Annotated in this window: 52 protein-coding genes, 2 pseudogenes and 1 riboswitch (1 of these 55 running past the window's edge); of the genes and pseudogenes, 14 read left to right on the plus strand and 40 right to left on the minus strand. The window is 43.4% G+C overall.

Features of this window, described 5'->3' with window-relative positions; translation table 11 throughout:
* Nucleotides 1–204: 204 nt before the first annotated feature.
* From ACFODW_RS10185 to ACFODW_RS10200, 4 genes are all read right to left on the minus strand, one after another.
* A complete protein-coding gene (locus ACFODW_RS10185; RefSeq protein ID WP_390306003.1) occupies nucleotides 205–966 on the minus strand; it encodes an SDR family oxidoreductase in 762 nt (253 codons plus the stop codon).
* Between the two features lie 41 nt (nucleotides 967–1,007).
* Nucleotides 1,008–1,631: a GTP cyclohydrolase I FolE gene (gene folE / locus ACFODW_RS10190; protein ID WP_390306300.1), complete on the minus strand. Its 624-nt coding sequence runs from the start codon at nucleotides 1,629–1,631 to the stop codon at nucleotides 1,008–1,010.
* A gap of 527 nt (nucleotides 1,632–2,158) precedes the next feature.
* A complete protein-coding gene (gene serC / locus ACFODW_RS10195; protein ID WP_390306005.1) occupies nucleotides 2,159–3,241 on the minus strand; it encodes a 3-phosphoserine/phosphohydroxythreonine transaminase in 1,083 nt (360 codons plus the stop codon).
* A 63-nt stretch (nucleotides 3,242–3,304) separates the two neighbouring features.
* A riboswitch (ZMP/ZTP riboswitch) is annotated at nucleotides 3,305–3,386 on the minus strand.
* 193 nt (nucleotides 3,387–3,579) lie between these two features.
* Nucleotides 3,580–5,259, minus strand: a complete 1,680-nt coding sequence (locus tag ACFODW_RS10200) for an ABC1 kinase family protein (protein ID WP_390306302.1) — start codon at nucleotides 5,257–5,259, stop codon at nucleotides 3,580–3,582.
* A gap of 274 nt (nucleotides 5,260–5,533) precedes the next feature.
* On the opposite strand from ACFODW_RS10200, the gene ACFODW_RS10205 reads away from it, so the two are divergent.
* From ACFODW_RS10205 to ACFODW_RS10215, 3 genes and pseudogenes are all read left to right on the plus strand, one after another.
* Nucleotides 5,534–6,493, plus strand: coding sequence for an SMP-30/gluconolactonase/LRE family protein (locus ACFODW_RS10205; RefSeq protein ID WP_390306007.1), 960 nt, complete (start codon nucleotides 5,534–5,536; stop codon nucleotides 6,491–6,493).
* Between the two features lie 399 nt (nucleotides 6,494–6,892).
* On the plus strand, nucleotides 6,893–7,783 hold the full coding sequence (locus ACFODW_RS10210; RefSeq protein ID WP_390306009.1) for a fructose bisphosphate aldolase: 891 nt from the start codon (nucleotides 6,893–6,895) through the stop codon (nucleotides 7,781–7,783).
* A gap of 981 nt (nucleotides 7,784–8,764) precedes the next feature.
* Nucleotides 8,765–9,866, plus strand: a pseudogene (locus tag ACFODW_RS10215) (DUF2075 domain-containing protein).
* A 159-nt stretch (nucleotides 9,867–10,025) separates the two neighbouring features.
* Here the strand turns inward: ACFODW_RS10215 and ACFODW_RS10220 are convergent.
* From ACFODW_RS10220 to nhaC, 3 genes are all read right to left on the minus strand, one after another.
* The gene (locus ACFODW_RS10220) at nucleotides 10,026–12,914 is read right to left on the minus strand and encodes a DUF3427 domain-containing protein (RefSeq protein WP_390306011.1); all 2,889 of its coding nucleotides are present in this window, start codon (nucleotides 12,912–12,914) and stop codon (nucleotides 10,026–10,028) included.
* A 91-nt stretch (nucleotides 12,915–13,005) separates the two neighbouring features.
* Nucleotides 13,006–13,404, minus strand: a complete 399-nt coding sequence (locus tag ACFODW_RS10225) for a (deoxy)nucleoside triphosphate pyrophosphohydrolase (RefSeq protein WP_390306013.1) — start codon at nucleotides 13,402–13,404, stop codon at nucleotides 13,006–13,008.
* 200 nt (nucleotides 13,405–13,604) lie between these two features.
* The gene (gene nhaC / locus ACFODW_RS10230; RefSeq protein WP_390306015.1) at nucleotides 13,605–15,122 is read right to left on the minus strand and encodes a Na+/H+ antiporter NhaC; all 1,518 of its coding nucleotides are present in this window, start codon (nucleotides 15,120–15,122) and stop codon (nucleotides 13,605–13,607) included.
* Nucleotides 15,123–15,660: 538 nt separating this feature from the next.
* On the opposite strand from nhaC, the gene ACFODW_RS10235 reads away from it, so the two are divergent.
* Together ACFODW_RS10235 and ACFODW_RS10240 are read left to right on the plus strand one after the other, a co-directional pair.
* On the plus strand, nucleotides 15,661–16,953 hold the full coding sequence (locus ACFODW_RS10235; RefSeq protein ID WP_390306016.1) for a chloride channel protein: 1,293 nt from the start codon (nucleotides 15,661–15,663) through the stop codon (nucleotides 16,951–16,953).
* Between the two features lie 52 nt (nucleotides 16,954–17,005).
* Nucleotides 17,006–17,617, plus strand: coding sequence for a DUF421 domain-containing protein (locus tag ACFODW_RS10240; protein ID WP_390306018.1), 612 nt, complete (start codon nucleotides 17,006–17,008; stop codon nucleotides 17,615–17,617).
* A gap of 282 nt (nucleotides 17,618–17,899) precedes the next feature.
* Here the strand turns inward: ACFODW_RS10240 and ACFODW_RS10245 are convergent, their stop codons facing one another.
* Nucleotides 17,900–19,258, minus strand: a complete 1,359-nt coding sequence (locus ACFODW_RS10245; RefSeq protein WP_390306020.1) for an MFS transporter — start codon at nucleotides 19,256–19,258, stop codon at nucleotides 17,900–17,902.
* 682 nt (nucleotides 19,259–19,940) lie between these two features.
* Nucleotides 19,941–20,420, minus strand: a complete 480-nt coding sequence (gene rlmH / locus ACFODW_RS10250; protein WP_390306022.1) for a 23S rRNA (pseudouridine(1915)-N(3))-methyltransferase RlmH — start codon at nucleotides 20,418–20,420, stop codon at nucleotides 19,941–19,943.
* 150 nt (nucleotides 20,421–20,570) lie between these two features.
* On the opposite strand from rlmH, the gene ACFODW_RS10255 reads away from it, so the two are divergent.
* Nucleotides 20,571–20,723: an aspartyl-phosphate phosphatase Spo0E family protein gene (locus ACFODW_RS10255; protein ID WP_390306024.1), complete on the plus strand. Its 153-nt coding sequence runs from the start codon at nucleotides 20,571–20,573 to the stop codon at nucleotides 20,721–20,723.
* A gap of 60 nt (nucleotides 20,724–20,783) precedes the next feature.
* Here ACFODW_RS10255 and dacB read toward each other — a convergent pair whose 3' ends face one another.
* Nucleotides 20,784–22,301 carry a D-alanyl-D-alanine carboxypeptidase/D-alanyl-D-alanine endopeptidase gene (gene dacB / locus ACFODW_RS10260; protein ID WP_390306026.1) on the minus strand — a complete coding sequence of 506 codons (1,518 nt, stop codon included), beginning with the start codon at nucleotides 22,299–22,301 and terminating at the stop codon, nucleotides 20,784–20,786.
* A 221-nt stretch (nucleotides 22,302–22,522) separates the two neighbouring features.
* Here dacB and ACFODW_RS10265 point away from each other — a divergent pair, with 221 nt between their 5' ends.
* Nucleotides 22,523–22,882, plus strand: a complete 360-nt coding sequence (locus tag ACFODW_RS10265) for a Lin0512 family protein (RefSeq protein WP_390306028.1) — start codon at nucleotides 22,523–22,525, stop codon at nucleotides 22,880–22,882.
* A 114-nt stretch (nucleotides 22,883–22,996) separates the two neighbouring features.
* Here ACFODW_RS10265 and ACFODW_RS10270 read toward each other — a convergent pair whose 3' ends face one another.
* The gene (locus ACFODW_RS10270; RefSeq protein ID WP_390306030.1) at nucleotides 22,997–24,163 is read right to left on the minus strand and encodes a TraB/GumN family protein; all 1,167 of its coding nucleotides are present in this window, start codon (nucleotides 24,161–24,163) and stop codon (nucleotides 22,997–22,999) included.
* 118 nt (nucleotides 24,164–24,281) lie between these two features.
* On the minus strand, nucleotides 24,282–24,896 hold the full coding sequence (locus ACFODW_RS10275) for an HD-GYP domain-containing protein (RefSeq protein ID WP_390306033.1): 615 nt from the start codon (nucleotides 24,894–24,896) through the stop codon (nucleotides 24,282–24,284).
* 182 nt (nucleotides 24,897–25,078) lie between these two features.
* On the opposite strand from ACFODW_RS10275, the gene ACFODW_RS10280 reads away from it, so the two are divergent.
* Together ACFODW_RS10280 and ACFODW_RS10285 are read left to right on the plus strand one after the other, a co-directional pair.
* Complete coding sequence (locus ACFODW_RS10280; protein WP_390306035.1) at nucleotides 25,079–25,882, plus strand: DUF2935 domain-containing protein; 804 nt, start codon at nucleotides 25,079–25,081, stop codon at nucleotides 25,880–25,882.
* Nucleotides 25,883–25,998: 116 nt separating this feature from the next.
* Nucleotides 25,999–26,553 (plus strand): GNAT family N-acetyltransferase, encoded by a 555-nt coding sequence (locus tag ACFODW_RS10285; protein WP_390306037.1) that lies wholly within the window; start codon nucleotides 25,999–26,001, stop codon nucleotides 26,551–26,553.
* A gap of 5 nt (nucleotides 26,554–26,558) precedes the next feature.
* Here ACFODW_RS10285 and ACFODW_RS10290 read toward each other — a convergent pair whose 3' ends face one another.
* From ACFODW_RS10290 to ACFODW_RS10325, 8 genes are all read right to left on the minus strand, one after another.
* A complete protein-coding gene (locus tag ACFODW_RS10290; protein WP_390306039.1) occupies nucleotides 26,559–26,894 on the minus strand; it encodes a YqzG/YhdC family protein in 336 nt (111 codons plus the stop codon).
* 512 nt (nucleotides 26,895–27,406) lie between these two features.
* On the minus strand, nucleotides 27,407–28,129 hold the full coding sequence (gene nagB / locus ACFODW_RS10295; RefSeq protein ID WP_390306041.1) for a glucosamine-6-phosphate deaminase: 723 nt from the start codon (nucleotides 28,127–28,129) through the stop codon (nucleotides 27,407–27,409).
* Nucleotides 28,129–29,292, minus strand: a complete 1,164-nt coding sequence (gene nagA, locus ACFODW_RS10300; protein WP_390306043.1) for an N-acetylglucosamine-6-phosphate deacetylase — start codon at nucleotides 29,290–29,292, stop codon at nucleotides 28,129–28,131. Before nagA ends, nagB begins: the two co-directional genes overlap by 1 nt.
* A 74-nt stretch (nucleotides 29,293–29,366) precedes the next feature.
* Nucleotides 29,367–30,224, minus strand: a complete 858-nt coding sequence (locus tag ACFODW_RS10305; RefSeq protein ID WP_390306046.1) for an ROK family protein — start codon at nucleotides 30,222–30,224, stop codon at nucleotides 29,367–29,369.
* 17 nt (nucleotides 30,225–30,241) lie between these two features.
* Complete coding sequence (locus ACFODW_RS10310; RefSeq protein ID WP_390306048.1) at nucleotides 30,242–30,739, minus strand: PTS sugar transporter subunit IIA; 498 nt, start codon at nucleotides 30,737–30,739, stop codon at nucleotides 30,242–30,244.
* Nucleotides 30,740–30,760: 21 nt separating this feature from the next.
* Nucleotides 30,761–32,209 carry a glycoside hydrolase family 32 protein gene (locus ACFODW_RS10315; protein ID WP_390306050.1) on the minus strand — a complete coding sequence of 483 codons (1,449 nt, stop codon included), beginning with the start codon at nucleotides 32,207–32,209 and terminating at the stop codon, nucleotides 30,761–30,763.
* 10 nt (nucleotides 32,210–32,219) lie between these two features.
* Nucleotides 32,220–33,662 carry a sucrose-specific PTS transporter subunit IIBC gene (locus ACFODW_RS10320; protein WP_390306052.1) on the minus strand — a complete coding sequence of 481 codons (1,443 nt, stop codon included), beginning with the start codon at nucleotides 33,660–33,662 and terminating at the stop codon, nucleotides 32,220–32,222.
* Nucleotides 33,663–34,173: 511 nt separating this feature from the next.
* Entirely contained in the window at nucleotides 34,174–35,175 is a 1,002-nt protein-coding gene (locus ACFODW_RS10325; protein WP_390306054.1) for a LacI family DNA-binding transcriptional regulator, read from the minus strand.
* Nucleotides 35,176–35,693: 518 nt separating this feature from the next.
* On the opposite strand from ACFODW_RS10325, the gene ACFODW_RS10330 reads away from it, so the two are divergent.
* Complete coding sequence (locus tag ACFODW_RS10330) at nucleotides 35,694–36,077, plus strand: DoxX family protein (protein WP_390306056.1); 384 nt, start codon at nucleotides 35,694–35,696, stop codon at nucleotides 36,075–36,077.
* Between the two features lie 266 nt (nucleotides 36,078–36,343).
* Here the strand turns inward: ACFODW_RS10330 and ACFODW_RS10335 are convergent, their stop codons facing one another.
* From ACFODW_RS10335 to ACFODW_RS10365, 7 genes are all read right to left on the minus strand, one after another.
* Entirely contained in the window at nucleotides 36,344–37,564 is a 1,221-nt protein-coding gene (locus tag ACFODW_RS10335) for a S1C family serine protease (RefSeq protein WP_390306059.1), read from the minus strand.
* A gap of 100 nt (nucleotides 37,565–37,664) precedes the next feature.
* Nucleotides 37,665–38,450, minus strand: a complete 786-nt coding sequence (locus tag ACFODW_RS10340; RefSeq protein WP_390306062.1) for an MBL fold metallo-hydrolase — start codon at nucleotides 38,448–38,450, stop codon at nucleotides 37,665–37,667.
* Nucleotides 38,447–39,379 carry a two-component system regulatory protein YycI gene (locus ACFODW_RS10345; RefSeq protein WP_390306064.1) on the minus strand — a complete coding sequence of 311 codons (933 nt, stop codon included), beginning with the start codon at nucleotides 39,377–39,379 and terminating at the stop codon, nucleotides 38,447–38,449. Before ACFODW_RS10345 ends, ACFODW_RS10340 begins: the two co-directional genes overlap by 4 nt.
* A 2-nt stretch (nucleotides 39,380–39,381) precedes the next feature.
* Nucleotides 39,382–40,683, minus strand: a complete 1,302-nt coding sequence (locus tag ACFODW_RS10350) for a YycH family regulatory protein (protein ID WP_390306066.1) — start codon at nucleotides 40,681–40,683, stop codon at nucleotides 39,382–39,384.
* Entirely contained in the window at nucleotides 40,683–42,509 is a 1,827-nt protein-coding gene (gene walK, locus ACFODW_RS10355) for a cell wall metabolism sensor histidine kinase WalK (RefSeq protein ID WP_390306068.1), read from the minus strand. Before walK ends, ACFODW_RS10350 begins: the two co-directional genes overlap by 1 nt.
* A gap of 6 nt (nucleotides 42,510–42,515) precedes the next feature.
* Nucleotides 42,516–43,217 carry a response regulator YycF gene (gene yycF, locus ACFODW_RS10360; protein WP_390306070.1) on the minus strand — a complete coding sequence of 234 codons (702 nt, stop codon included), beginning with the start codon at nucleotides 43,215–43,217 and terminating at the stop codon, nucleotides 42,516–42,518.
* Nucleotides 43,218–43,413: 196 nt separating this feature from the next.
* On the minus strand, nucleotides 43,414–44,703 hold the full coding sequence (locus ACFODW_RS10365; protein ID WP_390306072.1) for an adenylosuccinate synthase: 1,290 nt from the start codon (nucleotides 44,701–44,703) through the stop codon (nucleotides 43,414–43,416).
* A gap of 214 nt (nucleotides 44,704–44,917) precedes the next feature.
* Between ACFODW_RS10365 and ACFODW_RS10370 the strand changes: the two genes are divergently transcribed.
* Nucleotides 44,918–45,106, plus strand: a complete 189-nt coding sequence (locus tag ACFODW_RS10370; protein ID WP_390306314.1) for a hypothetical protein — start codon at nucleotides 44,918–44,920, stop codon at nucleotides 45,104–45,106.
* A gap of 49 nt (nucleotides 45,107–45,155) precedes the next feature.
* Nucleotides 45,156–45,422, plus strand: a pseudogene (locus ACFODW_RS10375) (diadenylate cyclase); the annotation flags it as partial.
* A gap of 88 nt (nucleotides 45,423–45,510) precedes the next feature.
* Here ACFODW_RS10375 and dnaB read toward each other — a convergent pair.
* The 4 genes from dnaB to ACFODW_RS10395 form a co-directional block, all read right to left on the minus strand.
* Nucleotides 45,511–46,884, minus strand: a complete 1,374-nt coding sequence (gene dnaB / locus ACFODW_RS10380; RefSeq protein ID WP_390306074.1) for a replicative DNA helicase — start codon at nucleotides 46,882–46,884, stop codon at nucleotides 45,511–45,513.
* 75 nt (nucleotides 46,885–46,959) lie between these two features.
* On the minus strand, nucleotides 46,960–47,406 hold the full coding sequence (gene rplI / locus ACFODW_RS10385) for a 50S ribosomal protein L9 (RefSeq protein ID WP_390306076.1): 447 nt from the start codon (nucleotides 47,404–47,406) through the stop codon (nucleotides 46,960–46,962).
* Nucleotides 47,403–49,379 (minus strand): DHH family phosphoesterase, encoded by a 1,977-nt coding sequence (locus ACFODW_RS10390; protein ID WP_390306078.1) that lies wholly within the window; start codon nucleotides 49,377–49,379, stop codon nucleotides 47,403–47,405. Before ACFODW_RS10390 ends, rplI begins: the two co-directional genes overlap by 4 nt.
* Nucleotides 49,380–49,421: 42 nt before the next feature.
* On the minus strand, nucleotides 49,422–50,366 hold the full coding sequence (locus tag ACFODW_RS10395; protein ID WP_390306080.1) for a YybS family protein: 945 nt from the start codon (nucleotides 50,364–50,366) through the stop codon (nucleotides 49,422–49,424).
* Nucleotides 50,367–50,613: 247 nt separating this feature from the next.
* Between ACFODW_RS10395 and ACFODW_RS10400 the strand changes: the two genes are divergently transcribed.
* Nucleotides 50,614–51,108: a hypothetical protein gene (locus ACFODW_RS10400; protein ID WP_390306082.1), complete on the plus strand. Its 495-nt coding sequence runs from the start codon at nucleotides 50,614–50,616 to the stop codon at nucleotides 51,106–51,108.
* 95 nt (nucleotides 51,109–51,203) lie between these two features.
* On the opposite strand, the gene rpsR is transcribed toward ACFODW_RS10400, so the two are convergent.
* From rpsR to ACFODW_RS10435, 7 genes are all read right to left on the minus strand, one after another.
* Nucleotides 51,204–51,437 (minus strand): 30S ribosomal protein S18, encoded by a 234-nt coding sequence (gene rpsR / locus ACFODW_RS10405; RefSeq protein WP_390273048.1) that lies wholly within the window; start codon nucleotides 51,435–51,437, stop codon nucleotides 51,204–51,206.
* A 62-nt stretch (nucleotides 51,438–51,499) separates the two neighbouring features.
* Nucleotides 51,500–51,991, minus strand: coding sequence for a single-stranded DNA-binding protein (gene ssb, locus ACFODW_RS10410; protein WP_390306084.1), 492 nt, complete (start codon nucleotides 51,989–51,991; stop codon nucleotides 51,500–51,502).
* A gap of 15 nt (nucleotides 51,992–52,006) precedes the next feature.
* Complete coding sequence (gene rpsF / locus ACFODW_RS10415; RefSeq protein WP_390306086.1) at nucleotides 52,007–52,294, minus strand: 30S ribosomal protein S6; 288 nt, start codon at nucleotides 52,292–52,294, stop codon at nucleotides 52,007–52,009.
* Nucleotides 52,295–52,467: 173 nt separating this feature from the next.
* Nucleotides 52,468–53,568: a redox-regulated ATPase YchF gene (gene ychF, locus ACFODW_RS10420; protein ID WP_390306088.1), complete on the minus strand. Its 1,101-nt coding sequence runs from the start codon at nucleotides 53,566–53,568 to the stop codon at nucleotides 52,468–52,470.
* A 189-nt stretch (nucleotides 53,569–53,757) separates the two neighbouring features.
* Nucleotides 53,758–53,958, minus strand: coding sequence for a DUF951 domain-containing protein (locus ACFODW_RS10425; RefSeq protein WP_390306090.1), 201 nt, complete (start codon nucleotides 53,956–53,958; stop codon nucleotides 53,758–53,760).
* A gap of 37 nt (nucleotides 53,959–53,995) precedes the next feature.
* Complete coding sequence (locus ACFODW_RS10430; RefSeq protein WP_390306092.1) at nucleotides 53,996–54,892, minus strand: mechanosensitive ion channel family protein; 897 nt, start codon at nucleotides 54,890–54,892, stop codon at nucleotides 53,996–53,998.
* A gap of 30 nt (nucleotides 54,893–54,922) precedes the next feature.
* Nucleotides 54,923–55,942: a YkvI family membrane protein gene (locus tag ACFODW_RS10435; RefSeq protein ID WP_390306094.1), complete on the minus strand. Its 1,020-nt coding sequence runs from the start codon at nucleotides 55,940–55,942 to the stop codon at nucleotides 54,923–54,925.
* Nucleotides 55,943–56,030: 88 nt separating this feature from the next.
* On the opposite strand from ACFODW_RS10435, the gene yyaC reads away from it, so the two are divergent.
* Nucleotides 56,031–56,657 carry a spore protease YyaC gene (gene yyaC, locus ACFODW_RS10440; protein ID WP_390306096.1) on the plus strand — a complete coding sequence of 209 codons (627 nt, stop codon included), beginning with the start codon at nucleotides 56,031–56,033 and terminating at the stop codon, nucleotides 56,655–56,657.
* Nucleotides 56,658–56,719: 62 nt separating this feature from the next.
* Here yyaC and ACFODW_RS10445 read toward each other — a convergent pair whose 3' ends face one another.
* Complete coding sequence (locus tag ACFODW_RS10445) at nucleotides 56,720–57,358, minus strand: transporter (RefSeq protein WP_390306098.1); 639 nt, start codon at nucleotides 57,356–57,358, stop codon at nucleotides 56,720–56,722.
* A 31-nt stretch (nucleotides 57,359–57,389) separates the two neighbouring features.
* Nucleotides 57,390–57,671: the final stretch of a DUF554 domain-containing protein gene (locus tag ACFODW_RS10450; RefSeq protein WP_390306100.1), read on the minus strand. 429 nt of this gene lie beyond the right edge of the window; only the last 282 of its 711 coding nucleotides appear in the window; its start codon lies beyond the right edge, outside the window — the gene reads right to left on this strand; its stop codon occupies nucleotides 57,390–57,392.

A 57,671-nucleotide genomic window follows, 5' to 3' on the forward strand; every position in this document is an offset into this window, starting at 1 on the left:
CAGTTTACTACTCAATAACAGTAGACAAAAAAGAGTTGAAAAGTGACTCTTAATTTAAAGTTGCCCAAATTATCCTGAGGTTATATAGGCTTGACAGTTTCGTTCATATCAGTATATTTCCGCAGCGATTATCTCCACTAAACAAAGTTCGGCTTTTCCTTTTGATTAACCCTTCGCCCCAATCTCTAAGTCTTGTTCTCCCATTCATTTCCTTCTTCGATTGACGACATCTATTCCACCGGAAGCTGATATCACACTTCCAGTAATCATATCGGAATCATCTTCACACAGAAATTCTATCAGCCTTGCTATATCCTGGCCTGTACCCGGACGGCCGATTGGTGTCATTCCATCATCCCTGTCCCGCACCGCAGAGATATCCATTTCTTTCATATCCCCTGCGATATCACCCGGACAAATCATATTGGCAGTTATCCCATATTCCGCCTCTTCAATAGCGATAGATTTGGTTAAAGAAACAAGCCCGACTTTCGCAGCCCCATAGGCGGAGCGGTAAAGCCATCCCGGCGCCTGTTCTGCATCCTGGAAGCCATAGGTAATGATCCGGCCGAATCTCTGCTCCCTCATCACCGGCACGACCAATCTAGCAAACTGAAAGACAGAGCTCAGATTGCCATCGACCAATTCGTACCATTCCTTGTCATCGTAGTCCACCAGTTTCTTCTTTTCTGCTATGTATGGGCCGGCATTGTTTATGAGGTAGTCAATCCTGCCAAAACGATTCATTGCCTGGTCTACCGAATTCTGGATATCTTCTTTCCGTGTAATGTCGCCTTGGACAAACTGGAGCTGATTCTCATACACAGACCATTCCTTCTTCAATTCGGCAACTCTTGTTCTATCGCTTCGATAATTGACAGTGACAGAGCATCCCGCTTCAAGGAACTGCTCTGTCACCTTTTTACCAAGGCCCTTATACCCGGCGGTAATCACTGCGTGCTTCATAACATCCACCCGCTTTCGATATAGTAATCAACGCACTCCGTTTATCTGGTTGGCCGGTCAAGCAGGGAGAGGAATTCCATACGGTGATCGGCTTCCGATTTGAACAGCCCTCTGACTGATTTTGTCGTCGTGGAGGCGCTGGACTTCCTTACCCCTCTTCCACACATACACATATGTTTTGCTTCGATCACTACCATGACTCCCTGTGGATCAAGCACCTCTTCCATGGCGTCAGCTATTTGATTGGTCAGCCTCTCCTGTACCTGGAACCTCTTTGCATAGCCTTCCACTACCCGGGCAATTTTAGAAAGCCCGGTTATTTTTCCATTTGGGATATACCCGACATGGGCGACACCTAAAAAAGGCGCAAAATGGTGCTCACACATGGAATAAAGCTCGATATCTTGGACCATCACCAGCTCCTGGTGGTCGACATCGAACACCTTTTCCAAATGGGCCTTGGGATCTTCCTTGTATCCCTCCGTATACTCAAGGAACGCCTTGAGGACTCTATCCGGTGTTTCTTCCAACCCTTCCCTGTCCGGGTCGTCTCCGCATAATTCTATCAATTCCCTTAAACCTGCCTTCACCGTCTGTGCCTGATGGATCTTCTTTTCCACATCCTTTGCCTCTCCGCTGAACAGATCTCGATTGTTTTGGTCCATACATGTATTATCAGTTAAAGACATATGCTTTTACCTCGCTTTATATATTAAACAACGTAATCGGAGCTTGTACCAAATCCGGTTGCCGATTACGTCTGAACGATTATTTTTATACATACTTATAGAATAATGTATTCTTTTCCCATTGGTCAATGAAACAAATTGGAAATGAGCAGAACATACAGGAAGGCCAATCACAATCAACGTTTTTTATCATACAGTGGCCTACCTCAGGAATTGCCCGATACTTATCATATGATCTGCCTTTGCAGGAGGAGATTAATCATGAATGAGTACCCAACCACCCTGTCAAAACTGTTGTGTTTTCGATTTCACACCATGCCCCTCCCCCTTTCCAAACATTTCCTACCCCTCACTGGAACATCTGCATAGGAACGCTCATGTTATTATAAGAAATTCCGCTGAAAATGTTATTACTTTTTCATTGGAGAGCAAGGGTTCAACGACCATGGAGAAAATCTTAATATGAAAAGGCGGATGACACTTTAGAATCATCCGCCACTTGTTTATTTATTTTTTGTTTCAAATTCTTCCATGAAATTAACAAGCTCCATTACACCCTGCATCGGCATCGCGTTATAGATGCTTGCCCGCATGCCTCCCACAGAACGGTGTCCCTTCAATGTTTCCAATCCTGCCTGCTTGGCTTCATCAATGAATGCTGCATCCAAATCATCTCCCGGGATGATGAACGGGATATTCATGATGGAGCGGCCTTCCTTTTCAACCGGGGATGCAAACAAGGTGGACGCGTCAAGATAGTCATAAATAAGCTGTGCCTTCTCACGATTGATGCGCTCCATTTCCTTGAGCCCTCCCAGGCCTTTAAGCCATTCAAACACAAGCTTGGCCATATAAATGCTGAAAGTAGGCGGTGTATTATACAAGGAATCCGAGTCACTGAAGGTTTTATAGTTCAGCATCGCCGGACAGGTTTCCGGGGCTTTTCCTATAAGGTCCTCGCGTATGATGACCACCGTCAAACCTGCAGGCCCGATATTCTTCTGCGCTCCGGCATAAATCAGCCCGAATTTGGATACGTCGATTTCTTCTGAGAGGATATTGGACGACATATCCGCTACCAGCGGCACATCCCCTGTATCCGGAATCTGCGAAAATGCCGTTCCTTCAATGGTATTATTGGTAGTGATATGTACATAATCCGCTTCAGGATCGATCATGCTGGAATCGATTTTGGGTATGTACGTGAAGTTTTTGTCCTCTGAAGAAGCAATCACCCGTACTTCTCCAAATTTCTCCGCTTCCTTGATAGCCTTTTTGGACCAGGAACCAGTATGGACAAAATCTGCCTTGCCGCTGTTTACCATCAGATTCATCGGTACCATCGCAAACTGCTGGGATGCTCCGCCCTGTAAGAAGAGCACCTGATAGTTATCCGGTATGTGCAGCACTTCCCAGAGTAATTGATTCGCCTCCGTGATGATGTCAGTAAACAGACCAGAACGGTGACTCAGCTCCATGACAGACATGCCGGAATCCTGATAGTCCAACAGTTCCTTTTGCGCCTTCTCCAACACCGGCAATGGGAGCATGGAGGGACCAGCTGAGAAATTAAATACACGGTTCATTTTAGCCACATCCTATTCTATAGAGTATCAACACTTAAAAAGGCAAGGAGCCATTTCCTTACCCTGATTTGCCCAGACGATCGGCTGCTCTATGTTATGTGCTCCCCTGCGGTTATCCGCTGCATCGTCAGTCACACATAAACTTTGTGTTAATTTTAACATATTTAGAATGGTTTTCAACGCCGTTTTCTATTAATTCGGCCGTTTTAAAGTATTTATTCGTTGCAGATAAGCAAGAATGGAGATAAATCAGCCGCCCGCTGAAAAAGCGAAGCATATTTCCGCAGCGGTTACCTCCACTCACATGATTTCTCCTGACATATACCCCTTTGTCTTCGTCAGAACCTTCCCGATTTGAAAATCGAATAGATCAGCCAAATAAACATAAGGATAGCGACCACAAATCCAATCTCGATCACCGGCAGGTTCCAAATGTACGTCGACTGTCCACCTATGGAAGAACCGATAATCAATCCGGCCATGATAATACTGAAAGACAACAGCACAATACTGAAGGACAACCGGTTGCTGATTTGGATCAACCGCTTTAAAAAGCCTTCCACTTTGGAAAAAGAAATCTCCACAGGGACCTTTCTTTTTCTGATGATGGCATACAACTCTTCGATATGCTCAGGAAAGTCGGCCACAATGTCCTTATAATCATCCAGCTGATGATACACATCTCCTGCCACTCTCTTTGGATGCAGCCGCTCCTTTAACAGTTTCCGGCCGAATGGCTCGGCAATTTTGACGATGCTTATATCCGGATCCAGCCTTTCTACGGTTCCCTCCAGTGTGAGGAGCGTTTTCCCCACCAGCGACAAATCTGCCGGAATTTCTATCCGATGCTTGGATGCGACGGAGAACAAATCATTCACTGCCTCTCCGATACTCACCTGACTGAATGGAACATCATAGTACTTCTCCTTGAGCCTATCTACATCCAGTCTGAGCTTGCGAATATCAATGTCATCAGGCACCAGGCCCATCCTGTATATCGCCTTTATGATCGCATCATTCTCCTGCCGCATCATGGCCACAATCAACGCAGAGAAATTATCCTTCATTTCCGGGGTAAGACGGCCGACCATTCCAAAATCGATAAGAACCACCGTATTATCTCCCCGTGCCTTTACATTCCCGGGATGGGGATCGGCATGGAAGAATCCTTCCATCAATATCTGATGGAGAACAGAATGGACCAGCCGTTCCGCTAACAATTTGGGAGTAAATCCTCCACTCATCAGGTTCTCCACTTCATCCAGCTTTGTACCCTCCAAGTATTCCATCGTCAGCACCTTTTCCGTGGTGTATTCCCAATACACCGCAGGAATACGCACCTTGGTATCCTTCCTGAACTGATGGGCGATCTTATGGGCATTCCGGCCCTCCCGTGTATAATCCAGCTCGGCGAGAAGAGAATCCGAGAATTCCTGCACGATATCCGTCACATGATACCTCGCCGCCCATTTCATCCGATGCTCGGCCAGTTTTGCCAAATGATGAAGTATCTCCAGGTCTGTCTGGACGTTTTGCTGAATATCCGGCCGCTGCACTTTGACAGCCACCTCCTGCCCCGAATAGAGGACGGCGCGGTGTACTTGTCCAATTGATGCAGCCGCAAGAGGAATCTCATCGAATTCAAGAAAAAGATCGTGAATGGAGGCATTTAGTTCCCTTCCAATAATCTCCTCAACTTCCTCATATGAAAAGGGAGGGACGTCCTCCTGGAGCTTTTCCAGTTCCCGGATGATATCTTCCGGTATCAAGTCACGTCTGGTGCTGGCAATCTGCCCAAGTTTTATAAAAGACGGCCCCATGTCCTCCAAAAACTTCCGGATCCTTTCACCGATTGTCAGTGTATGTACTTCCTCCCGGGTGTTCGTAATCAGCCGCTTCGGGATGGAGACAAGCTTATGAAGGCCCAGTTCTTTTACAAGAAATCCAAAACCATTGCGGGAAAAAGCAATGACAATCTCCCTGTACCGTTGTAAATGGCGAATTCTTCTTCTGAATATCGTAATCCCTCCTCCCAGTAAAAAGAGTTTCTTTCCCTTAATTACCCTGAATATCTTTTATTTTAACTTATATAGGTATGTTAAATGCACGCTTCTTATTCACCATATCAAAAACCGGCCGAATAGTCCGCTGATTGCTCTTTGTTCTTCAAACACCCACTAATTTCCGGTACAAATTCACGAAAACTAAGGGGTAATTCAATAGTTTCTATCGGAGGGCCAGCTACCTCTTGGGGAGAATTAGACTAGTAGACTAAAAAGGGGGATGTTATTCATGAAAAAATTGGCAGTGGCAGTGTTTATCATGGTATTCGGACTAGTAACAGTTGTGTCAGCATCATCTATCCTTGAGACCCAGAAGGTTCCAAAGGGAGAAAGGCATGACATGAAGGAAATCATACCAGCTCAGGCAAAGTGGGAGAAGGTAGCTGAGGGGAATGACAGGGACGGCAGATTCATGGAAGGGATCAACTTTGACGAGAATGGGCAGATATGGATGGTCAGTCCGCCGACAAAGGAGATCCTGACAGTAGAAGGAGCTTCTGTCACAACAGAACTGGAAACGGAAGTGGAGCCAGTAGGGGCTAAATTCCATCAAGACGGCCGTCTATTCACCACCAATAGATCGGGCGAACTCAAAGCATTCCATCCAGAAACAGGAGAGAATACCACGATTGTCAGCGAATTTAACAAGAGCGATCTGCAGCCACTAAATGACCTTGTATTCGATGAAGAAGGGGGCGTCTACTTTACAGAGCCTGGGGACTCCCATGCCACCAATCCGACCGGCCGGGTATTCTATCTTCCACCGGATGGAGGGAATGGAGAGCTTGAACTACATTTAGACAATATCGCCTATCCAAATGGGATCGCACTCTCTGCTGATGGCCAGCGTGTGTATATATCCGAGTTTGCAACCAACCGGATTATTTCGGTCCCTTCGAAAACTGCAAAGGACCAGCGCGAGGTTCCTTTTGTCTTCGCCCAGCTTGAAGGCGGCATTGGACCTGATGGCTTGGCCGTCGATAAAGAAGGCAACCTTTATGTCGCCCATTTCCAGGCCGGGGAAATTGTTGTATTGGATAAAGATGGGTTCCAGTACGGAACAATAAGGCTTCCGGAAGACGTTGGAACCTTTGTCACCAACCTGACGTTCCATGACGGCCACCTATATATTACAGAATCATCAAGGAATGAGGTATGGCGTGTGAAGGTGGCGAATAACGGATTATAATGTTCTGTAAGTGAGTGGCTTGTTTGACAAGATTGAAGGGACAAACCTGGTGCATGTATGAGCGCAGAAGCAATACATGGCCAGAATTGCCCCTCCTTTTTTTCCTCACTTCCTCATTTTGGCCAAATGTGTATATACATCGTTTAAATGAGAATAACCCAGCTGTTTCACCTGCCGGATGCTTCCTCGACGGGGCAAGTGCATCATGCAGGGCATGATGACGGTAGTGATATCCTCCAGCAGTACCGAATGATATCTAATAAACCGGAAAATTTGTACAATTAACGGATGTAAACTAAAATAAGGAGAGGAAGAAACAGCCACTTGATTAAAGAAGCCGGTAAACCGGGAAAAGGATAGAAGTGGTTCTTACAAGATGAATGAAAAGGAGCTGAAAACATGAACAATAACCATTTTGACAAAATCAAAAACGGAAAAGGTTTTATCGCTGCCCTAGACCAAAGTGGCGGGAGTACGCCAAAGGCACTAGCTGCCTATGGAATCCCGGAAGATGCCTACTCCGGAGAAAAGGAAATGTTTGACCTGGTACACGAAATGAGGACAAGGATCATTACGTCACCAGCCTTCAGTTCCGACCGAATTCTCGGCGCCATCCTGTTCGAACAGACGATGGACCGCGAAATCGAAGGAAAATACACGGCAGATTACCTCGCCGACAAAGGCATCGTACCTTTTCTGAAGGTCGATAAGGGGCTCGCTGACCAGGAAAACGGTGTCCAGCTGATGAAGCCAATCAATGATTTGGATGACACGCTCCGCCGCGCCAACGAACGGAACATCTTCGGCACCAAAATGCGTTCGGTCATCCACGAGCCGAACAAGGAAGGCATCAAAGACGTAGTAGATCAGCAATTTGATATTGGAAAGCGCATTATCTCAGCCGGACTGGTTCCCATCATCGAACCGGAAGTCGATATCCACAGTGACAACAAGGAAAAATCGGAAGAACTGCTGAAGGAGCAAATCCTCACGCATCTGGATGACCTATCCGAAGAAGAAAATGTCATGCTGAAATTGACCATCCCGACAAAGGCTGACTTGTATAAAGAGCTGATCGACCATCCACGCGTAGTTCGCGTCGTAGCTCTATCCGGCGGTTATTCCCGCGAGGAAGCCAATGAGAAATTGAAAGAGAACCACGGCCTGATCGCCAGCTTCTCCCGTGCCCTTTCCTCCGATCTGAATGCTGACCAGTCGGATGAAGAGTTCAACCAGAAGCTCCAGCACGCGGTAGACACTATTTATGATGCGTCGGTGAATAAGAAATAGGTGGAAAATGAATGCCTGCATTTCCCTTTATAAAGGGAGGTGCAGGCATTTTCTGGTTTAGCTGTTTAATGATAATATTAAATTATATATCTAATTTTAATAATCACTTCTCTACGTATAAAATCCGTGTAATAAGGAGACGGTCACATGATTATTTATGAAGCAACAAAAACTGACTTTATATGGGATGTCACAAACGAGTTGTTAATTGAAAGATTATATGAAACTTATCAGCAAAAAATTGGGAGGACCTCTAAAAGAGAAATTAAATCCTGGGAGAACTCATTACAAAGAATGGGTAACGTGATGCAAGACGGGGATATTCCGAATGACGCTTCTGTTGCCATTGAATTTAAAATTCCTAACACCTCCAAAAGGGTGGACTTCCTGGTGGCTGGTAATAACGGTAATCAAGATCATGTAGTTATTGTTGAATTAAAACAATGGGAAGATATTGAAAAAGTAGAAAGTAAAGATGCAGTTGTTAGCACCTACCTTGGTAGTGGTATACGTTCAGTAACCCATCCTTCCTATCAAGCCTGGTCCTACGCCGCTTTAATCAAGGACTTTAACGAAAATGTCCAAGAGGAGAATATTGAACTTAACCCATGTGCTTATCTACATAACTATAGGAAGACGTTAAATGATCCTCTTACCGACGAACATTATGAAGAACATCTAGCAAAAGCTCCGGTTTTTACCAAAGGGGAAATTCAAAAGTTACGTGATTTCATAAAAAAATATGTGCGGAAGGGAGACCAAAACCAATTAATATACCAAATTGAGCATGGGAGAATCCGACCTTCTAAATCATTACAAGACTCTTTAAGTAATATGTTACAAGGAAATAAAGAATTTATTATGATTGATGAACAGAAGGTATTCTATGAAGATGCCTATCATTTAGCGATGGAGGGGGTTAAACAAACAAAGAAACAAGTAATGGTCATTGAAGGAGGCCCTGGAACTGGAAAGTCTGTAATGGCGATCAACTTATTGGTAAATTTAATCAATCAGGGGTTAATGACACTATATGTTTCCAAAAATTCTGCCCCTCGAGAAGTCTATTCTGCACAACTAAAAGGCACAATCAAGAAAACAGAAATAGATAACCTATTTAAAGGGTCTGGGAGCTTTACTAATTCTGAATTAAATGAGTTCAATGTTATCGTTGTTGATGAAGCGCATCGCCTAAATGAAAAGTCTGGTTTTTATGGAAATAAAAGGAGAGAATCAAATTAAGGAACTGATTAAGGCCGCCAAATTCACCATTTTCTTTATCGATGAAAAACAAAGAGTTACATTAAAGGATATCGGTAGTATAGATCTAATAAAAAAATATGCAGATGCATTTGATGCAGAATTGATTACAGGTAAATTAACCTCCCAATTTCGATGTGATGGCTCAGATGCTTACATTGCCTGGTTGGAGGATGTCCTGCAAATACGAGAAACAGCTAATACACATGATTATGGAGTGGATTACGATTTCCGAGTATACGATGACCCACATGCTATGCTACATGAAATTGAAAGGTTGAACCGAACTAATAATAAGTCACGTATGCTGGCGGGTTATTGTTGGGAATGGCCGAAAAAAGAACGTACAAATACTGATTATAAAGATATTATTATCCCTGAACATAACTTCGAAATTAGTTGGAACCTACAAGATAGTATTTGGGCGATTGATCAGGACTCCGTTAACGAAGCCGGTTGCATACATACGGCACAAGGATTGGAATTCGATTATGTAGGAGTTATCATCGGCCCCGATCTAATTTATAGAAGTGGTAAGGTATGTACAGATTATAGTAAACGTGCTAGAAGTGATCAATCCTTAAAAGGAATCAAAAAGATGGCAAAGGAAAATCCCGAAAAGGCAAAGGCTGTTGCAGATGAAATCATTCGTAACACTTATCGCACCCTGATGACCCGCGGACAAAAAGGCTGCTTTATATATTGCACAGATCCAGAACTAAATCTATACTTTAAATCCCGTTTGGAGAAAACTGTTATTTATAATGATTTTTCACCGAGTAAGTTGGATAGAATTGCCGAGAATAAAGGAATATATGATTAAGTTCAGCGTGATATCAGAGTTTTTGTTGATTAAATAGGTCAGGTATATAGTTGTGAAGCCAGTGTAAAGCTCTTGGCTTCACAACAACAAAATCAAGCGATACTGTTTTTTAAAACGCCTAGGCAGGTAAGAACCTCCCAAGACTAATCATTAATACAATCAGCTAGTAACGAGATATTGATAAAGTTTATGGTCAACTGGTTGCTCCATTATCATATTCATATGGACAACCGGTATTTCTTTGCCTTTTTTATCAAGCATTCTATCTTGTTCTACAGTCTCTTTGTCAGGTGTAGCCTGCCCTAAATAATAAAAGTTACTTCCCTCATCATCATCTTTTTTAATAAAAATATGGATATCCATCGCTCTCTCATCCGCATTTATTATTTTTTGAACTTCTTCAGATTTCAATGACCTATTACTTCTGGTATACCATTTTAAAGTTGCTGGGCTTATAAATTCATCTCCATAGTCTACACTAGATTCTACCTCTTCATTTTTGTGATAAGTTACAAATATTGGACAAGTGCTATGTTTTGGTTTATATCCGTACATGGTTGAACTTTCATCATTTTTCCAATTGAGAAGTCTACAAGCATCTTTCCTTGAATATTTCTCGTATAATGTAAGTGGTTCATTACAATGATAGTTGCGACTCTTTTCTAGCCCACTTGTAATCACATCTTTTACTAGGTGCTTGAAATAAGGATTGGATTTTAATCGATGCTTTAGCAAGTCATTAAATCTATACTGATGATCATTCAAGGTTATGATTGGCTGCCCACCATATTTCTCCTTATCTGTCTGAGTGAAGAATGACAAGTCGAATATCCGCCGCATAGACTCTAGTGTATCTTCATCGACTGAGCAACCTGCTTCTTTTAAATGATTTATAAAGTGACCATGCTTCAATTCACCATACTGAAGTAATAATTTCAATAAGATTAATTCATGCTTGCGTTTTCCATTCAACACTTCATTCGTAAGCATCGTTAAAACGCTGTTTTCATAAACAGTTAGATGTGGGATCTCTTCCTTCATTTTGATTAAAAACTGGTAATGGTTTTTAAATTTATCTGCAATAACTAACGGATCTATCGAATGGTTGTTTATAAAATCGAATAAATCCGGTACTCTTCCAATCCTATTTTTGAGCTCTATATACGCTTCCTTTAGTATTTTCATAGAGGTTAAATTACTACTGTTGATGGATTTAAATATTTGCTTTTTGGCAATTTCCTCGAAGTTAACGGTAGATATACCTTTAATATAACTTGTTTCTACAGTACGCCTCCGTATATTGTCCTTATTCTGGGATTTGTCTCCCGACAGAGCGATAGGGATTAAATAATTATTTTTGTAATTCCCGATAAAATCAATGATGGTAACAAAATCTTTCGTAGAATGTTTACGCAAGCCCCGTCCCAGCTGCTGAATAAAAATAATACTAGATTCAGTTTGCCTTAACATAACAACTTGATTAATACTCGGTATATCGATTCCTTCATTAAAGATATCAACTGTTAATATATAATCTAAGGTGCCGTTCTCTAATTTCAATACTTGGCGGGCCCTCTCTTCCTGCGTATGATCGCCAGTCAAAGCCGCTGTGCGGAGCCCTCTCTCATTTAATGCATAGGATAATCTTATAGCCTCTTCTTTACGGCTACAGAACATTAATCCTCTTACTTGGTCGCCAGAGAACCCGTAGTAATCAATTTTATCAATTATGTGGTTTACCCTTTCCTCCGTAACTAAGTTAGATAAGATAGCAGCATCATCTACCAACTCTCCGCTGTACTCTATATCGGTAACACCAAAATAATGAAATGGACAGAGCATATCCTCTTCAAGTGCTTCCTGCAGACGAATCTCATAAGCTATATTATAGTCAAATAACTCATAGATATTGAAGTCATCCGTACGTTCAGGCGTTGCTGTCATCCCCATTAAAAACCTTGGGTTAAAATAATTAATCACATTAAGATAGGATGTTGCACCAGCTTTATGAACTTCGTCAATTAAAATATAATCAAATTCTTCCGGATCAAAACTATGTAATGTTTCTTGTTTGGAAATCGTCTGTATAGTTGCGAATAAATATCTAGCATCCGTCTGTTTACTGGACCCGGTTAATGTACCAAAGTCTCTCTCTAGACCACCCAAAACACGTTGAAAATCAGCTTTTGCTTGATTTAGTATTTGCTCACGATGCACAATAAATAACATCCTTTTGGGAGCAAACCTTCGCACATCAAATGCTGAAAGATAAGTCTTCCCCGTACCCGTTGAGGAAATCACCAGCCCTTTGTCAAACCCTTTTGACCTTACATCTTCTATTTGTTTCAATGCCGTACTTTGCATCTTATTAGGTTTTATTTTCAAGGCGTCTTCCATTGGATTATGACTATAATTAGATGGAAGCTCAATAACTTTCTCTGCCTTAGAAAAAGTCATAGGAGTATACTTTTCTTCGTATTCTCTTATCCAACTATCAGAAAGTGGTCTGCTTTCTTCCCATATGTCTTCAAATTGGTCTCTAAAATGTTGAACAATCTCTCCATTTTCGTGAGATGTGAGCTTTACATTCCATTCATGATTTACTTTTAAAGCTTGTGCTGTAAGGTTAGAGCTTCCTACGATTAACGAATAAGAATCATCTCTTTCAAATATATATCCTTTCGAATGGAACCCTTCTACTTCTGCTAGTCTAACGTCTACATTTGTAATCTTTATAAGTTCTTTAAAAACTTTAGGTTGATTAAAATTTAGAAATGTAGAGGTTAGAATCCGCCCCGATACCCCTTTCTTCTTCAAATCCAGTAAATGTGATTTAAGCGTTGCCAACCCACTTTCCGTAATAAAAGCAACGGAAAATAAAAACGTTGTGCAATGGTCTAATTCTTCTCTTATTGATGTTAAAACGGTCTCATTTCTTTTTTGATCATTAACAAGAAACTTTGGGGAATATCTTCCATATTTATTACTTTCTTTATCAATAAACCCCTTATGTAAAGAGGTCTTTAATTCTTCTACAAAATTCTCCATACATACCACCAAACAATATAAAATTTCTTTCACTTACAGGCTGCTTTGTAACGTTAATCTTTCAAAAACTAGGCGTTTAAGAAAGAGTAGTTTAAAACGTATATTCCTTGGATAACTTTTCAATTGCTGGTATATCAGCCGGAGCCCAATCTAAAGATGCAAGTTCATTATTTCGCAGCCACTTTATAGCTATATGTTCCGTCAATACAGGATAACCTTCTATTAGGTCACAAATAAAAGTAGTTAAATGAACAATCCCAAAATGATATTCATAAACCGTGTGTTCCACTTTTTCTTTTACAAGAACCTTACAATTCATTTCCTCTTCTATTTCCCGTTTTAACGCGTCTTCTGGTAACTCTCCTTTTTCGATTTTTCCCCCTGGGAACTCCCATTTATATGGTAGGGACTTATCAGGTCCTCGTTGAGCACACAAAACCTTACCATCTTCAACAATTATCGCACCAACTACATATATATCTTTTTTCATCTGCCTACTCTCCTACTCATCTGATACTATATTTCATATTATAACGAAAGCGCTTTGTTAATTCCTACCATTTGTTTAATGTATTTCTTGCTATTCAATATTTGGAAGGGTTATGTTCTGCGTTCCCTCGGAAACATATACGGTTACTAAAGCTTGTTTGTTTTCCTGCGAACTTTTTAGAAACAAAAAGCCCCTACCCACTAGGAGTAGAGGTCTTTTCTAGACCATGCATTCACATAGTCTGTAACAGCTTTATTACCCGGCTTTGTTGTTAGGTTTTTTCCTATATTATTGGTTGAGATCTTTTTACGCTGCTGATTCTTTTCTCCCTTGCTCTCTGTCATCGTCAGCCCTGTTACACCATAGAACAGGGAGACCAATGGAGTAATAAACGCCAAGAAACAGAAAGGAAGGTAAGTGCTTACTGGAACCCCGAGCGCTCCCGCTGCAAAGATTCCTGCCCCAGTCCAAGGGACAAGCGGACCACCTTGGGTAGCCGTATCCTCAATCACCCTTGACAGGTTTTCAGGCTCCAGATTCAACCGGTCATAAATCGGCCGCATTAATGTTCCGGTCATCACAGTCGAAAAGTAGATGGAACCCCCAATTGCCAATGTACTATAACTGACAAGAATGGTTGCAAAAACGGTCATTCCTGTACTTTGGATTTTTTCGGCAAAAGAGGCAATCAAGGTTTCCAGTACACCTGCTTCTGACAGCATTCCACCGAGCCCCAAAGCGAATAAGAATAATACGATCAATGGCAGCATGCTTGTCAATCCACCACGCATCAGCAGATTATCTACCATTTCAATACCGGATTCTAGTGTATAGCCATTGTAGAAGAGCCCGATTATGCCGCTAAAAGTGAAGCCTTGGTAAAAGACCGCAACCAGGCCGCCGACTGCTGTCCCAATAAAAATTGCCGGAAGTGCCGGTTTCTTTAAGACCAATAGTGTAACGAGAACGATCATGGGAATCAATGGGACAAGTCCCAAATTAAAATGTTTGGCCAAATACCCTGTCAGTTGGTTGACACTCTCTGCATTCACAGAAGATGCTTGATATCGCAAGCCAAGGAACGTGAAGATGGCGGCGGAAATGATATAAGCAGGGACCGTCGTCCAAAGCAAGTGTTTAATGTGGGTAAATAGCTCACCACCTGTAACAGTCGGTGTTAAATTCGTCGTATCGGAAAGTGGAGACATCTTATCTCCGAAGTAAGCCCCGCTGACAATCGCGCCTGCTGTCATACCTGCGGGCACCCCTATCGTCGCACCTACTCCCATCAGTGCAATCCCTGCTGTACCGATAGTTCCCCAGGCACTTCCGATAGCCAATGATACTAACGAACAAAAGATTAAGGCGGTAAGTAAAAAGAATTGGGGAGAAATAGCGTTAATTCCATAGTAAACCAGCGTAGGCACGGTTCCGGATGCCATCCATGCACCAATCAAAATACCGACCGTCAATAATATCAACCCAGGTTGAAGCGCTCTGCTCATCGATCTTGTCATTGATTTTTCTACTTGTTTATAGGTGAAACCCAATCCCATCATAAATGGGATGATTGCAAGAATGCTGATAAACATTAATATCTGGATCGGTGCCTCAAACGCCACGAGGCCAACCGAGATAATAGCAATCACTACTAATAACATAGACAATGCATAACGAAAAGATGGTTTGCTGATATTTCGTCGATCGTCACTATCCAAAAGACCACCCCTCTATAGTTTTATTGAATTTAACCTGCTTTTTTATAATGAATACCTATATTGTTAGCTGTAAATGTAAAAAATTATCCTGTTCCTCTCTGATATCGGAAGAGCAACTTGAATCATTCACCGGTGATGATTTCTTATAAAAAATCTCTTGGATGCCTCCTTGCTGACTGTTTGGGTAAAGAATACCCGATTAAATTAGAAAGAAAACAAATTTGAACTCACCGCTCTAAGTTTAGTAGGGATATGGGGATTCATCCCGGTTTGTGACGGTAGTACTTATTCCCATCCGTTACGAAAAGAGCGCATTGAATGGTTACTCCCCTTAACAGCGACTCATAAAATCAATGAAATTGACCAAGGATTTAATGAATTCCCTTCTATGGGAATGAAGGGGAATAATACTGAATTACTGGGCTGACCCCTTTTGCTTTTTCCTAATCGTTATTCAATATTTACCTTAATAATTCTAAGACGATAGGCAACAATAGAATTGAATTTCCTATAAGTAAGGAAGGAGGAGATCCAGTAAATGATGTTAAAGTACAAAAACCTTTTTTCAATTCTAGCTCTTTGGATTCTTGTTGGAAGCATAATTGGTATAATGGTCGGCTCGACAACCTATTTCCTTTTGGAGATAAACGATTATCTAGGAGATGATATACGAGCAAAAAGAGACTGGCTTATCTTCCTTCTTCCCTTTGGAGGAATTATTATAGGATACATATATATGAACTATGGAAAGGTATTTTTGAATAATACTTTGAATGACACTGCTAAACTAAATAACCTGGTAATCGATTCAGTTCATGGAAAGAAAGAAGTACCGCGGAGAATGGGACCCATCGTCTATTTCGCGACTTTTATCACAGTCCTGTTTGGTGGTTCTACTGGAAGGGAAGGTGCAGCTGTCCAAATGGGGGGAAGTGTAGCTTCAACGGTCAACAACTTTTTTAAGGTGAGCAGCTTGGACAAGAAAATCTTTATGATGAGCGGTATAAGTGCTGGTTTTGGCGCCGCCTTTGGAGCACCTATAACGGGGGCTATTTTTGGGATGGAGATGGCTGCTTTAGGAAAGCTGAAATTTGAAGCACTTGTTCCTTGTCTTACGGCGAGTTTTGTTGGCCACTATGTAACTACAGTAGCTTGGGGACATAAACACGAAGAATTTATAATACAAACCGTGCCGAACATAACTATTATTACATTTATAACAGTTATTCTTCTATCAGCCATTTTCAGCCTAACAAGTGTTTTATACTGTCAGTTGAGACATGGGATAGAAAAATTCTCGGAGAAACTTTTCAAAAAAAACCATATGAAAAGAGCCTTTTTTGGAGGTATTGTCATTGTGATATTAACTTTGATTGTTGATTCACAAGATTACAATGGCCGAGGATTGCAGATGTTAGAACAATCTTTTGTAGAAGACGTTCCAACCTTTGCTTTCCTGGCCAAGCTGATATTTACAACTGTAACACTTGGCACCGGCTTTGTTGGCGGTGAAGCCATACCTTTATTTTTCATTGGAGCAACATTAGGCAATACCTTACACACATTCATCGATTTACCTATGTCATTTCTCGCTGCCCTAGGATTAATCGCCGTTTTTTGTGGAGGCGCCAATACCCCAATAGCAGCTTTTCTGTTGGCAATGGAGATGTTTGATGGAAAAGGCTTAGAGTACTTTTTTATTGCGTGTTTAGTCAGCTATCTATTCTCAGGCCATCATGGGCTATGGCCTTCTCAAAAAATATATGAACCTAAGAGCAGGTTATATAATACTCTTCAAGGAGAAACTATTGAAAACGCTGAAAAAAAATAAAGAACTTTAGAAAAATAGACGTAAATAGCAACTTTGGAAAGGAGAGATGTTTATGGACTTGCACTTCATATGGAAAGCCATTGTCGTGGTGATAGGAGGAATCCTGATCTTACGATTAGCTGGCAGAAAATCAATCTCACAGCTTACGGTTGCGCAGACTGTCATGATGATAGCTGTTGGGTCCTTAATTATTCAACCGGTTGGCGATCGGAACATTTGGATTACAATGTTGATTACATTTTTGATGGTAGCTACACTTCTTTTTATTGAATATATCGTTTTGAAATCGAATGCACTTGAAACTTTAATTTATGGGAAGGGACTTATAGTAGTTGAAAACGGCCAAATTAATGAAAGCAATTTAAAGAAGCTGCGGTTAACAGTTGATATGCTTGAAGTCCGAATGAGACAACAAAATATTCAGCATTTTACTGATTTAAAATGGGCTACAATAGAATCGAACGGCCAGTTAGGGTATATGTTAAAGTCTGAAAAACAATACGCTACGAAAGAGGATATTCAGATGCTGAAATCGCTGATTGAATCGATTCAATCTAATCCTCCAAATGGAACAGCAAAAGCTAAAGCAAGTGCTTCAGATAACATATTTACTGAGGTTAAAAATAGAAAGCATGAAGAAAAGCCTAAAGAAAATTTGGATTAACAGTAATGATAAAAGAACTAAGTATAATGATTTATGTTCTTGATCAGGGAACACTCTTAGAAAAATTCTATTCCCTCTAGAGATAACCCGAAAAACGGAACCTCTTATTTTCCTTTGGACCCTGCCAAAATCCTATTTTAGAAATAAAAAGAATCCATTTTGAAAAAAGTTGCTCAAAATGGATTCTCCCCTTGTAAATTATTATTAGTTTTCATGAAAAGTTTGGTCACTTCTTTGGCTGTCCCACTCTTCAACGGAAGCTCCCGATTGTAGAATAAGCCTCTATTCAGCCTTACTTAATAGACTAACATTCTTACTAGTTGCTCTTGCCTCTATATTGGAAGCTGAATATTTATCAGCAATTGTTGATAATCCGATTGCAGCGATAATACCAACAATTGAAAATACTAGGAAATTCATGAAGTTAGGTAAAGCCATTGTCAACAAGAATCCCCCTAAAATTGGCCCAGTCATACCGCCGAATCGTCCAATTCCTGAAGCTACCCCTAAACCTGTTGATTTCATTTCTGAAGGGTAGAACGATGTTACATAAGCTTGTATCAAAACTTGAGAACCTGTTGTAGCAGCCCCTGCAATTGCTACTAATACAAAAATATAGAAAGTGCTTCCGCCAAATCCTAGTAACGCTAATGCAATGGCTCCGGCAATATAAGATGCAATAATAACCTTTTTAGAACCATATTTTTCACATAGATTACTAAGAGCAAGAATCCCGATAATAGCTCCGCCTTGAAGCCCAATAAGGAAACCTAAACTCGAATTTAACCCATAACCAGATTCGATCATTAGCTTAGGTAACCAAGTGTTTAATCCATATACCATTAATAGGGCACAGAAGAATGCTATCCAAAATCCGATAGTACTTATGGCACGATTCTCTTTAAACAACCCCGCAACAGGAACCTTCGTTTGTGTTAATTTTACTTCCTCAATTTCATCAGTCATCTTGAATGTTGAACCAGGACTTACTTTTGCAAGAGTTGCAAATAGCTGTTCCTTTTTACCAGTACGGATAAGATAGCCAGTTGACTCTGGCAGTTGCTTCATTAAGAAAGGGATGGTTAAAAGCGGCAGGCCGGCAACAATGAAAACAGATTGCCATCCAAATGCCTCAATTAATAGAACTCCAACAGTTGGTGCAAGTGCTCCACCAATGGCAAAGCTAACTAATGTGGAAGATACTAATTTAATTTTCATTGTTCTAGGAGCATAATCCGATACTAGAGCGGCAATGTTCGGCATGATACCACCTAAACCTAAACCTGCGATAAAACGATAAATAGAGAAAGTCATTGCTGAGTTTGCAAAACCACATAGTAGGGTGAATAAGCTAAATAGAAGTACATTGATAATAATAACTCTCTTTCTCCCGATTCGATCAGCTAGTATACCGAAGATAATTGCTCCAAACACCATTCCGAAAAGGCCATAGCTTGCTATTGTTCCTGCTTGAACTGCACTTAAACCCCATTCTTCCATTATGATTGGTAAAGCTGTCCCATAAACAGCTAAATCATATCCATCGAATAAAATGATGATAAAACTCCATATAAATATACCTAAATGAAAGCGGTTAAATTTACTGTCACCAATAATTTGATTCGGATTTACTTTTACCATTACACATCTCCTCTTTTCATTTTGTGATTAAATAATAAGCACTTTCAATAAATGGTAAATATTTTGAATATTTATGGCGTAGGTAAGCACCTCCTCAATCTTCTCTAGTGATTTCCATTATAATCGCATGTAATCGGTAATATAAGTTAGGAATTCCTCTATACGCAACAAAACGTAAAAAATATTAAAATAATTTTTAAAAATGGGTAATTTATAAATAAAAGGTAATACGCAATGACTTGGTGTAAATATGGAGATGCTTTTGTAAAGCATTACTAGCGGGGGAAGTATTGGAGTAATCATAAATACTCAGAGGTCTTAGAAAATCTAACAAGTCGCTTTCCTTTACTCCGTTTTACAAGGAAACCAGCGGGGGCTTATCAATGCCAAGAAAGAAAGGGGATGACTGGAACACCGAGGGTAGCAGCCGCGTAGATACCCGCTCCGATACAAGGAACGAGGAGCCACCCTGTGTACCCGTATCCTCACCCACCCTCGATTATTATTCCAATTGCTGGTTTGCCTGATAAGATAGGTTACAAAAGCACTCATATCCTTTAGATTTACCGGCCAACGAAGTAGATATGATGAGGTTCGAGTTTAATTACTAGTGCGCCTATGGAAAGTCCCGTTTAGAACCTATATGAATAGGTTGTTTTTTTGGCAATTTTATAAATATCATTTACTTATGATACGGTTCCCCCCGATTTATCCGAAACCCACGATATACCTGCTCCAGCAGCACCAGGCGCATCAACTGGTGGGGGAAGGTCATTTTAGAAAATGACAGGGCGAGGTCACTTCTGTTTTGTACTTCCTTGCTGATGCCTAGAGAGCCACCGATGATAAAGGTAATTTTGCTCTTCCCATAGGTTGCGAGCTCATCCATTTTGGCAGCAAGCTGTTCCGAAGTCAGCATTTTTCCTTCGATCTCGAGGGTGATCACATAGGCATCTGGGCTGACGGCTTTGAGGATCCGCTCTCCTTCCTTTCCCTTCACCTCAAGCATTTCTGCGTCGCTCATTGTCTCTGGTGCCTTTTCATCGGCGACCTCTATGATATCAATGTTTGCATAGGCTCCCAGTCGTTTCACATACTCCTGGATTCCCTGCTTCAAATATTTCTCTTTCAGTTTTCCGACCGCTACAATCGATATTTTCATGAGGATTAACTCCCTTTATCTGTTTTGTACATAGTTTACCTTATCAATTATTGCATTCCAACCAGCAGCTACCCCTGCCTAAGTTGAATTTCCTGGTTTAATGGGATGAAGGATTGGGAATTTCCTAAAGGTAGTGAAGGAGTGAGGAAGTTGGCACAGCGGGAATATTTAGAAGAGAAGATAGAGTATCTGCGGACCATCATGTATGAAGCTTCCCAAAATGAACAATATGATAAATTGGTTGAGATTTCTCAAGAACTGGATAGCCTTCTAAATAAGCTTGATGATCGGCAAAATAGTTAAACCAAAAGGCTGTCCTATATTAAAGGAACAGCCTTTTGATTTAGGTCAGGCACCCATCCGTTATTCTGTGAATGTATGCCTGGCAAGGATATTGGCGATTGCATCTTCTATCTCTGAAGCTTCTTTGCCGAGATAATTATTGATCATTACCGAAAAAACCAGCTTCTGATCGTCCTTGGTGGTTACATAACCGGATAAAGCCGAAACGGAGGTCAATGAACCTGTTTTGGCCTCAACATTCCCTTCTCCCGCTTCATCCCGCATACGGTACCTCAGCGTTCCGCCCTCAAACCGCTCGGATGCCCCGGCAACAGGCAGGGTAAACCGGAATGCTTCAAACCACTCTTTGCTTTGCATGGCGTAAAGCAGCTGGGTCAGCTCATTGGCCGGTATGTAATTTTTATGGGACATACCTGACCCATCGCGTAACAGAATGGTATCCTCGTCCACACCAAGCCCGCTTACGACCTTTTCGATGACTTCGATTCCCTTATCCCAGCTTCCCTCTCCATGGACGACTTTTCCCATCTCTTTCGTCAATACTTCTCCATGGCCATTATTGCTCAATTTCATAAAACGCAGGTAGATCTCTTCCAGCGGGATGGATTCCTTATGTGCAAGCCTGCTAGCATCTTTTGGCGTTTTTGCGTAACGGATGTCCGTCTGCCCTACAAACGTTATTCCCTGTTCCTCCAAGGCTTTCTTAAATACGTCCACGGCATATCCGGTCGGCTCCCAAACGGACCTCCATACCTTGGAATTGGAGCCGTTCAGAGGCATTTTCCCTTCAATGATCATGTTATTGGTTCCGTGTTCCCGCTCGATGGAAATCGACTTATCTGCACCCTCACCCACCATTTCTGTATTATTTATCACCTTAATGTAATCTGTCTCCGGTGTTATTTTGACTTTAGCTTTTTCTCCGATCTCATCAGAAGGCATTACTTCTACTATTACCGTGCCGGCATCATAATCCTTATCCGGGGAAAGGGTGAGGGCTGAGACCTGGGCCCCTGTGTAATAGGGCTCGTCCGACCAATTCAAGTCCAGCGAAAGGCGGACGTTATCATACCAAGTATCGTCTCCTACCAAGTCTCCCCTTATCTTCTCGATTCCGTGGTTCTTCAGCTCCTTGGCCAGCACCTCCAGATCTTCTTTTCTTAAGGTAGGGTCGCCTTTGCCTTTTAGATAGACATCACCATGAAGAACTTCTCCGTTCAATTGGCCATCTGTCCAGACCTCTGTCATGAATTGATAATCCTCTCCAAGCACTTCCATCGCCGCCGCTCCCGAAAGAAGTTTCATATTGGAGGCTGGGTGGAGCCGGATGTCCCCGTTTTTGGAAAAAAGCAGTTCTCCGGTATCGGCATCCCGGACACTGACCCCTGTCACCGAACCATTCAGACGTTCGTCTTCCAGAATGGCATCCAGTTTTTCTTCCAATGTTCCTGTCTCGTCTACTGAGTCTGCTGATTCTCCGGATGCGTTGATAAATAGCTCTTTCTCCTGCGAGAGCCATGGAATGGAAATCATAAACATAGCAACCAGAAGAAAGATAAGGCTTTTTTTTACGCTCATTACACTTCACATCCTTCATCGTTTTTAGAATAATTCAATTATACATGTAATTATGAATAATTCTATTGGACAAGCCAAAAACGCATCCATATGCCTAACAAGTGAATCTCGACAGTGCTATTGTCCTATGGTGTTTCGAAATTTCAAGAGCTGGGAAAAGATGTATATAGGGATGATGATTGGAAGAGTTCATCAGATACTCATATAAAGGAGTGTTTAACATGGAACAGATTTTATTCGTCCAAACGGGAACCGGAATAGATGTGCATGGGCAGGATATTACTAAAGCAGCAAGACGAGCAACGGAAAATGCGATTTGGTATAACTCCATGCCTGGTATTGAAAAAAGCCTGCCGGGGGAAAGCCTCGAGAATATGAAGGTCCAAGTGAAACTGGCGGTCCCTGTTGACAGGGAAAAGCTGGATGAAAGCAAAATAAAAGAGGCCATCCCATATGGCCAAGTGGATGTTGAAGTGACAGAAGGCGGAATGGCCACCTCCAGCGGTATCGTCCTAGAAGACAAGGGCGATGATAATGACCTGATGTATATCGTCAATGCCGCGGTGGAAGTAGGTTATTAAATATAAAAGCGTAACTGGACGCAGCTTACCCTGCTTGCGTCTGAAATAACACGTGAAATTCAATCAAAAAACCTCTCCCGGATGGAGAGGTTTTTTAATGTTCTGTCCGGTCAACTAGATATTCTCCAAAAACAGCCGGATGACATCGGCCCCGCCGATAAATGTACCTAGAGAACTGCCTATATTAGCCAGTACCACCACGAGAAGGACCCGTGTCACCTTATTGTTCCAGAAGCCTTTTAAATGATGTACATTATCGGTAAGTTTTTCGAAATCGCCGACATTCGGGCGTTTAATGTATGCCTGTACAAAGCCTGCGAACCAGCCGGCTGCAATCAATGGATTCAGGGAAGTGATCGGTGCTGCGACAAAAGCAGCCAGAATGGTCAGCGGATGCCCAAATGCCAGAGCCGCTCCCAGGGCTGAGAAGGATCCATTCCACAGAATCCAGCTGATGGACTGCTGAATGCCTGCAGCAGGATTGGTATAGAAAGTATATGCAATAATCGCCAAGATCAGAATGGGTATCGACCAGGCGATCACCTTTGGCACCTTCGACTTTTTCGGTACTTGGGACAGCCGCTCCAAGTCCTGCTCCTTATGTATTTCCTCCATAATCCCTGGTACATGGGCAGCACCTAGGATGGCAACCACTTTATTCCCTGGAGCTTCCTTGATCTTCTGAGCCAGGAACTGGTCGCGCTCATCGATCAATGGGGTTTTGAGCCTCGGGAACCGCTCGGAAAAGTCCCGCAGCATGGCATTCAATGTATCTTTTGACTTCATCTGTTCGAGTTCTTCTTCTGAAATGGACTCCTTACTGAAGATACTGGCAATCACTTGTGTCAACAGCATGGCTTTCCCTTTCAGTCCGACATTTCCCCATATCCGTGAAAAGGTCGTCTGGATATTCCTATCGGCCAGGACCAGTCCCGCATTCGCTTCTCTGGCAGACTCGATCCCTTGTATCATTTCCTGTCCGGCTTGGATGCCAAATTGCTTGGCCATTCTGTTCTGGAACGAAGATATGGCAAGATTCATCAATAACAGTGTCGCTTTTCCTTCCTTGATGACCTTGAATATATCCATATCCTTCCACTTGTTTCCTTCTGTCACCGACTTGTAGCGCTGTTCATCGAGCTCGACACAGACAGAGTCCGGTTGTTCCTTCTGGATGACTTCCTTCACTTGTGCGGCGCTGTTCTTTGACACATGGGCAGTGCCCAACAAGATGATTTCTTTATCATTTATATGTAATCTCGTAATATTTTCTTCAGACATGTAGTACCTTCCTTTGGTCATGCTGTTTCAGAATGCTGACTATTTATTCCATTATACTACATAGCCCGCTTCTATAGGTATGAAAATCTCCTGATAAGGTGGATCTCCGATGCAGGTATCACAAACTATCTTCTTTACCATGGAAACCCAACTTGCCATACCACCCTTCTGGAAGTTCCAGTCCCTCCAACATGGTGATGAACTCTTCTACCAGATTTCCATCAAACTGTTTCCAGCTAAACCGCCGCAACTCTTCGAAAGCTTCCTCATACGACATTTTCAGTGTTTGGTATTTTCTTATATCATATGTCATCACATCAAAGGAATCGCAGATGCGGATAATTCTCCCCTGCATGGAGATGTCCTCCCCGAGCAGCCGCCTTGGATAGCCGCTGCCATCCCAGTTCTCATGATGATCACGGACAAACTCAGCCGCCCGGAGTTTTCCCAGCTCCTTGCGTACAATCAGATTGCCAATATGGCAGTGGCTCTCTACCACCGTTCTTTCAATACTGTTCAATTTCCCAGGTTTCAGCAGAATATCCTTAGACAGGGCCATCTTCCCAATGTCATGCAAGAGGGCGGCTGTCTCAAGATCCTCATCATAACAATCCAGCCTTTCAGCGAGCAGCACAGATAAATGCATAACTCTTAGGGAATGCTGTTTAAACTCTCTAAGGACCTCATTATCTTGAGAAATTTCTTCAAAAAGTAATGTTGCAGTTTTTTCCATGACTGGTCCCCCAAAAAAATTTTTCAACTTCCATAGCTGACATTAAGTGCATACTACCATTATTAACCAGTGGGTACAATGAAAATTGGGAAACTTAGAAATTCATTTAGAGGTTTACCGATTCTATTTACCGCCTCACCTGAATATAGTGAACTGATTGCTTTTAGGAAGGAGAGGGAGCCTTGGATAAACTATTGGAAAGTGCGTCGTTCGAGCATCAGTTTTGGCTGCAGGTATTGGGGGATCATTCCCGTTTCATCCGCGATTCTCTATACCCCTCGGAGAAAAAGGATATTCAAATAGCAGAGGATTTCGTCTATACTTTTGATTTGCTCTTGAACAGGGTGAAGTCACTGCAGGAGAGCAATGTCATCGCTTTTACCAAGGAAGCAGATCATGCGGCAGAGGAATTAAAGGATTTCAAACTTTCATTGATCCGCAGACATCTGATCGGGGAGATAGGAATCCATCTCTCTCCGTCGTTTATAAATCATATGGTGAATGAACTGGAGGAATACCAGCTGGTGATCAGCTACTTGAAACAGGGGGAAGCTCCTCCTGTCTTCCATGAACTCCACCATCATTTGATCTGGATGCTTGATGCCTCCGGACACGCCGGGGCTATCAATGATGAATTGGATAAAGTGGAGGACAGACTGAAACAAAAGAGCAAGGCCTTTGCCGACCATTTTGATGCTTTTTATTTAAAAGCGGTAGAACTGACCGGCTTCCTGCGTACCAATGTCCATTCTTTTCCAGCACTCCGCAGATTCAACAATGATGTAGAGATAGAGCTTCAACTTTTCCGCACGTTTCTGGGAGAGATAGAAGAGATGGAACTCTCGAAAACGGTGCTTAGCACTTTTTCCGTATTGATGGCCGACCATATGGCCAGGGAGGAATGCTATTACCTCAGAAAGCTTGCTGAGTCAACGGACACTTCACCTCCAGACTGCAATCCTGCCAAACCTCGTACACAGGGGTAGGTATCCGGGGGCTTGCTTCCCCGGAAATGCTTTTTTGATTTATTCATACCATTAATCCTGCTGTTCTTTATGATATGATGGTTATTAACTGAACGGAGTCGAATAGGGGGATGGGTATGTTTTTGCTGGAGATTGATGAGGAAATTACATTAAGAGATTTACAGATTTCCGATGCGGAAGAACTTTTCCGGTTGACGGATCAATCCAGGGAGTATTTGCGGGAGTGGCTTCCTTGGGTGGACAACACAAAAAATATCGATGACTCGCGCGCCTTTATTGAACATGCACGGAAAGCATATGCAGAGAGAAAGGGGCTCACCTGCGGCATTTTTTATCAAGGCAAACTTGTTGGCACTGTGGCTTTCAACAGTTTTGACTGGCTAAACCGGATTGGGTATATCGGCTATTGGCTTGCTCCCGATCAGCAGGGCAGAGGAATTATGACCAAGGTATGCCGGGCACTGATCCATCACGCTTTTTACGTATTGGAATTAAATAAAGTAGACATCCGGGCGGCATATGAAAATAAGAAGAGCCGGGCAATTCCTGAACGGCTCGGATTTGTAAAAGAAGGGCAGATCCGCCAGGCGGAATGGCTATACGACCATTATGTGGACCATGTGATATATGGAATGCTTGCACGTGAATGGAGTGCTGCACATTCGCTTTAATTTCCCTATCTATCCGTCTTTTCGAACTTGATATCCAGGATTTCCTCTGTCTCATTGGCAAAGGTGATGGTTACAAATACACCATATTCCTGCTCACCTTCCCTCAACCAGAGCTTAAACTTTTCCTTTGAGGAATCGCCCATTGATTCTCTCCCTATATGGAGATAATCGATGATTTGGGCATTAGGGTATTCCTTTTTCGTTTCTTGGACAGCCAGACGGCCCCATTTTGCATATGGAGGAATTTCTTGATTCATTTCGTATCCAGGCTGTGTAATAATTGGTGAAACAGGAGAGAGCACAGGCAGAACCAAACCGAGCATTAGGAAAAGGTACTTCACCGACAACAACCTCCTTTTCCTTATAGATTCTGTTACTTGGTCGGCTTTTATTCCGATTTTCCTCCGTAACCAGAGAAGTTGGAAGAGAAATGTTTACCAAAGGGGAAAACTGGACATTTTGATAAGTTTAGATAAACGGTGTTTCCTAACCCAAACGGTTGCTTTATGTCCCAGTCTCTGCTCATCATTTCCCGGGAAATATCGACAAATTATTTTCCTGCTTCTATTGTGTCGAAGTGTCTAGCCATTTCACCTTCTAAGTCAGTCAACCTTTTGCCTGCCAAGATGGCATTTTAACGGTAACCACTTTATCATCAGAGCGAAAGCATAAGGAGCTTAGTGTTCGGAGTGAAATAAATTTATTTAAGATTAGAGTGATCTTACACAACTCTCAAGTGCTTGAATGGAACCTTCTAGGTAGGAACCAATTATATCCTCCCTATCGGTGATACATATGTGGAAACTAATCCAGACACCGGACTAGAGCAATTCCTACCCGCAAACTGACCAATTCAGCTATTCAGTGAAGATTCATCAGCAATAATTATTGTGTTTGGATGCTCACCTAAAGCGGATGCCGGAAAACTCTCTGATACTTCACCTTTGAGCAAGCGGGCAAGGGCAGCTGCTTTATTCTTCCCCGAAACAAGCAAAATAATTTCCTTACTATCAAGAATGGTACCGATTCCCATAGTTACTGCTTTCTTCGGAACTTCTTCAATGGAAGAAAAGAACCTTGCATTTGCTTTTCGAGTGGATTCATCAAGCTCTACCATATGGGTCCGGCTTTCAAAAGATGTACCAGGTTCATTGAAGCCAATATGGCCATTAAGGCCGATCCCGAGAATTTGCAAATCGATTTTGCCGGCATTTTTGATTAATTTCTCGTATTCCAGGCATTCGCTGTCCAGGTCAACTGCAGTGCCATTTGGCAGATGTATTTGGTCTTCACCAATATTGATATGCTTGAATAGCTTTTCCTTCATATATGAATGGTAACTCTTGGGGTGCTCTTTTTTAAGGCCTACATACTCATCCAAGTTGAAGGTGGTTAGATTGTTGAAAGAAGCCTCACCCTTTCGATAGGCTTCAATTAAGCAATTGTACATTCCCTCTGGTGTGGAACCCGTTGCAAGACCAAGTACAGGGTCCTCCATGCCTCTCAATCTCTCCAGCACGAGCGAGCAGGCTCTCTGGCTCATATCCTGATAGTCTTTAGCTTGAATTAATTCCATCACGCTTCCTCTCCCTTATAAGCTAGTTCTCCACGGCAAAACGTATAGTGAATGTTAAAATTCTTGTCCACCAATACCAGGTCTGCATCTTTACCTTCAGCAATACTGCCTTTTCTATCAAACACATCCAGTTGCTTGGCTGGATTTACGGACGCCATTTTCACTACGTCCTCTAAACTGACTCCCGCTAGAGTAAGCATATTTCTAGCCCCGTCCTTCATTTTCAGCATACTTCCAGCAAGAGTACCGTCTTCCAAAACAGCTCGGTCCGATGTGACATTGGCAGTCTGACCGCCCAATTCATAGTCACCTGCCGGAAGTCCCTTTGCCCGCATGGAATCTGTTATAAGAATAATCCGGTCACTACCCATGGTGCTGTAAATCAGCTGGAGCATTTCAGGAGCCACATGAATCCCGTCAGCAATAAGTTCGGCTCGAAGCGAATCGAGCTGGAAAGCAGCGCCAACAGCACCAATATCCCGGTGATGGATCCCGTTCATGGCATTGCATAAGTGTGTCAGTTGCCGCACACCGTGATCAACTGCTTTTTTAATGTCTAAAAATCCAGCTTCCGTATGCCCCGCTGAGACGTTGATCCCCTGTGATGCCAGGGTTCCTATAAAAGTACCATCAGGGTCATGTTCTGGCGCCATTGTGACTGTTCGGATGAGACCGCCAGAAATGTCTTGCCATCGGTTGAATTGTTCTACATCTGGTTCTTTTATATATTGTACAGGTTGGGCACCCGCTTTAGATTTTTCTACATACGGCCCTTCGAGATGAACGCCAATTACTTCAGCTATGCCAGGTTTATTATTGTATTGAGCTACATTCATTAAAGCTTTTTCGATGCTTTCCGACGATTGAGTAATCGTAGTTGCGAGATAGCTGGTTGTTCCTTCTTTTGGAAGAAGTGAGCCAATCGAATCAAGCGCTTCTTCCGTTGCGTCCATCGTGTCCGCCCCGTTTGCCCCGTGAATGTGACCATCAACAAAACCAGGTATGGTATAAAGTCCAGTTCCATCAATGATTTCCATTTCCTCATCAACTTCTGGCAAGCCCTTGCGATAGATGGTCTCAATTTCCCCCTCATTTATAAGCACGGAGCCAGTAATGGTTTCCTTCTCAAGATAAAGTGTGGTGTTCATAATGATTCTTTTCATAATGGCTGTGCCTCCTGTCGAGAACAGACTATTTCCTGTCCTAGCTAAGAGAATTGTAGTTCTTCATCCATCTATTATTTGGTACGTATCAATTCCATGGCCCCAATTACTCCTTGCTCATCGTTGAGCTCTGGCGCAACAATCAACTCATCAACAGGGCCAACATCCAGGTAGCCATTCATCTGTTCAGCAAAGTAGCTGCGAATGAGAGGATATAATTTTTCCTGCTTCATGACCCCGCCGCCTACAATGATTTTTTCAGGAATAAGCACGACGTAGTAGTTCATAATTGCCTGTGCAAGATAATATGCCTCGATGTCCCAAACCTGATCATTTTCCGTTAACTCCATGCCTTTCTTTCCGTATCGCTTTTCAATCGCCAACCCTGATGCCATGCCTTCGATGCAAGAGCCGTGATAAGGACAGCAACCGTCATATGGATCATCCGGATGCTTTTTAATAATGACATGGCCCATTTCCGAGTGATTCTTTCCTTGGTAGATTTCTCCGTTCTGGACCAATCCTGCGCCGAAACCTGTGCCAACTGTAATATAGAGGCAGGTATCTGATCCTTGTCCTGCACCAAATTTATACTCAGCAAGGCAGGCAGCATTCACATCAGTGTCCATGTATACTGGTATATTGAAAAGTGCTCTCAATTGTTCCAGCAGTGGATAGTGCTTCCATTTCTCCTTTGGGGTATTTAAAAAACTGCCATATGTTTTGCTTTTAATATTTAAATCAACAGGGCCAAATGAGGCAACTCCGAGTGCTTCGATAGCGTGTTTTTCAAAAAAACCCTTTGCTTCCAACAGGGTTTCCTCCGGATTTCCCGTTGGAAAACTGACTTTATCAATAATTTGTTTGCTATTGCCATTACTCACTGCACAGACGAATTTCGTACCGCCTGCTTCTATCCCGCCCAACAGCATGCTGCACACTCCTTCCCCTATTTTTTTACAACTAAAATCTCGTCTCTTCCTGCTGTTGCTTGTTTAACATCGATAGGTTCAATGGAGCTCATGTCATCCGTGTTGGTGATAATGATGGGGATAATTGTTCCCTGGGCTTTTTCACGAATCACGTCTAAATCAAAACTCAACAAGTGATCTCCTTGTTTAACTTTCTTGCCTTCTTCTACATGAGCAGTAAATCCCTCTCCGTTTAAGTTCACCGTCTCAAGTCCAATATGAAGCAAGATTTCTGCACCATTCTCTGCTTCGATGCCAATCGCATGCTTGGTCGGAAACAGTTGAATAATTTTGCCGTCGACCGGAGAAACAAGTTCACCAATTGCAGGTTCAATTGCAATTCCATCACCCATCATCTTTTCTGCAAATACAGGATCGGATATTTCTTCCAGGCTGACCAATTCACCACTGACTGGCGCTACAAGTGTTACATCATTGTGCATATCTTCTTTTTTCTTAAACAAATTTTTCAGCATGTTTCCTTCTCCTTTCAATGTTTAATAAGGGGTAACGCGATGTAAGTCCCATTTTTGTAGATTCATTTCCACGCTTCCTGATGTTAGTACTACAATCTCATCTGTTTGGACATCATCAAACACGCGAGAAGTGAATACTTCCTCTCCATCGTTCAGGAAAATTTCAATGGAAGACGTATCTTTAAAAAGATGAATTTCCTTCAGATCCTGCAGATAACAATGCCGCGATTCTTGTTGAGACGTATAGTAATTCTTTCGTTGAAACGTAAAAACGCCCTCATGCTGATCATATGTCAGTTTCGATTCCCCGACCTGAAGGGTCAAGGTTTCTCCTTCCATACTGTTAAAGGACACTTTCATTTCAAATACTTGCCCCCGAAGACTTAATTGCTGTTCCCCTTTCAAGTTTACATCTTTATACCGGGTTTCTTTACCACGAAGCCGCTTCAACTCCTCTACCGGATGTTGCATCAGTTTGCCCTCTTTCCATTCCAGTTCACGCGGTAGAGTGAGTGCATGAATCCATTCGTACTTCACAGTGGGCTCTTGGATATCACCTTCTACGGCATTGCCCATCCAACCAAAGAGAATCGTTCTTCCCTTTGGATCAATCGTCGTTTGCGGTGCATAAAAGTCAAAACCGCGGTCCAACTCTACAAATTGACCATGATCAAAGTTCCCCTCTGCATAGTTGACTTTTCCTACGAAGTAACCGGATTGATACGTATTTTGATACTGAAATCCTTGTGAGTCCATGCCCTGAGGACAAACAAGCAGAATATCGGTTCCGTTCAGTTCTAATAAATCCGGGCATTCCCACATATAGCCGAATTCGCCGGCATTACGATGGCCACTGCCTGCAAATGTACCCAGGAAACTCCATTCTTCAAGGTTATCGGAGGTATACAGAACCGCTGCTCCTGCTTTGTTTTTTGTTTGTGCTCCGAGCACCATATACCATTTCCCGTTTTTCCGAAACACCTTGGGATCGCGAAAGTGGGCGGTATAACCATCTGGCACATGAATGACAGGCCCCTTCTTTTTAAAATGGATACCGTCATCTGACACGGCTAGGCATTGATAGGATTCACGATTGCCTTTCTGATCCTTTACATTGCCGGTGTAAAACAAATACAAGGTATCTCCTACAACAACTGCACTTCCAGAGTAACAACCATTTTTATCGTACCAATCCCCTGGCACTAGGGCAGGAGGGGCTTCCTTCCAATGAACAAGATCTGTTGATACATAATGCCCCCAAAATTTGGATCCATGAGTAGTTTCAAACGGGTTCCATTGATAAAAAACATGATAATTGCCTTTATAATAGACAAGACCATTCGGATCATTCAACAATCCCACTGGGGGCATCAAATGATAGTGTAAACGGTAGGGATCGCTTCCTACCAAGGGTTTAAGCTTTTTTACTTGTTGATTTACTTTTTCCAGAATATCTATTGATGAGCTCATAAAAATTCTCCTATTTTACTTGTGTCTCTGGCTGCTGTACTTCTTTCAACATCTTATCGCTAAATCCGAAGAACCAGGTTAAAACAAAGGCGACGGCAATGGCCACAATATTTACGAAAATGAACTGGAGGATCTGACCATTTAGGTACAGAAGAGTACCTGGAATAACCGTCACGGCCATACCCGTTCCTGCTAATTCCATGATAGACGCTAAGAAACCACCGACTGCCCCGCCAATCATTCCCGCAAGGAACGGCTTGAAATAGCGCAAGTTCACCCCAAAAATGGCCGGTTCCGTTATCCCCAGGAACGCTGAAAGAGATGAAGGAAGAGCCAATGCTTTCAATTTTCCGGATTGTGTTTTTAATGCTACAGCCAATGTTGCACCGCCTTGTGCTGCAACCGCGCAAGATACAATTGCATTATATGGGTTGCTTCCGAAGGCTTCGAGCAGTTGAATTTCAAGGAAGTTGAAGACATGATGAACCCCAGTTATAACAATTACCTGGTTAAGCCCGCCAAGGATAATTCCAGCAAGGCCCAAAGGCATTCCAAGCACAGAAACAACTGCATCAAGCAATACATTCTCAACTGAATGGAAAACGGGACCAATAATGAATAGAGACAGAATACTCATAATTAATAGCGTTAAAAAGGGTGTGATGAGCAAATCCAAAACTTCGGGTGTCTTTTTGCGAATCGAGCGTTCAACCTTCGCACCAACTAAACCTGCGATAAATGCCGGAAGTACAGATCCTTGATAACCTACAACCGGAATAAACCCCATGAACATTATTGGCTCGGCTGTCTGGCCGGCTACTTCATAAGCATTTGGCAAAGCAGGGTTCACAAGCATTAATCCTAATACCAGACCAATGATCGGGCTTCCGCCAAATACCCTGAACGCAGACCATGCCACCAACGCCGGAAGGAATGCAAATGCTGTATCCGTTAATACTTGGGTGAACAACAAAAAGTTCTGTGAGACATCATCGGGTGTCATGCCAAATAGAGCCAAGATATTTTCTTGCATTATGAGGCCCCTGAGACCCATGAATAAACCAGTTGCAACTAGGACCGGAATAATCGGCACAAAGACATCACCGAATGTACGGATAGCCCGCTGGAATCTGTTTCCATTTTTCTCTGCGGCCTTGTTGCTCTGCTCTGCTTTATTTGCACCATTGACCCCCAGGTTTTCTACTTCGTTATACATCTTATTTACGGTACCAGTTCCAAAAATAACCTGGTATTGGCCTGAATTAAAGAAAGCTCCTTTTACTTTGTCAATATTCTCCACGTGTTCCTTTTCAATTTTCTCCTCATCGTTGACAATAAATCTTAACCGTGTTGCACAGTGGGTGACAGATGCAACGTTTTCCTTCCCCCCAACTGCCTCAATTAACTCTTCCGCAATTTGCTTATCGCTTCTTCTATTCTTATTATCAGCCAACTCTTTCACTCCTTTTTGTATTTCTCCTTTTTTCAAAGGAGCATCTGTCCGTCTCCCTTTCTATAGGGAATCGATTCCATATAAAATAAAATAACTGGAGCTTCTTAATTTAATGTTCTTTCTGTTAACCGTGTAGTAGTACTCTTACCTCCACAAAGTTAGGTATTAACCCGATACTACTCCATTTTTTGTTTGCATCTCTAAGCTTGATGGTATGGAATCGATCCACATCAGGTAACAATATATACGGTCCTTAAACTTAATCGATCAATTCTACCTCAATTGTTAACTGCTCACCTTTTCCAGTCATCAGCAACCTCTCTCTCCTTTGTGGCTGGTGGTTTTTCTCCTTACTTGTGAACTGTCTGTCATAAAGACTCCCCTTTCACAACCTATACATCATGGAATCGATTCCACAGAGATATCAATGGAATTAATGCATCTTGTTGGTTTATATAGACATATAGATATATAGATATATAGATATGCTATGAAATCGATTTCACCTACATTATAAACTTTTTCTCCAAATTAGTCTATAATTCAGCACAATTTTTTCTGAATACTCCCGTCCGGTTATTCGGTTAATCAGTTGCCTTGCTGCTTTCTCACCAGCTTTCTCATTCTGATTGTCCACCGTTGTCAGTGGTGGATCGAGATACTGGGCGATTTCTGATGCGCCAAACCCTGCAATGCCCATATCTTCGGGGACACGAATGCCCTCTTTTTTCAAATAACTCATCGCTCCTATAGCCAGCCTGTCCGTTACAGCAATAACTGCCTTCGGAACTGATTTCTGATCGCTTACACTAGGTGAAGACAGGATTCTTTCCATTGCATCGTGCCCTGAATCGATATCAAAAATTGCCTCTTGTACCCATCCCTCATTAACCTTCAGTCCATGAGCTTCCATTTCATCTAAAAAGCCCTTTTTCCGTAAATAGCCTACTGCCCGGTCCGTTTCATCCACACCAATAAAGGCAATTTCTCGATATCCCTTTGTAATGAATGTATGCGTCAATTCCCGTGCAGCATTATAATCATCATATGTAATAGACATAACTCCATCAACAGCCTGCCCGATCATCACAAGGGGAATATTGATGTCTTTAATTTTTTCTACAAGATCAGGCTCCGTGTTTGTGGCAATTAAAATAATGCCATCGACCCTGCGCACTTTCAACAACTCTAGAAATTCTATTTCTTTTTCCTTTTTTAAGTTGGTATTCGCCAGTATAATCTCGTATCCATGCTTGGATAATTCTTCACCAATACCCGTTACGATACGGCTTGACGTCTCTGTCTGTATCGTCGGTAAAATAACACCAACTATCTTCGTCTTCTTCGTCCTTAGTGATTTGGCATGCTGACTCGGTATGTATCCCGTTTCCTCGATGGCCTTTTCCACACGCTTTCTTGCATCCTCACTGACATAGCCGGAACTATTTAGTACACGCGAGACGGTAGTTCTTGATACCTTTGCCATCTCAGCTATATCCTTAATTGTAACCAAGACTTCTTCCTCCCATCATTTCCTTGATTTCTCATTAAAAGGCTTGTTTTGCCCGCTGGCCTAGGCTTCTCTTATAAATTGAAGTAAGAGGATGGTTTCCAGTATAGAGGGCGGCAGTTTAACAGATAGCCAGTTAACGGTTGCTATTGTATCTATGCCATAAGCATTTATTTGGTTATTAATAAAGGAACGTAAATCAAATTTCTTGATCAAAGGAAACAACCCCACTTTTTGAAGGGGCCAAAACTAACTGAAACCGGCACCTAGTAACAATGTAAATTCGACCATAATCTGACTGTAATATTAAGCACTATAATAAATTTAAAGGGCCTATATGTCAAAGGTAAATGTAACGTAAATTGATTTCTTAAATAAATTTATATAGCTGAAAAACGAAAGAAACTACGATAGCTTCTTCCTCCTTCAACTGAACAGTAAAGTATCAGACCAAAAGTTTGGCAAGGTTGTCCTATCGCCGCATATACATGGAGTACCGAATGATACAGGAGGTCGTTAATGTGCAGGAAAGTTTAAGCAGAGTAAATTGGATCAGCATGGCTGTCGGATACGTCTTCATCGCTTCCGGGATTACCAAACTGGTTGTCAGCGATTTTAAAACTATTTTCCTAAGCCTTGGATTGCCTTATCCGGAAGCGGTGTTATATCTGATAGCTATATCCGAATTGGCATGCGGCATGCTGCTAATTGGCAGAATGTTTATCCGGCAGGCAATTGCCCCACTCATCCTCATTATGCTCGGTGCCCTTTATCTCACAAAAATCCCGATCCTCTTAAACCAGGGCTTTATCTCATTTTTATTTGAGTCCAGACTGGATATCCTCTTGCTTGTCCTGCTGTTGGTTTTATGGCACCAATTCAGGGGAAAAACTGTGGATGAATGATCAAAATATGTGAAGAAGCCGTGGATAATCGTTAAATTTCGCGGGAAAATCCATAGTTATCCACAAAATTATTCACATATGCACAAGTGTTCGCAGTTATTTAGTATAGATATTATGTTCTACACTATATATTGATTTTTTCTCCTGAACTTATTAACATTATGTGTATAACTATGGAAAACCTGTGGATTACTTTTTGTATTTACAGAAAAAAGACTATCCCCATGTGGAGGGATAGTCTTTTTTGATTTGATTGCTTGTGGATATTACTGGGATCCTAGTTCAATCGTCGTCTCCCTTTTTTCGCCATCACGGTAATACGTTACGGTGACTTCCTCACCGATTTCTTTCTCCTGGTAAAGAATTTTACGCAGGTCGATCATGTTATGGACAGGTTCTCCATCCAGTTCTGTTATTACATCCAGGCGTTCCAGTCCGGCTTGGTCAGCAGGTGACCCACTTTCCACACTCCATACATATACACCGTTCTGTACATCTTCCGGCAGATTCAGTGTTTCTCTCCATTCTGCCTGTGGTATTTCATCCAAGGAGTAGATTTCCACTCCAATGTATGGCCTTACCACTTCACCAGTCTCTTCCAGTTCTTCAACAATTGGCATCGCTGTATCCACAGGGATGGCAAAACCAATACCTTCCACAGCAGCTTCATTAATTTTCATCGAGTTAATCCCGATCAGCTGCCCGGCAAGATTGAGAAGAGCACCGCCGCTGTTGCCAGGGTTTATTGCCGCATCCGTTTGGATGACTTCAGCCTGCCAGTCGGCACGCCCGTCCATATTAAAGTCCTGGGGAACTGTGCGCTGTGTTCCGCTGATCACTCCCTGGGTAACCGATCCGGAAAACATCATCCCTAAAGGATTCCCAATTGCAATCACCGGCTCTCCCCGCTTTACATTCTCAGAAGAGCCTATTTCGATGGGCTCCTCCACCCCGGATGCCTCCATCCGTAATACGGCCAAATCAGAGAAAACATCGCCGCCGACAATTTCCGCCTCTATACGTGTATCATCGTGTAGCACAACCTCTACCGTATCAGCACCCTGTACCACATGCTGATTTGTAACCACATATGCTGTTCCATCCTCGACTTTGTAGATTACACCGGAACCGGTCCCGGCTTGGCTCTCTTCCTGTTGCTGCTGCCAGAATTCTGCATTTGTCTGCAAATTGATGACCCCGACAACAGCTGGAGTTGCTTCTTCCACTACATCGGTAATCTGTGTGTTTATATCGACCGTTACAGAAGTATGGACCGTTCCATCTCCATCTTCTGTGCCAATGGTTGCCTGGTCGGTATTTTCTTCCTGCCCCGTGTCTGTTGCTGTACGGTTCATTTCCATCAAGTTAGGGACAGCCACTAGGGCGAAGAATCCAATTACGAGTATTCCAATCACCACCGGAAGGAGCCAGCCCCTTCTCTTACGCCTGTTCCGATTGGGCGGATAATGCTGTGTATAATATCCCATTTCTCTATCCCCTTATAAAAGTATAGTTGGTATAGTATTTCCTTCCAATCGTCCAAAATAAACTTGGAAAAATCCACAAGGTATAATAGAGAAAGAGGTATCAGACTACTTCATAAAGCGGGGTAGGTACAGCCGGATCTGTATCCTTAAGGTCCAGATCTATTCCCCGTTCTTTCAATACACTGTCGACAGACATCCGCGCTAAATCTTTCATGTTATTGTCTTGACTCAAATGCGCAAGATAGATCCGTTTCGTCCTATTGCTGATGATATCCGTGAGAGCCAAACCGCAGTCTTCATTCGAAACATGCCCAGAATCTCCAAGAATACGGCGTTTTACATTCCAAGGGTACCTTCCCATCCGAAGCATTTCTACATCGTGGTTGGCTTCAAATATATACGCATCGGCATCTTCTACGGTTTTCTTTATACGTTCGGAGACATATCCCAAATCCGTCACCAAAGCTACTTTCTTTCCTTCATGCCGAAACGTATAAAACATTGGCTCTGCAGCGTCGTGAGAAACACCGAATGACTCAACATCCATATCTCCGAATGTTTTCACCTGTTCCATGCCGAAATGGAATTTTTGGTCGATGGAAAGCTTGCCAATGGACTTTTCCATTGCCTTCCAAGTATTCTCATTTGCATATATAGGAAGGTTATATTTCCTTGCAGTAATTCCGAGTCCTTTAATATGGTCACTGTGTTCATGTGTGACCAGAATTCCGGACAGTTCAGAAGGGTCGATCTGTATTTCTGCAAATAAACGGTCCATCTGCTTTCCACTGAGTCCTGCATCCACCAGTAACTTTTCTTTGTCTGATTCGATATAAAAGGCATTTCCGGTGCTCCCGGAAGCCAATACACTAAATCGTAATGTCATTCTGTCTCACTCCGATTTTCCTCTTCCAGTTTTTCACTAAGCAGGTTGAATAATGGTTCTTTCATTTCATTTTCTTCATTCAATGTACTGATATTTGCCAGGGCTGAGCGAATGAATTCCTCATAGAATTCCTCATTTACCGTTGACTGGATCCCTTCGAGTGCATTTACGAGATACCTGCGTTTGCCTGTGTCACTTGTAACCGTGATATTATACGTGGGAGCGAACACCTGGACACCATCCTCGAGGGGAACCCGGGTCAGATAACCAATGCTCATATCTGAAACCTCATCTTCCGGGTAGAGCGCACCCCGGTTATACAAAATCTCGACTACCCGCATCGGCTGGATCATCGTCCGGCTATTCTCCTGGGTTTCCGCTTCGCCTAGCATTGTTTGGGTATAGAAAGTCATTTCATTTTTTTCATTTAAATAGACGATGAGCAATGCAGACTGATTATAAAAGACAGGACGTTCATTTTTCTTTTGGAAGAAAATCAGTGCATTCAATTCCTCATCCCATTCCCAAAAAATGTATTCCTCCGGATATAAAACATGAGGACGTACCATCTCTGCTATGTCTTCCTCATCTGCATCTTTCGGAATGGGAATGGGCTCTTCAAAGCGCCCCGCAATAAGCGTATCGGAGATCAGCTCCGTCTGCAGCCCTTCTTTTGCCTTTAGTAGGGAGATTTCCTCTTCCGTAAACTCTTTGGGATTGACAGAAATATAAGGTTCTTCCGTAGTCTCAACCTCTATGTCCCCTATGGTGATGTTCTCTGCTTCCAGTTGGCTCTCTATGGAGGAATCCTGCTCCTCCAAGACACTGATATCCGCCTGTTGCTGTTTCTCTATGAACTGCAATAGCAGGAACACATCCAAAACAAGGAAACAGAAGATAAAAACAGTCTTGATATTACTCCACTGCATCCTTATTGGCCCCCTTCATTTAAAGGCGGGACATCTTCAAAGGAAAGCTCCCGCCAGATTCCGTTATATTCCATATACCAAGCAGGGGCAAGATAGGCGGTTGCATTATTCTCATGCATTTCATATGTCAGCCGATAACCCAGCTGGATGTCTCCGATATTACCCAAATTGTAGTCTGTACCTCTGAGATGGGAGATGACTTCGGTCCCGGAAGGAAGTTCGACCAGGTCCCCGGCGAACGAATCATCCAGCGTAAACAACGGACGGCTGTATTGATGAAGTCCGACATCTCTCCATTCCTGTTCGATGACTGACAGGCCTGAACTGTTGAATACGGGATAGCCGGCATAGTACATTCGGTATCTTACGGAGTTGCTACCGGTATTCAGCCGTGCCAGACGATAATCGTCCGTCCAGCCAAAATGACCATTAATATTGGAAATGCTTCTGTTCAGCAATTCCATCGCAGGGAGACTTTCCTGGTTGGAGGAATTCGGATTATAAAACTCCATATTTCTTCCATATTGGAAGACACGCATCTGCCGCTGGCCATCATTATAGTATGATTCACCGCCATCATAAGTCTGCCGTACCACGGACGGTGTTTGGAACAAGGCGTTGACCAAAGCATTGACATCCAGCCGGCTGATAGCGAGTGAATGTTCCCGAGTACTTACTGGTTGATCCGGGAGATAAATCGGTTCCCTACCTTCATCAAACAGGACATGTTCTTCCAAACCGTTTAGCGAGGCGATCTTTCCCCATAGATTTTCATATACATTTGGATCGTTCATGACTGCATGTGCCTTCTGACGGCCATCAATCGACGGAATTTCCAAATGGACGGAAGCTGTATCCTGGTTAAAGGCTAAATAAATCCGTTCGAATGACCAGCTTGGCATCTGGATGTCGGGCTTATCGAATTGGAAAATGCTCTTCAATACTTCCATCGGCAGTTCCTCTGGAAAAACTACTTCGATTTCAAAAACCTGGGATTCCTTGCCATTGGAATCAGCTACATAGAAATCATCCAGTTCCCACGTCTTCATCCTGTCATACAAATCTTCTTGGTCCCTAGGGTCTTCATAGACGTAATAATGGCCATTAGTATGGAAGACGATAGACTTCGGCTCGATAAGGCTGCTTTTCGTCTCCTCCACACCACCGATGTCCATTTCATCAATATAGGAAGTGTTGTTCAGATTGTCCAAACTTGGCTGATAGCGCCATAGCCCAAAACTGAGCAACAGACTGAAACCGATAAGGACAATCAGCACTAAAGACTTCACTGCTTCGAGTTTCATTATGCACCCCTCCGCTTCTGATTCATCAGCGGAAGTGTAAAGAGAACGGTAGTCCCTTTACCCTCTTTGCTTGTAGCCCATATCTTTCCGTGGTGGGCTTCCACCAATTCCTTGGAGATGGCAAGCCCTAGGCCTGTCCCGCCAAGTTTTCTCGTCCTTGCTTTATCTGCTCTGTAAAAACGCTCGAAAATTTTATCGAGTTTATCGTAACTGATACCCATCCCCTGGTCGCTTACACTCACGAGCAGGTAATGCCTCTTATTTTCTGCTTTCATCGTAATTGTGCCGCCTTCAGGCGAATATTTGATAGCATTGGAAATGACGTTGTCAAGCACCTGGGTCATTTTATCCTTGTCCATCCATACAGGAAACTGACCTTCCGGAAGCTGTCTTTTCAGGTTGATATGCTCCGGGAGATTCAATTCAAACCGGTCAATGACTTCATGGAAATATTGGATGAAATCCACTCTTTCCTTTTCGAGCGGATACTCCTCTGCATCCATCTTGGAAAGCTGCAGAAGATCATTCACCATCCGGATCATCCGGTCTGTCTCTGTCTGGGCTACACCGAGAAAACGCGGCGCTATCTCCTTATCTTCCCATGCTCCATCATTTAACGCTTCAATATAACTTTTCATCGTGGTTAACGGTGTCCGCAGTTCATGGGAAACATTGGAGACGAACTCCCGACGGTCCTGTTCCGCCTTTTCTTGTTCGGTAACATCGCTAATAACCGAGATGAAGCCGGTGATGTTCTCTTCTTCATCAAGGATAGTAGAAAATTTTGCGCGGATAAGGAAAAATTCATCTTCATCACTGAAATCAATAATCATGGAACCACTGTCAGGCAGCTCTGTCATATTGATGACCCTGTCTTCGAGCTGCAGGACATCAATCAGCAGTTCACCATTCACTTCATCCGGATCCCGACCGATCATTCTGCCAGCAGCTTCATTCATCAATGTGACAGCACCTGTGTTGTCAGTGGCAATCACTCCATCAGACATGTTGGATAATACAGACCGCAGCTTGAATTGTTCCTCTTCAATCGTGGCATAAGAATGTTTTAGCCGGGAATTTAGATCATTGAATGTATCTGCAAGCAGGCCGATTTCATCCTTGCTGTAGACTTTTACCTTTTGGCTGAAATCCCCCTTGGCCATTGTCTGAGCCTGCCTTCTCATTTCGGAAATCGGCTTTGTGATGGTCCTTGCCACCAGGATCCCTACTACTGCCGAAACAGCGATTGCCAACAACGAACCCTGCAGGAAAATATCATTGATTTCCTGCATTTGATCGTAGACGCCTTCCAGAGAAGCCTCCACATAGATGACACCCATCACGTTTTCCTGGGAGTCAAAGATCGGGACAGCCTGAACGCGGACACGGTTTTTTGTTTCTGGGTTGAATTTTATGGTATCTTGCCGCTCGTCAAAGAATAGTGCGTCCTGCACCGTATCCCTTGTTGTCTTCTTGCCTATCATATCCCGCTCTAATACATTGGTGGTACCAAGCACTCTGCTTTGATTATTGATGACTTCCAATGTTGTAATATCGCCTGTTTCCACATCACTGACGATATTCTGGATCTCCTCCTGCAGGGTGGACCCGCCTTCTTCGTTCCTCTCCCGCTCAAATGCCTTCTCCAGATTATAGTTCAAGAGTTCCACTCTATCGTCAATAGAACTTTCGAAGTTCTCCATCAGCTCCCTCTCCAGTTCATTGGTGAAAAAAGCCCCGATTACCTGAACTGCTACAAGGAGCAGAAGGATATAGATGATCGTAAACTTCGATTGAATGGAACGGAATAAACCAACCTTATTCATAAGCTGCTACTCCTGCTCAGGGTTTCGTAAATAATAACCCACTCCTCTGCGGGTCACGATCCAAGTAGGATTACTTGGGTTCTCTTCAATTTTTTCACGGAGTCTCCTTACAGTAACATCCACTGTGCGGACATCTCCGAAATAATCATATCCCCAGACAGTCTCCAATAAATGTTCACGCGTCATGACCTGTCCCATGTGGCGTGCCAGGTAATGAAGAAGCTCAAATTCACGATGGGTAAGCTCTATCTGCTCGCCATTCCGGGATACAACATAGGCATCCGGATGAATCGTGAGGGAGCCGATAACGATATCCTTCGTCTGTTTGGCTGTCTCTTCCGGCACCTGCTGTCTGCGGAGGTTTGCCTTCACCCTGGCAATCAGCTCCCGATTGCTGAAAGGCTTGGTGACATAATCATCCGCTCCCAGTTCCAGACCGAGCACCTTGTCAATTTCCGCGTCCTTTGCCGTCAGCATAATAATAGGCATGGATTGAGTCTTGCGGACTTCCCGGCAAACTTCATTTCCATCCCTTCCTGGAAGCATAATATCCAGAAGAATGAGGTCGGGAGCTTCCGATTCAGCAAGCTCTACAGCCGTATCCCCGTCATTCGCCACTACTACCTCGTATCCTTCCTTTTCCAGATTGAACTTCAATATATCTGCAATCGGCTGTTCATCATCAACCACTAATATTTTATGACTCATTATGGCACATCCTTTATCCTAAAGTTAATATAGTAATTATATAGTTTACGAGAATTCATTGGTCAGAGAATCCGGAATTAAATCCGGCGTTATTCATACACTCTTCCCTCTATTTTATCGTATTTTGGGGGAAATGTCTCCCTTCTGTGGAATTAGAAAAGAGACAGCCTCTTCAGGGGCTGCCTCTTTTCCAACATTAGCTGCTATATACACTTCGTACTACATTCGTCTGTGAACGGTCCGGGCCAACAGAGAAGATGGATAATGGTATCTCTGTCAGTTGGGAAATCCTTTCAAGGTAATGTCGGGCATTTTCCGGCAGTTCGCTTAAATCCTTGACACCGGTTATATCATCCGTCCAACCAGGCATTTCCTCATATATCGGCTCACATTCTGCCAGTACAGCCAGACTTGCAGGGAATTCCTTCATGATTTCCCCTTTATAACGATACGCCGTACAAATTTTCAATGTCTCAATCCCTGTAAGGACATCCAGGGAATTCAGGGATAGGTCCGTTATTCCGCTGACACGGCGAGCATGCCTGACTACAACACTGTCAAACCAGCCGACGCGGCGGGCCCTTCCTGTGGTGGTGCCGTATTCGCGGCCGACCTCGCGAATGCGGTCTCCTGTCTCATCGTGAAGTTCTGTAGGGAAAGGTCCGTCCCCCACCCTTGTAGTATAGGCTTTGGAGACACCTACGACATGGTTGATCTTTGTCGGTCCGACCCCGGAACCGATTGTCACTCCTCCAGCAATCGGGTTGGAAGATGTCACAAACGGATATGTTCCCTGGTCAATATCCAGCATGACACCCTGTGCTCCTTCAAAAAGAACACGCCGTCCTTCATCAAGGGCATCATTAAGTACAACGGAAGTATCACATACGTACTCAGCCATCTGCTGGCCATATTCATAATATTCCTCCAGTATATCTTCCACCTTCATTGGCTCTACTTCATATACTTTTTCAAACAGGCGGTTTTTTTCCTGGAGGTTCTGTTCCAATTTTTCACGGAAAGCTTCCTTATCCATCAGGTCAGCAATACGGATGCCGCTTCGGGCCGCTTTATCCATGTAAGCCGGGCCGATTCCCTTCTTCGTTGTTCCAATCTTATTGGCACCCTTAGCTTCCTCCTGCAGGATATCCAGCTGAAGATGATATGGAAGGATGACATGGGCACGGTTGCTGATGCGGAGATTATCTGTGGATACATTGCGTTCATGCAGATAGGCAATTTCCTCCATAAATGCTTTGGGGTCGATTACCATTCCATTGCCCAGTACACAAATTTTGTCATCAAAAAAGATACCGGAGGGGATTAAATGCAATTTATATGTGATATCGTCAAATTTGATGGTATGGCCAGCATTATTTCCGCCTTGATAACGGGCGACAACCTCGGCATTCTGAGACAGAAAATCCGTGATCTTGCCTTTTCCTTCATCGCCCCACTGCGTTCCAACTACTACTACTGAGGACATAGTGCACCTCCATTAAATTATGTAACATTTGATTTTTATTATTCCAAAAGTAATTCTATCAGTAACACCTAAGCAAGTCAATTCAATTCACGAACATTAGGTTTTTATTTTATTGTATCGTTCGCTAAAATATTTTTTGGCTCATGTATAAAATGCCTCACTTCGAAAATAATAATACCAGTTGGTCATATATGATTTCGAATGGGGTGGAAAAATGGTTTCCAGGGAGCCTGATATATCCAGCAAAATGGGCCACGATCTGAAAAACGGCCTGCTAAAACTCTCCCATGAAATACACCAGGTCATACAGACGGCTGAGGCCTCAGAATACAGTACCCTGCATGAATTGGAAGATATTCATCAATTATTACATGATTTTCAGGCAACAACGGCCATTATTTAAACAGCTACTTAGCCCCTTTTTTGTATGCAGGGATCCCTCTTCATGCCGACCTCTCCTATCCTCTTCTTCCACCTTTTATACAGGAACCCCCCTGCATGATGGGGCGGTATTAATTTATAAAGATAGAATCGTTTCAGCTGCAAATGTCCTGCCGCTTTCGGAAAACAGGGAAGTACGAGGAAAAATGGGCACAAGACATCGAGCTGCCGAACAAACGGATGCCCTGGTACTGGCAGTTTCAGAGGAGGCAGGGAGGGCGACCTTCGCGTTTAAGGGGAACCTTTACCCGATCCGCTCAAAAAGTGGCTTAATTTAGCAAAGGAAAGGGTGGGGAGCTGTATGCAAACCTGGAAAGCCGTTTCCTAAAACAATAAAAATAGCAGCCCCACTGTGAGGCTGCTTTCCTAGACCTGTACCGGTGCAGGAGGTACATCACTCTCCGAATACCGATGGTCCAGATCCACGAACTTATTATATTCTTTCACAAAGGCAAGCTCGACCGTACCGACAGGGCCATTACGCTGTTTGGAAATAATGATTTCAATTATGTTCTGCTTCTCTGTCTCTTGATCATAATAGTCATCCCTATATAGGAAACCGACAATATCGGCATCCTGCTCGATACTTCCTGATTCCCGCAGGTCCGACATCATTGGGCGCTTATCCTGGCGGGATTCAACTCCACGGGAAAGCTGGGACAACGCAATTAAAGGAACATTCAATTCACGTGCCAGCCCTTTAAGGGAACGGGAAATCTCGGAAACTTCCTGTTGCCTGTTTTCCCCTCTAGAACTGCCGCTTCCCTGGATAAGCTGCAAATAATCGATCAAAATCATCCCAAGGCCATGTTCCTGCTTTAGACGCCTGCATTTGGAGCGGATCTCACTGACACGGATTCCCGGAGAATCATCAATGAAGATACCTGCATTGGATAACGACCCCATCGCCATCGTCAGCTTACTCCAGTCATCCGCCTGCAATTGGCCATTCCGAAGCCGGGTAGCATCAATGTTCCCTTCCGCACAAAGCATCCGCTGGACGAGCTGGTCTGCACCCATCTCTAGACTGAAGATGGCTACATTTTCGCCGCTGTTGACGGCCACGTTCTGTGCTACATTCAGCGCAAAGGCCGTTTTACCAACAGACGGGCGGGCAGCGACGATGATCAGATCATTGGGCTGAAAGCCTGAAGTTATCCGATCCAAATCACGGAATCCGGTAGGGACTCCGGTCAGATCGGCATTGGATTGATGAAGCTGTTCGATATTATCATATACATCAATCAATACATCCTTAATGGCTTTAAAGGATCCGGAATTTTTCCGCCCGGACACTTCCAGAATGTTTTTTTCGGCATCATTCAGGACATCTTCCACTTCGTCCTCTTTTTCATAGCCCGAGGTCACAATGTCGGTAGCTGTACGGATAAGCCGCCGGAGGATCGCCTTTTCTTCTACAATCCTGCTGTAATACTCGATATTGGCTGCCGTCGGTACACTGCCGGCCACTTCCGACAGATATGTCACCCCTCCTGCTTCATCGAGCTGTTTTGCGTTTTGAAGGTAGGTAGTTACTGTTACCACATCAATAGGTTCGCCTCTATCGGCCAATTTCATCATCGCTGCAAAAATCCGCTGGTGGCCCGCGCGATAAAAGTCTTCGGCAACCAATATTTCTGATGCGGTAGAAAAAGCCTGTGGCTCTAAAAAGATGGCACCAATCACCGACTGTTCCGCCTCTATATTATGGGGCGGAACCCGATCATTCCACTCATTCATCGTCCCGGGCCCTCCTTTCAAAGAAAATCTTGTTGTTAACAGAAACTGGCCAATATATGAATACGGGAAGGTTCATTACTTCTCCGTAACATGAACCTTGATGGAACCGGAAACTTCCGGGTGCAGCTTCACAGGTACAGTGGTATAGCCCAATGCACGAATCGGCTGATCTAACTCGATCTTCCGTTTATCTATTTTATAGCCGTAATCTTTCTTCAACGCTTCCGCAATCTGCTTGCTGGTAATCGATCCAAAAAGGCGCCCGCCGTCGCCTGATTTAGCCTTCAGCTCCACTGTCAATTCAGCCAGCTTATCTTTCAAGTCCATTGCTTCTTCTTTTTCTTCCTGTTCTTCCTGTTCCATTTTGCGCTTCTGTGCTTCGAGGGCCTTCAAGTTGCCCGGGGTAGCTTCCTGTGCAACATTATTCTTCAGCAGATAGTTGCGTGCATACCCGTCTGAAACGTTTTTAACCTCGCCTTTTTTGCCTTTCCCTTTTACATCTTTCAGGAAAATTACTCTCATTCCGTATCGCTCCCCTCGAAATATTCATCAATTATATCTTTTAATAACCCTTCAGCATCCTCCAGGTTTGTATCTTCAATTTGGGTGGCTGCATTTGTCAAATGCCCGCCGCCATTCATTCTTTCCATAATGATTTGAACATTTATTTCCCCAAGCGATCTGGCGCTGATGCCAATTCTTCCGTCATCCCTTTCAGAAATAACAAAGGAGGCGGAGATTCCGCTCATCGTAAGGAGGGTGTCAGCTGCTTGGGCAATCAAGACCGGACCATACTTATCATCCGGCTCTGCCTTGGCAATGGCAATAACATCCCTGTACACCTCTGCGCGTTCGATCAGCTTCGCTCGGCGAACATAGATATCGAGATCTTCTTTCATGAACTGCTGAACCAGAATAGTATCTGCCCCTTTTGAACGGAGATAGGAGGCAGCATCAAAGGTTCTGGATCCTGTACGCAGGGAAAAGCTCTTGGTATCCACAATAATGCCGGCCAGTAGTGCGGTGGCTTCCAGCATCTTCAGCTTCAGCGATTTCGGCTGGTATTCCAATAGCTCCGTCACCAGCTCGGCGGTCGATGAAGCATAAGGCTCCATATAGACAAGCGTTGCATTCTGGATGAATTCCTCACCACGGCGGTGATGGTCGATGACTACCTTATATTCCGTCTTATCCAACAGGCTGGCCTCTGCGACCATGGACGGCCTATGGGTATCAACTACTACCACCAGACTGCGGCTTCCGGTAATTTCCTCTGCATCCTCCGGGTCAATGAAGTGTTGCCAAAGGTCATTATCTTCTTTGATGGCATTTACCAGACGGTAGACACCCGTATCCACGTCATCCCGGTCGAAGACGATGTGGCCTTCTACACCATTCGCTTTGGCGATATTCAAAATACCAATGGCCGCACCAAGTGAATCCATATCCGGAGACTTATGCCCCATAATGATAACATTATCACTTGCTTTCACCAATTCCTTCAATGCATGGGAAATAACGCGGGCCCTAACCCTTGTCCGTTTTTCCATCGGGTTGGTTTTACCGCCGTAGAAACGGACTTTCCCTGATTCGTCTTTGATGGCTACCTGATCTCCGCCTCGGCCTAAGGCCAGGTCGAGGCTGGATTGTGCTAATTCTCCCAATGTAGGAAGCGGCACATTTCCAAATCCGACACCAATACTCAACGTCACCGGGTTATTCTGTTCTCCACTCAATTCCCGGACTTCATCCAGAATATCGAATTTGGCCTTCTCCATCTGCTGCAGAATTTCCTTCGTTCCCACAGCCAGGAACCGCTCCTGAGATGTCCGCTTCAAATAAAGGCCGTACTGACCGGCCCATTTATTCAATACGGAAGTGACCTGGGAATTGAGCTGACTCTTCAGCGTATCATCCATATTCTGCGTAATTTCCTCGTAGTTATCGAGGAATATGATCGCGAGGACTGTCTGTTCATTATGGTACATGGTTTGGAGTCGGGACTGCTGCGTGCGGTCAAACAAGTACAGCAATCTTTCTTCCTTTTTGACGGTCGTCTGGAATTCATATCCTTCCAGCTCAAACCAGACTTCTTCTTTATTCTCCCTTATATTCGGGATAAGTTCTTCACTAAGGACATTGAGGGACTCACCGACAAGTGTATCTTCCTCTTCGGCAAACTTATTCATATAAGGATTGGCCCATTCAATCGTAAAATTATCGTTGTACAGGATAATGCCAATCGGCATCTCCAATAACGCTTCCTCCCCGACCTTCTTAATCCGGTGGGAGAGGGTGGAGATATACTCCTCCGTCTCGTTTAACAGCATCCTTTCCGTACGGATACTATAATAAATGGACGCAGCCAACAACAGGGTCATAATAATTCCCAGCATCCACTGAAAATACCATATTACTCCCAATAGGATGATGGCAAGCAAATAAATGATCCATAAATGGCTGCTTAACGTTGGTTTCTTCTGTAAATCCGGCATAGCACTCAGCTCCTACTTGCATAACACTTGTCAGGTTCCGTATTATGAGTCATTCGTCATTCGCTCTCTCAGCTTGAATCCTATGTCAATTATACCTAAAATACGCATGAAATACAGTAGCATTGTCGGAAAAAGAATGACAAGGACTACCACCAGTATAGGAAGCGCCTTGGAGAGCTCCTTCTGATAGGAATAAAAAAACACAAAGGAAATCCCCTGGACAGCCATGATAAGGCCTGTCAGCACCAAGAGGTTCTGGGCAGCCAGAGAGTAAATGCTGCCGGGCTCCCATTCTATCAAAGAAAGGATGATGGCAGCCAGGTAAACCCAAATAAGTGAACTTGGGAACTGCAAATTGCGGAATGGCGGGAAGTGCAGTTCCTTTTTCTCTAGTCGATTCATAAATTTATAACCGATCCACTGGCTGATCAATGCCAGAAAAACCGCCGATACTACGAGCAGGACAGGAAAAAGGTCTGTAAAGTAGCTGATTTGGGCCTCCAGCATGGCCTGTAACTCCTGCGTCTGTTCTTCTGTGCTGAACTGGCCGATAATATCTGTGCTCATTTCCATGGATTCCATATACATTGCCTCTAGCTCCGCCAGCCAATTCACCTGAAAAACAAATTGGGTAAACACGAAGACAAACAACAATCCTGCCACAAAGGCCAATGTCCCCCTTGCAAGCGTCTCATAAGCAGAGACATTATGGTGGATGGCTGTCCCGATCACTAGTCCCCCTAGGCCCATCAATATCGTGACCGGCAGAGAAAATACCGTGGCCAAAAGCAGTGACAGGATAATGGCAGCCAGCAGCATGATTACCGCCGGCTTCCAGCTGTACCGAGAAGAATAGATAATGAATGGTACAGGAAGCAGAAGCATACTGGAAATATTTAGCATTGGTACAAAGGCTGTTATAATCAGCAACAGGACGAATATGCCCGTCAGCATTGCTCCGTCTGTAATTTTTTTCGATTGATTCATCATTTGCACCTCTTTTAAACAATTACCATATTAACCTTAACAATTTCTCCATTAGTATATAATAACATGATTTCTACTAGAATGGTGGACGGAAATTGCTGGTTCCGACAGTCCAATAAGAATGGAAATCCGAACCTCTGCCGCCACAGCTTCAAAAATTGTCATTGTTTTTTCATGTTCCCTTGTACCATAATTCCGGACTTCCCTTATAATAAGAAGGGTACTAACTTAGATAAGGATGAAAAAAATGATTTTCCTGCATGCATTAGTGAACAGTTTAAAACTCCCAAACAAAAAGGCGATATTCAGACTTAACCGGATCGGCATGGACATAACGGTTGTCTATATGTTTATCCTTCTTTTCCTTGCATCCCTTCCCTCTCTGGCAGATCAACTGACTGCCACTGGAGGGCTAGGCGATGATATGAACGTGGTATTCAAGTTAATCTATTTCTTCATTTTTTATTACCTGCCGCTCATCGTCATCTTCTTCATACTGCTTTCCGCTGTGGCATACCTCGGTACACTTGCAGCAAAAATGCTGGAGAGGAAGCTTAAATTTTCAATCCTTTGGAAAATGAGTGCCTATACAACGACAATCCCTCTTCTGTTGTATACAGGCCTATCCTTCTTCCTGCAGCTTGCCGATCTATATTTATTGGCAGCCACCATCTTTACAGCAGGCTTGTTAGTTCGAATAATCACTGTATACCCCAGGAGAAACGTACGGAAACGACCATAGGAAATACCAAAGAAACGATCAACACAGACTGTCTCCTTCATTCCTACTCCTGAATAGGAAAAGCCCCCAATCCGGCCGGATTGGGGGCTTTGTCATTATTCACCTGCTACGTAAGGCAATAATGCCATTTGACGAGCACGTTTGATAGCAATAGTCAGTTTACGCTGATATTTTGCAGAAGTTCCAGTTACACGACGTGGAAGAATTTTTCCGCGTTCAGAAATGAAACGTCTCAGCAAATCAACATCTTTATAGTCGATGTGTGTAATTCCGTTCGCTGTGAAGTAACACACTTTACGACGCTTTGCGCGTCCGCGACGAGCTGCCATGTGAAAAACCTCCTTTACATGTGATTAAGTGGATGGCGGAAAGATCTTCCCGGCCTCCTCCTTTAAAAAGGTAAATCATCATCTGATATATCGATAGGCTCTCCATTATTTTTAAATGGATCCTCGTGGTTCTGATTCTGATTTGGTTGAAATTGATTTTGGTTTTGGTTTTGAAATTGGTTCTGATTACGGTTCTGCCCGAATCCTGTATCCTGCCCTCTATCCTGGGAGGAACCTTTTGATTCTAGGAATTGGACACTGTCTGCCACAATTTCCGTTACAAAGACCGTCTTTCCATCCTGGCCTTCAAATGTCCGTGTCTGCACACGTCCATCGACACCAATCATGCTGCCTTTTTTCATATAGTTCGCCAGGTTTTCGGCTGGTCTGCGCCAAACGACACAATTGATGAAATCCGCCTCGCGGTTCCCCTGTTGGTTGGAGAAAGGCCGGTTGACAGCAATGGTGAAATTGGCGACAGCTACGCCATTGGGTGTATAACGCAAGTCAGGATCCTTCGTTAACCTGCCAACTAGCACGACACGATTTAACATCAGAACCACTCCTTATTATTGTTCATCTCGAATAGCGATATGACGAATAATATCATCAGAGAACTTCGCAAGGCGGTCGAATTCATTAATAGCTTCTTCTCCGCTTCTGAAGTTGATGACAACATAATATCCATCACGGTAGTCTTGGATTTCATAAGCAAGACGCTTCTTGCCTTTTTCATCCACTTTATCAATCTCCGCCCCGTTGTCAGTCAAGACTTTGTTGAAACGCTCGATCAAGCTTGTCTGCGCTTCTTCCTCAATATCCGGGCGGATGATATACATGATTTCGTATTTTCTCATCCGTTACACCTCCTTTTGGTCTTAGCGGCTCCTGTTTATTGAACCTGTTTCGCAACAAGAGCAAGGAGTAATCGATAGTAATTACTCACAATGATGTATTATACCAAACCTTCTATTAAAATACAAGCCTTCGAGAGATCCTGCTTTTGTTATACACACTCCAGTTTCAGACCTTACACATTAAATCGGAAGTGAATGACGTCCCCATCTTTGACGATATAGTCTTTGCCTTCCAAACGGACCTTGCCATTTTCACGGGCCTGTCCCATACTTCCTGCTTCAACCAGATCCTCATAGGAAACGGTCTCCGCCCGGATGAATCCACGCTCGAAATCGGTATGGATGATTCCGGCTGCCTGAGGTGCTTTAATGCCTTTACGAAAGGTCCATGCACGGACTTCCTGTTCACCGGCAGTAAAGTAGGTAGCAAGGCCGAGCAGATGATAGGATGCCTTAATCAGCTTGTCCAGCCCTGACTCAGCAATACCAAGCTCTTCCAGGAACATTTCTTTTTCCTCCTGGTCCAGCTCAGATATCTCCTCTTCAATCTTGGCACATACTACAATCACTTCGGCATTTTCTTTTGCAGCATATTCCCTCACTTTTTGTACATTTTCATTTGCTTCGGGATCTGCCACTTCTTCTTCGCTGACATTAGCTACATACAGGGTGGGTTTGCTCGTGAGCAAGTGAAGTCCCTTGACGATCTTCCATTGCTCGTCGGAGAATTCCAACGCTCTGGCAGGCATTTCTTCCTCCAGCCCATCCTTTAATTTAGCAAGTACTTCTTGTTCTGCAACCGCTGCCTTATCTTTTTGCCTGGCAAGCTTTTCTACCCGCTGCAACCGTTTATTGACAGTCTCGAGATCTGCCAGTATCAGTTCCAGATTAATGATTTCAATATCATCAATCGGGTCGATTTTTCCAGAGACATGCGTGATATTATCATCGGCAAAGCAGCGGACTACCTGGCAGATGGCATCTACCTGACGGATGTGGGAGAGAAACTGGTTCCCCAGGCCTTCCCCCTTACTGGCTCCTTTGACGATTCCCGCAATATCTGTGAATTCAAAAGCTGTCGGTACGGTTTTCTTTGGTTTTACCATTTCTGTTAATTTATCTAAGCGATTGTCTGGAACCTCCACAATGCCAACATTGGGATCGATCGTAGCAAACGGATAATTGGCCGCTTCAGCTCCCGCTTGTGTAATGGCATTGAAAAGCGTAGATTTCCCTACGTTTGGAAGGCCGACAATTCCTGCTGTCAAAGACATAAAACTTTCAACTCCTTAAGGATTCCGTTCATATGAACGCGTAATCTCATTATAGATAGGTTCCGATTAATTGACAAGTTGCCAAAAAATAAAAATAGACAACCGAAGTATGCCTATTTTTGCTCTGCACTCTATCATTTTATCTATTTCTGTCCCCATATTGCAATTTCTTTTCGCAAATTCTCATTTTTAGCTGTTTTCCGCTGACTCGAGAACCTTTTTCATTTTCTTGGTGAAGTCCCTGCGGGGAATCATTACACTGTGACCGCACCCCTGGCATTTGATCCGGATGTCCATCCCCATCCGGATGATTTTCCAGCGGTTTTCCCCGCATGGGTGCGGCTTCTTCATTTCTACAATATCATTCAGTCCGAATTCTTTTTCCTGCATATGGCCTTCTCCTTTTTTCCTCTATTATAACGGAAATTTATTGGCCTTGTCCTCGGTTTTGGCGGATTTCTTCCTGCTGTTCACGAGAATACATCACTATACGCGGGGATGGAATTTCAATGCCGGATTTATAGAGCTTATCCTGCATATCACGTCGAATATTACGTTCCGCGGCCCATTGAAAGCCGGGAAGCGTATCTGCAATGACCCTGATCGTGAAATAGGATGCTTCTAGGTTCTGTACCCCGATGATTTCAGGAATTCCTACGATAAAGTCATATTTGTCAGGGAAATCAGCAGCCGCCTCATTGATCAGGCTTTCCGCTTCCTCCACTTCACTTTCATATGGCACATGGATGTCCACAATGGCCAGCCCGTTATGGACAGAATAGTTGGTAACCTGAGTGACATTTCCGTTGGGGAGAATATGCATTTCACCGGTCCAGCTGAGCACCTTGGTTATACGCAGGCCGATTTCTTCCACTGTTCCCTCTATACCTGCAACAGCAACATAATCTCCCACAGAAAACTGGTCTTCAAAAATGATGAAGAAACCCGAGATGATATCACGCACCAGATTCTGCGCACCGAAACCGATCGCAAGGCCTACAACACCAGCACCGGCCAGGAGCGGTCCTACTTGAATCTCAAATACACTGAGTATCATGACGATTGCTACGAAATATACAAAATATGTGACGACACTTTTTATCAGCCTTGTCAAAGTCTTTTCTCTGCGTTCACTGATTCTTAAAGGGCCCTTCCGTTTGTTCGAAAAGACTCTGTCCACCAGATTCTTGGATACCTTGACGATAATGGCGGCAAACAAAATAATGAAAAAGATTTGCAGCGCACCTTGGGCAATGGTTGTCCATAGCTCAGGACCCGTCAGATAATCCCAAAAAGTCGATATTTCCTCATTCACCGAATCCAATTCGTTTCCTCCTATACTGCTATGCTATGTTTATTTCTTCTCCATTCTGCTCCACAGAGGATATAACAACAAACGTGTCAGAACATATAAGTTCAAGATGCCATAGATCGGATAGACATAGGCGATGAGAGTGGAGAAGCCTAAGGTAGTTAATGGAATCATTGTAGCTAAGGTCACAGCTACAAGCAAGCTTAATGGTTGGTTGAAATATTCCCTGACTCTCGTGACAATTCCCATTATCCCTGAAGCTGCTGTGGTGAATATAGCGAACCATAGGAGAACCCCCATGAAAACAAGCATGGGGAAAGGATAGCCTTTCAATATGGCGAATAAAGGAATCTCATATAATAACAGTTCATCAGCAATCTGAATCAGACTGTTATTATAAATATATGAAATGACCCCTAGCACCAACCCGCTCCCACAGCATGCTATCCATATCTCTTGACTCCCTTTCACTTTATCGCCAATCGCCCCCAGGACTGCAATTAACGGAAGGATATTCAATGCCGTAAATGGGAATGCAGCCGCCCAGTTCCGCTGTTCGTCCCAATGGGAGAATAACTCCAAACCCTGATCGAATGTGAAACTAAAAAGAATGAAGAGGAGTCCGCCAAGAAGGAGCGGCAGAATTAACTGGTTAATCACAAGCAATCCATTTATATCCTTAAGAAAGAGGAGAAGAAGTGCAATCACCATTACACCTATACCCCACCAATAACTGAAATTAAACGCCTGTCCAGTTGCACCGCTTCCGGCAATCATGACGACCGTAGTGGTAAATAGGTAGAGAAATATCATCAAATCATAGATACCGGTCAGTCGTCTGCCCACGATATCCCGCAGCACTGGGAGGTAATGGGTGGAACTCTTCTGACTGCTTATTTTTAGAATCACTGCACAGGAAACAGAGAAAAAGATGACAAACAAGAGAATAGCCAGTCCGCTTTCATGGCCAAAAAACTGCCATAATTCTCGTCCAGAAGCATACCCGGCACCTATTGTAGTTCCAATAATCAAAAACATCCACTTCAGACCAGCTCTCCACATGTTTTTTCCTCCATTATCTTAAAGTTTTAATGTATAGACACCGCAAAAAATCCGTATACTATACCAATATGTTTATGGAGGATAAGCTATGAATCTAAAGAAGCGTTTTGGAATGCAACAGGAGACTTTTCGTATGCTTCATACCAATCCCGGCCTTCAAGATAGTATGCTCCAAAGAATTTTCTCCTGGCTGCCCGACCTCCCGAAGGAATTTGTGGTTGTGTGCATTGGCACTGACCGCTCCACCGGTGATGCTTTAGGTCCCCTGACAGGCACCTATTTAACTGATATGAGGCCGAAACACCTTACCATTTACGGCACCCTGAAATACCCGGTACATGCAACCAATCTTAACGACTATATCAAACTGATTGAAGAAGCACATCGGCAATCCTTCATCATTGCCATTGATGCCTGTCTGGGAAAAAGTGGATCTATAGGGCACCTGATTGCTGCGAGAGGACCCGTCAAACCCGGTGCAGCTTTAAACAAACCTCTTCCTCCGATTGGTGATATGCATATAACAGGAGTAGTGAATGTCGGCGGCTTTATGGAAGCTTCCGTTTTGCAGAATACAAGGTTATCACTTGTTGCGGATATGGCCGAAAAAACAGCTGAACTGCTCAGCGCGCTCGACAGACAATTAACTTGGGAGAATTCCTCGCCATCTGTGGTTTTAAAAAATAAAAAAAGGGGTACACTGAATTATATGTAACCCCCCCTTTTCTATTAAGAAACCCCTCCATCTTATCGGGCGGAGGGGTCTCTTTATGCAAGTTATTGACTTTTCTTTTCTACTACCATTCCTTTTGTTCTCCCTTTTCTCTTCCTATATATAGTTTCAGCCTTGGAGAAGCCCCATTGTAATGCTATTCCTTGCAGCAGCACCCCAATAACAGAAGTGCCTGTCAGCAGAAAAATGGATAATGGATGCTCTATGGAATCCACCTCACGGCCAAATAATATCAATCGGGTCCCGGTTATGTAGAAAGAGCCCAGATAAGAGTCCATGCTGCTCTCAAGCTGCCATAGAAACAATGATTCAATCAGAACCAGACAAAGCACAGCCCCTGCTAGGCGCAGCAAAGAAGAATAGGTCAATTTCTCAATGACCGGTGTAATATAGTACTTGGTTATGGTCTTGATCCTAAATAGATAGATGATCCTCACAATCCTGGCCACTTGAAAAAATTGATCAAATGGAATAATAGCCAATAAAAGGAAGGGATGCTGTTTAACAAACTCCCACTTCTCATCAGCTGTAAGGAAGCGGATGAGGAAATCAACCACGAATATTCCCCATACAAGCCAGTGAATGATAGAATTATAAGCATTGTCTGTCCAAATACCGGCAAGCGTAACCATCACTAGGAGCAGCATGATCGTTTCATATATGGTTTTCGTTGCCTGTTGCATATTGATCGCCTCTGCTCATTTCTGTCTTCCATTAAAAAAGCTGATAAAGATAATAGATGACCACGATAGTGATGACGGAAGGAAGGAGATTACCAATGCGTATTTTGGTGATTTTTAATATGTTGAAGCCGATAGCCATGATCAGTAATCCACCCACCGCCGTCAGTTCGACAATTAAGCCATTGAGGAAGGCTTCTGGAAGCCATCTTTCTATTTGCGTCGCCAATAAGGCGATGGTTCCTTGATACAGAACCACAGGAACGACAGATAAAGCGACACCAAAACCAAGCGTAGTTGTCAATACAAGGGCAAC

Source organism: Virgibacillus sediminis, from assembly GCF_042643265.1.
Taxonomy (GTDB): Bacteria; Bacillota; Bacilli; order Bacillales; family Amphibacillaceae; genus Virgibacillus_O; species Virgibacillus_O sediminis.

Coding starts and splice junctions, on each gene's coding strand:
- ACFODW_RS10185 (WP_390306003.1), bottom strand. CDS start 966: ATGAAGCACGCAGTGATTACCGCCGGGTATAAGGGCCTTGGTAAAAAG.
- folE (WP_390306300.1), bottom strand. CDS start 1,631: ATGGACCAAAACAATCGAGATCTGTTCAGCGGAGAGGCAAAGGATGTG.
- serC (WP_390306005.1), bottom strand. CDS start 3,241: ATGAACCGTGTATTTAATTTCTCAGCTGGTCCCTCCATGCTCCCATTG.
- ACFODW_RS10205 (WP_390306007.1), top strand. CDS start 5,534: ATGAAAAAATTGGCAGTGGCAGTGTTTATCATGGTATTCGGACTAGTA.
- ACFODW_RS10210 (WP_390306009.1), top strand. CDS start 6,893: ATGAACAATAACCATTTTGACAAAATCAAAAACGGAAAAGGTTTTATC.
- ACFODW_RS10220 (WP_390306011.1), bottom strand. CDS start 12,914: ATGGAGAATTTTGTAGAAGAATTAAAGACCTCTTTACATAAGGGGTTT.
- ACFODW_RS10225 (WP_390306013.1), bottom strand. CDS start 13,404: ATGAAAAAAGATATATATGTAGTTGGTGCGATAATTGTTGAAGATGGT.
- ACFODW_RS10235 (WP_390306016.1), top strand. CDS start 15,661: ATGATGTTAAAGTACAAAAACCTTTTTTCAATTCTAGCTCTTTGGATT.
- ACFODW_RS10240 (WP_390306018.1), top strand. CDS start 17,006: ATGGACTTGCACTTCATATGGAAAGCCATTGTCGTGGTGATAGGAGGA.
- ACFODW_RS10245 (WP_390306020.1), bottom strand. CDS start 19,258: ATGGTAAAAGTAAATCCGAATCAAATTATTGGTGACAGTAAATTTAAC.
- rlmH (WP_390306022.1), bottom strand. CDS start 20,420: ATGAAAATATCGATTGTAGCGGTCGGAAAACTGAAAGAGAAATATTTG.
- dacB (WP_390306026.1), bottom strand. CDS start 22,301: ATGAGCGTAAAAAAAAGCCTTATCTTTCTTCTGGTTGCTATGTTTATG.
- ACFODW_RS10265 (WP_390306028.1), top strand. CDS start 22,523: ATGGAACAGATTTTATTCGTCCAAACGGGAACCGGAATAGATGTGCAT.
- ACFODW_RS10270 (WP_390306030.1), bottom strand. CDS start 24,163: ATGTCTGAAGAAAATATTACGAGATTACATATAAATGATAAAGAAATC.
- ACFODW_RS10275 (WP_390306033.1), bottom strand. CDS start 24,896: ATGGAAAAAACTGCAACATTACTTTTTGAAGAAATTTCTCAAGATAAT.
- ACFODW_RS10285 (WP_390306037.1), top strand. CDS start 25,999: ATGTTTTTGCTGGAGATTGATGAGGAAATTACATTAAGAGATTTACAG.
- nagB (WP_390306041.1), bottom strand. CDS start 28,129: ATGGAATTAATTCAAGCTAAAGACTATCAGGATATGAGCCAGAGAGCC.
- nagA (WP_390306043.1), bottom strand. CDS start 29,292: ATGAAAAGAATCATTATGAACACCACACTTTATCTTGAGAAGGAAACC.
- ACFODW_RS10305 (WP_390306046.1), bottom strand. CDS start 30,224: ATGCTGTTGGGCGGGATAGAAGCAGGCGGTACGAAATTCGTCTGTGCA.
- ACFODW_RS10310 (WP_390306048.1), bottom strand. CDS start 30,739: ATGCTGAAAAATTTGTTTAAGAAAAAAGAAGATATGCACAATGATGTA.
- ACFODW_RS10315 (WP_390306050.1), bottom strand. CDS start 32,209: ATGAGCTCATCAATAGATATTCTGGAAAAAGTAAATCAACAAGTAAAA.
- ACFODW_RS10335 (WP_390306059.1), bottom strand. CDS start 37,564: ATGGGATATTATACACAGCATTATCCGCCCAATCGGAACAGGCGTAAG.
- ACFODW_RS10340 (WP_390306062.1), bottom strand. CDS start 38,450: ATGACATTACGATTTAGTGTATTGGCTTCCGGGAGCACCGGAAATGCC.
- ACFODW_RS10345 (WP_390306064.1), bottom strand. CDS start 39,379: ATGCAGTGGAGTAATATCAAGACTGTTTTTATCTTCTGTTTCCTTGTT.
- ACFODW_RS10350 (WP_390306066.1), bottom strand. CDS start 40,683: ATGAAACTCGAAGCAGTGAAGTCTTTAGTGCTGATTGTCCTTATCGGT.
- walK (WP_390306068.1), bottom strand. CDS start 42,509: ATGAATAAGGTTGGTTTATTCCGTTCCATTCAATCGAAGTTTACGATC.
- yycF (WP_390306070.1), bottom strand. CDS start 43,217: ATGAGTCATAAAATATTAGTGGTTGATGATGAACAGCCGATTGCAGAT.
- ACFODW_RS10365 (WP_390306072.1), bottom strand. CDS start 44,703: ATGTCCTCAGTAGTAGTAGTTGGAACGCAGTGGGGCGATGAAGGAAAA.
- ACFODW_RS10370 (WP_390306314.1), top strand. CDS start 44,918: ATGGTTTCCAGGGAGCCTGATATATCCAGCAAAATGGGCCACGATCTG.
- dnaB (WP_390306074.1), bottom strand. CDS start 46,884: ATGAATGAGTGGAATGATCGGGTTCCGCCCCATAATATAGAGGCGGAA.
- rplI (WP_390306076.1), bottom strand. CDS start 47,406: ATGAGAGTAATTTTCCTGAAAGATGTAAAAGGGAAAGGCAAAAAAGGC.
- ACFODW_RS10390 (WP_390306078.1), bottom strand. CDS start 49,379: ATGCCGGATTTACAGAAGAAACCAACGTTAAGCAGCCATTTATGGATC.
- ACFODW_RS10395 (WP_390306080.1), bottom strand. CDS start 50,366: ATGAATCAATCGAAAAAAATTACAGACGGAGCAATGCTGACGGGCATA.
- ACFODW_RS10400 (WP_390306082.1), top strand. CDS start 50,614: ATGATTTTCCTGCATGCATTAGTGAACAGTTTAAAACTCCCAAACAAA.
- rpsR (WP_390273048.1), bottom strand. CDS start 51,437: ATGGCAGCTCGTCGCGGACGCGCAAAGCGTCGTAAAGTGTGTTACTTC.
- ssb (WP_390306084.1), bottom strand. CDS start 51,991: ATGTTAAATCGTGTCGTGCTAGTTGGCAGGTTAACGAAGGATCCTGAC.
- rpsF (WP_390306086.1), bottom strand. CDS start 52,294: ATGAGAAAATACGAAATCATGTATATCATCCGCCCGGATATTGAGGAA.
- ychF (WP_390306088.1), bottom strand. CDS start 53,568: ATGTCTTTGACAGCAGGAATTGTCGGCCTTCCAAACGTAGGGAAATCT.
- ACFODW_RS10425 (WP_390306090.1), bottom strand. CDS start 53,958: ATGCAGGAAAAAGAATTCGGACTGAATGATATTGTAGAAATGAAGAAG.
- ACFODW_RS10435 (WP_390306094.1), bottom strand. CDS start 55,942: ATGTGGAGAGCTGGTCTGAAGTGGATGTTTTTGATTATTGGAACTACA.
- yyaC (WP_390306096.1), top strand. CDS start 56,031: ATGAATCTAAAGAAGCGTTTTGGAATGCAACAGGAGACTTTTCGTATG.
- ACFODW_RS10445 (WP_390306098.1), bottom strand. CDS start 57,358: ATGCAACAGGCAACGAAAACCATATATGAAACGATCATGCTGCTCCTA.